Consider the following 57,671-nt stretch of genomic DNA (forward strand, 5'->3'; position numbering starts at 1 on the left):
AGGGCGAGGTGAAGGACGTCCTGCTGCTGGACGTCACGCCGCTGAGCCTGGGGATCGAGACCAAGGGCGGCATCTTCACCAAGATCATCGAGCGGAACACCACCATCCCGACCAAGCGGTCGGAGGTCTTCTCGACGGCCAGTGACAACCAGCCGTCGGTCGGCATCCAGGTGTTCCAGGGCGAGCGGGAGATCGCGGCCCACAACAAGAAGCTCGGCACGTTCACCCTCGACGGGATTCCGCCGGCGCCGCGCGGCGTGCCGCAGATCGAGGTCACCTTCGACATCGACGCCAACGGCATCGTCAACGTCTCGGCCAAGGACCTGGGCACGGGCAAGCAGCAGTCGGTCACGATCACCGGCGGCTCGGCCCTGCCCAAGGAGGACATCGAGCGGATGATGCGGGAGGCCGAGCAGTACGCGGAGGAGGACCGCAGGCGCAAGGAGCAGGCCGAGACCCGCAACCAGGCCGAGACGCTGGCCTACTCGACCGAGAAGTTCCTCAAGGAGAACACCGACAAGGTGCCCGAGGACGTCAAGAAGGAGGTCGAGGAGGCCATCGCCGAGGTCAAGAAGAACCTCGAGGGCGACGACGTCGACGCCATCCGCGCCAGCTCCGAGAAGCTCGCGCAGGTCAGCCAGAAGATGGGCGCCGCCATCTACGCCCAGAATCAGGGCGCGTCCGGTGAGCAACGGCAGGCCCCGCAGGACGATGGCGACGTCGTCGACGCCGAGATCGTGGACGACGGCAAGGCCGAGGACGCGCGCTAGGCGGCATCCGATGAGCACGCCCATCGACGACGACACGCCCGTCTACGTCATTTCGGTCGCGGCGCAGCTGTCCGGACTGCACCCCCAGACGCTGCGCGCCTACGAGCGGATGGGCCTGGTGACGCCGGTGCGCGCGGGCAGCCGCAACCGGCGCTACTCGATGCGCGACATGAGGACGCTGCAGGAGATCCAGCGGCTGTCGCGGGACGAGGGCGTCAACCTCGCGGGCGTCCGGCACATCCTCAACCTGCGCCGCGAGACCGAGGCGCTGCGGGCGGAGGTGCGGCGGTTGCGCGAGCTGGCCGACCAGCTGGGCAACGAGCTGGAGTCGGCCCGCGGCGTGGCCGCCCGCCTGGCCCGGGAGCTGCGCAGGCGGGGCAGGGCACGGGGCGGCGCGCCGGTGCCCGCCTCCGCCCGGGCGGACGTCCGGCCGCCGTCCCCCTGAACGCAGGGCGGCTCAGACCGTGCGGCCGGTGGGCGCCACCGGGCGGTCCCGGCCGGCCGGGCGCCTGATGAGGAGGGTGCCGCAGCACACCACGGCCCCCGACACGATCAGCACCAGGCCGGCCGGAGAGATGCCGAACGGCGGCGGGCGCGTCCGGGCGAGCAGGTCGTCGGCGGCGCCGGCCACCAGCGCGGCCGTGGCCAGGCCGCACCGCAGCACCGCATGGAAGGCGGTCAGCCCGAGCGTGCGGGCGGCGCCGTCCAGGTTCTCCTGCAGGTGGGTGATCGCGCCGACCAGCGCGCCGGTGGCGGCGGCCCCGAACAGCACCGCGCCGGGGTACGCCCAGGCCGGCGACGCCAGCGCACCCATCGCGATGACCACCAGGCCCTGCGCCGCGGTGGCCACCCGGACCTGCCCGATCAAATCGCGCCGCCCGTACCGGCGGGCGGCGAGCAGGCCGAGCAGCGCGCCGACGCCGAACAGCGCCACCAGGGCGCCGAACCCGACGGGGCCGGCGCGCAGCACGTCCCGCACGAACGGGATGCCGACCGAGAACAGCGAGCCCAGCCCCAGCGAGACGACCGCCACCGCGGGCAGCACCGCCGCCATCACCGGCATCCGCAGCGCGGCCAGCAGCCCCGCCCCCGGCCGGACGGCGCCGCCGGCGGGCCGCCGTTCGCCGCGCCGCGGCCCGAGGTCGGGCAGGCCGCGCACCGCGACGAACGACACCAGGTAGGTGACCGCGTCCAGCCAGAACACCGCGACGAAGCGTCCGTGGCCGGTCCAGCCGAGCACATCCGACAGGAACAGCAGCGCGCCGAACGCCCCCGCGCCCACCGGGATCATGCCGTAGGACGTGGCCATCGTGATGCCGTTGGCCAGCTGCAACGTGCCCCGGTCGGGGGTGCCGCGGCGGCCTGCGACGATGACGGGCACGGCCGCGTCCCGGGCGGGCAGGAACATCAGGCCGACGACCTCGATGGCGAACGCCCACGCGTACACCCACCACAGCGACGGCACGACCGGCAGGGCGAACGCCATCCCCGCGCGGACCAGGTCCGAGGTCATCATCACGCTGCGGCGCCGCCACCGGGTCACCACGCGGGCCGCCAGCGGCGCGCCCAGCGCCGACGGCAGCAGCCGCAGGACCAGCACGCCGCCCACCGCCGTGGTGGAGCCGCTGAGCTCCAGCACCAGGTACATCAGGGCGAGCGTGCCCATCCAGTCGCCGAACGAGGAGACCGTCTGCCCTGCCAGCAGGCGGCGGAAGGCGGGGCTGTTCAGCCGTTCGCCGGTCCCCATGGGATCCCCGAGACGGCGCGTCCGGCGGGCGGGACGTCCACAGCGACGTGCTTCCCCGCCGGCCGCGCGGCATGCTCGAAACGCCCCGCCGGGACCTCGTAGGCTGCGGGAATGGTGTTCCGGCGGCGGCAGTCGGCGCGGGGGAGGACCGCGCTGGTCACGGGCGCGTCGGCGGGCCTTGGCCGGGCGATCGCGGTCGCCCTGGCGCGCGACGGCGCCCGCCTGGTCGTGCACGGCCGCGACGAGCGGCGGCTGGCGGAGACGGCCCGCGCCACCGGCGGCGTTCCGATCGCCGCCGACCTGGCCGACCCGGCGCAGGCGCGGTGGCTGGCCGAGGAGGCGCTGCGGCGGGCCGGGCGGGTGGACGTCCTGGTGCTCAACGCCGGGGCCGGGTGGGCCGGCCGGTTCACCGACATGCCGGAGGGCGCCGCCGCCCACCTGCTGGCGGTCGATCTCGCGGCGCCGATCATCCTGACCAGGGTGCTGCTGCCGCAGATGCTGGCGCGCGGCGGCGGGCGGCTGCTGTTCGTCACCTCGATCGCCGGGCGGGTGGGCGTGGCGGGCGAGGCCGTCTACGCCGCCGCCAAGGGCGGGCTGGACGCCTTCGCCGAGAGCCTGCGCCTGGAGCTGCGCGGCACCGGCGTCACCGTCGGCGTGCTGGTCCCCGGCGTGGTCGACACCGGGTTCTTCGAGCGGCGCGGCGCTCCGTACGCGCGGCGCCGCCCGCGGCCGCTGCCGCCCGAGCAGGTCGCCGAGGCCGCCGTGCGGGCGGTCGCCGCCGGGTCGGCCGAGGTGCACGTGCCCGGCTGGCTGCGGCTGCCGGTCGCCGTCCGGGCCGCCGCCCCCGGGCTTTACCGGACCCTGGCGGGACGATTCGGAGAACGCGTCTGACGGCCTATTTGCCGCGTCGCCGAAAACATTCCCGACACCCTCCGTCCGCTTTTCCAAAGAAGGGGCGGCGATTGGCGGGCGAACGGGCATGACTGCTGCTGGAAGTGGCGGGCGGGTTGTTCGTTGCCAATCCCGTCGCACCCCGGTCGTGGTGACCGGCCTGGTGGCCTGGCGTGCAACTGGCCTGGCCCTGGCGGCTTGGTCGGCCGGACACCGAAGGGAGGACATGTCCGCGAACGCGCAGGCGTGGGATCCGGCAGCAGGTCCACGGACACTGGACGAATACGTGCGCCGGGAGAATTTCCCGGTCGCCACGCGATTGCTGCCCGCCCGCCATCGCATGCACCTTCTGGCGGTGTACCGGTACGCCCGCTTCGTCGACGACATCGGGGACCGGGCGCCGCCGCGGGAGCGCAAGGCGCTGCTCGACGAGGTGGAGACCGACCTGCGCCGCCTGTACGAGCGCGGCGCGCCCGAACTGCCGCCGCTGGCCGCGCTGGCCGCGACGGTGCGCGACTGCCGGGTGCCCGCCGAGCCGCTGCGCCGCCTGATCGAGGCCGGCCGGCAGGACCAGGCCGTCACCCGGTACGAGACGTTCGACGAACTGGTGGCCTACTGCGCGCTGTCGGCCGATCCGGTCGGCCGCGTCGTGCTGCACGTGTTCGACGCGGTCACCCCGGACCGGATCGCCCTGTCCGACCGCGTCTGCACCGCCCTGCAGATCATCGAGCACTGCCAGGACGTCGCCGAGGACTACCGGCGGGGGCGGATCTACCTGCCGGAGGCGGACCTGCGCCGGTTCGGCTGCGTCGAGCGGGACCTGACCCTGGCCGCCACGCCCACCCGGCTGCGCGGCGTGATCGCGCTGCAGGCCGCGCGGGCGCGCCGCCTGCTCGACGAGGGATCGGCGCTGGTCGGCGGCCCGACCGCGGCGACGCGGCCGATGGGGCGGGACGGCGCCGCGCGGCCGACGGGGCGCGACGGCGCCGACGGGGTGCGGCTGCCGGGGTTCGCGCGGCTCGCGGTGGCCGGATACATCGCGGGCGGGCGCGCCGCCCTGGCGGCCCTGCACCACCGCGGCTACGACGTCCTCGCGGATCCGCCGCGCCCCGCGAGAACACGGCTGCTGATCGAGTGGTCACGGATGCTCGGAAGGAGATGACCAGTGGATCCGTCCGACGGCTACCGGTACTGCGAGCAGGTGGTCCGCTCGCGGGCGAGGAACTTCTCGTACGGAATCAGGCTGCTGCCGCCGCCCAAGCGGCGGGCGTTAAGCGCGGTGTACGCGCTGGCGCGCCGCATCGACGACTTCGGCGACGACGACGCCATGCCCGCCGACAAGCGGCTGGCCGCGCTCGTCGCCACCCGCAAGCAGATCAGCGACCTGGACAGCAGGCCGACCGACCCGGTGTTCGTGGCGATGGCCGACGCGGCGCGGCGCTACCCGATCCCGCTGGAGGCGTTCGCCGAGCTGGTCGACGGCTGCGAGGCCGACGTGCGCGGCGCCGCCTACGAGACCTTCGACGACCTGCTGGCCTACTGCCGCCGCGTCGCCGGGACGATCGGGCGGCTGTCGCTCGGCGTGTTCGGCGCCGCGGACCTGCGCGCCGCCGAGCCGCTGGCCGACGCGCTCGGCGTGGCGCTGCAGCTGACCAACATCCTGCGGGACGTGCGCGAGGACGCCCTGCGCGGCCGCGTCTACCTGCCCGGCGAGGACCTGGCCCGGTTCGGCTGCTCGCTGCAGCGCGACGCGTCCGGCCGGTTCACCGACCCGCCGTCCCGGCTGGTGGCGCTCATGCGCTTCGAGGCGGCGCGGGCCAGCGAGTGGTACGACACCGGGTTGCGGCTGATCCCGATGCTGGACCCGCGCAGCGGCGCCTGCGCCTCGGCGATGGCCGACATCTACCGGCGGCTGCTGGCGCGCATCGCGGCCGACCCGCTCGCCGCGCTGAACGGCCATGTGTCGCTGCCGCCGTGGGAGAAGGCCGTCGTGGCGCTGCGGTCGCTGTGGATGGTGCGGTGATGGGCGCGGCGGAGGAGGACGCGCACGTCGCCGTGGTGGGCGGCGGCCTGGCCGGGATCAGCGCGGCGCTGGCGCTGCAGGAGGCGGGGCTGCGCACGACGATCTACGAGGCGCGGCCCCGGCTCGGCGGCGCCACCTGCTCGTTCCGCCGCGACGGCCTGACCGTCGACAACGGGCAGCACGTGTTCCTGCGCTGCTGCACGGCCTACCAGGGGCTGCTGCGCAGGCTGGGCGTGCACAACCGGGTGCGCGTCCAGGACCGGTTCGACGTCACCGTCCTCACCCCGGACGGCGCCGCGGGGCGGCTGCGGCGGGGCCGGCTGCCCGGGCCGCTGCACATGCTGCCCGCGCTGGCCGGGTACGGGCTGCTGACGCCGTCCGACCGGCTGCGCGCCGTACGCGCGGCGCTCGCCTTGAACCGCCTCGACCCCGGCGATCCCCGGCTCGACCGGCTCGGCATGGGCGCCTGGCTGGCCGCGCACGGCCAGCGGCGGCGGCCGCGCGAGGCGCTGTGGGAGCTGTTCGTCACCGCCGCGCTCAACATCGGGCTGGACGACGCCGCGCTCGACTCCGCCGCGATGGTGTGCCGCACCGCGCTGCTCGGCCGGGCCGACGCCGCCGACATCGGCGTGGCCGCCGTGCCGCTCGGCGAGCTGCACGGCGCGTCCGCGCTGCGGCGCCTGCAACGCGCCGGCGGGCGGGTGCGGTTGCGGGCGAAGGCCGAGGCGGTGCTGGCCGGGCCGAAGCTGGTGGTGGACGGCGTGCCGGTCGCCGCCGACGCCGTCGTGGTGGCGGTGCCGCACTCGGCGGCCGCCGGGATCGTGCCGGACGAGGCGTGCCCCGACCGGGAGCGCTGGTCCGGCCTGGGCGCCAGCCCGATCGTCAACGTGCACGTCGTCTACGACACCAGGGTGACGGACCTGCCGTTCGCCGCGGCGGTGGGCTCGCCCGTGCAGTGGGTGTTCGACCGCACCGCCGTGGGCGGCCTGGACCGCGGCCAGTACCTGGCGGTGTCGGTGTCGGCGGCCGACCGGTGGATCGACGTGCCGGCGGCGGAGCTGCGCGCGGTGTTCGTCCCCGCCCTGGAACGCCTGTTCCCCGCCGCCCGGCGGGCCCGGGTCGCCGACTTCTTCGTCACCCGGGAACGCTGCGCCACGTTCCGGCAGGCCCCGGGCAGCGGCGCGCTGCGGCCCGCCGCCGAGACGAGGTTGCCGGGCGTGTTCCTGGCCGGCGCGTGGACCGACACCGGCTGGCCCGACACGATGGAGGGAGCCGTGCGCAGCGGCCTGACCGCCGCCCGTCTCGTCCGCCGCCACCTGCTCGGTCGGCGCGAGGGGGTGGACGCGCGATGACCGGCGTCCCCCTCGCCACCGCCGCCGGGCGCGTGCTGGTCGACGAGGCGATGCGCGCGGCGCTGGAACGGCTCGACCCGCTGACCCGCCGCGTCACCGCCTACCACCTCGGCTGGGTCGACGCCGACGGCAGGCTCGCCGCCGGGGGCGGCGGCAAGGCGCTGCGGCCGGCGCTGGCGCTGCTGTCGGCCCGCGCCGCCGGCGCGGCGCCCGAGACGGCCCTGCCCGGCGCCGTCGCGGTCGAGCTGGTGCACGCCTTCTCGCTGCTGCACGACGACATCATGGACGGCGACCGCACCCGCCGGCACCGGCCCGCCGCCTGGACGGTGTTCGGCCCGGCCGCCGCCATCCTCGGCGGTGATGCGCTGATGACCGTCGCGGTCGAGCTGCTGCTGGACGAGGACAACCCGGCGGCGCAGCGGGCGGCGCGCGTGCTCACCGCGGCCACCCGGCGGCTCATCGCCGGGCAGGCCCGCGACCTGGACTTCGAGTCCCGCACCGACGTGTCGCTGGAGGAGTGCCTGGCCATGGCGGCCGACAAGACCGGCGCGCTGCTGGCCTGCTCCTGCGCGATCGGCGCCACGCTCGCCGGGGCGCCGCCGGCGCTGGTCGACGCGCTCGACGGGTTCGGCGCCGAGCTGGGCCTGGCGTTCCAGCTCGTGGACGACCTGCTCGGCATCTGGGGCAGCCCGGACACCACCGGCAAGCCCGTCCTGTCCGACCTGCGGGCCCGCAAGAAGTCCCTGCCCGTGGTGGCCGCGCTGGCCGCCGGGACCGCCGAGTCGCGGCGGCTCGCCGAGCTGTACGCGCGTCCGGCGCCGCGGCCCGAAGAGGAACTGCGCGAGACGGCCCGGCTGATCGAGGCGGCGGGCGGCCGGGCTTGGGCCCAGGCGCAGGCCGCGCAGCGCCTGGAACGGGCCGAGGCGCGGCTGGCGCGGGTGCGGATGGACGCCGCCGTCCGCGCCGAGCTGCGCGACCTGGCCCGCTTCGTCACAGCCCGCGACCACTGACCGACCACTGGGGACCACCTGGAACGGATGGCGACATGACCCCGACCCAAGCGACCACGACCGGCACGACGCACACCGGCATGACGCACACCGGCACGACAGCGGCCCGCACGGCCGCGCCGCGCACCGAGGAGGTGGCGGCCGCCCTGCACCGGGCCCGCGACCACCTGCTCGCCCTGCAGTCGCCCGAGGGCTGGTGGAAGGGCGAACTGCAGACCAACGTCACCATGGACGCCGAAGACCTGCTTTTGCGCGAGTTCCTCGGCATCCGCACCGCCGGCGACACCGCCGAGGCGGCCCGCTGGATCCGCTCCCAGCAGCGCGCCGACGGCACATGGGCCAACTTCCACGACGGCCCGCCCGACCTGTCCACCACCATCGAGGCGTACGTGGCGCTGCGGCTGGCCGGGGACCCGGCGGAAGCCGACCACATGCGCCGCGCCGCCGCCTACGTGCGCGACGCCGGCGGCATCGAGGCGAGCCGGGTGTTCACCCGCATCTGGCTGGCGCTGTTCGGGCAGTGGCCCTGGGACGAGCTGCCGGTCATGCCGCCCGAGATGGTGTTCCTGCCGTCGTGGTTCCCGCTGAACGTCTACGACTGGGCGTGCTGGGCGCGGCAGACGATCGTCCCGCTGACCGTCGTGGGTGCGCTGCGGCCCGTCCGGCCGCTGCCGTTCGACCTGCCCGAACTGCGCACCGGACGACGACCGCGCCGCCCCCGGGACGCCTGGGGGCACGCGTTCGACGCACTGGACCGTGCCCTGCACGTCTACCAGAGGCGGCCGGTGCGGGCCCTGCGCACCGCCGCGCTGCGCCGCGCCGCCGAGTGGATCATCGCCCGTCAGGAGGCCGACGGGTCGTGGGGCGGTATCCAGCCGCCGTGGGTGTACTCGCTGATGGCGCTGCACCTGCTCGGCTACGACCTGAAGCACCCGGTCATGCGGCGCGGCCTCGACGGCCTTGACCGGTTCACCATCCGCGACGACAAGGGCCGCCGCCTGGAGGCCTGCCAGTCCCCGATGTGGGACACGGTGCTGGCCGTCACCGCCCTGGCCGACGCGGGCCTGCCCGCCGACCATCCCGCGCTGCTGCGCGCCGCCGCCTGGGTGCTGGACGAGGAGGTCAAAGGGCCGGGGGACTGGTCGGTGCGGCGGCCCTTCCTGCCGCCCGGCGGCTGGGCCTTCGAGTTCGACAACGACGTCTACCCCGACGCCGACGACACCGCCGAGGCGATCCTGGCGCTGCGCCGCACCGCCCACCCCGACGCCGGACCGGCGATCAGACGGGCCGTGCGCTGGCTGACCGGCATGGCCTCGCGCGACGGCGGCTACGGCGCCTTCGACGCCGACAACACCCGCGCCCTGTGCACCCGCCTGCCGTTCTGCGACTTCGGCGCGGTGATCGACCCGCCGTCGGCCGACGTGACCGCGCACGTCGTCGAGGCCTTGTGCGGGGAGGGCCTGGCCGGGTCGCGGGTGGTGCGGCGGGCGGTGGTGTGGCTGCTCAACGCCCAGGAACCGGACGGCTCCTGGTTCGGACGCTGGGGCGCCAACCACGTCTACGGGACCGGCAGCGTGGTGCCCGCGCTCGTCGCCGCCGGCGTCCGCTGCGACAAACCGCCGATCCGCCGCGCCGTCGCCTGGCTGGAAGCGCACCAGAACCCCGACGGCGGGTGGGGCGAGGACCTGCGCTCCTACGACGACCCCGGGTGGATCGGCCGGGGCGTGTCCACCCCGTCCCAGACGGCCTGGGCCCTGATCGCCCTGCTGGCCGCCGGTGAACGCTCCGCCGCCGTGGACCGCGGCGTCGGCTGGCTCGTCCGGCACCAGCGCGACGACGGCACCTGGGACGAGGACCACTACACCGGCACCGGCTTCCCCGGCGACTTCTACATCAACTACCACCTGTACCGGCTGGTGTTCCCGGTGAGCGCCCTGGGCCGCTACCTGGAGGAGGCGAGGCCGTGACTTCCCGCGAGGACACGACGCGACTCGTGGTGTGCGCGGCCCTGGGCATCGAAGCGCGCGCCGTCGACCATCCGGGCCTGCGCGTCGTCACGGTCGGCGCCGGACCGCACCGGGCGTACCGGGCCGCCGCGCGGCTGCCGGGCTTCGACGCGCTCGCCGTGACCGGGTTCGCCGGAGCGCTGGACCCGCGGATCCGGCCCGGCAGCCTGGTCGTCGCGACCGAGATCCGCGGCCCGGACGGCGCCGTCCCCTGCCCGTCGGCGGAACTGCTCGCCGGGCTGCTGGAACGCGGCGGCGCGCCCGTGCACTGCGGCCCGCTGCTGACCAGCGACCACGTCGTGCTCGGCCGCGGCGAACGCGCCGCGCTCGCCGCCACCGGGGCGCTGGCGGTGGACATGGAGTCCGCCCCGCTGGCCGCCGCGGCGGCGGGACGCCCGTACGCCGTCGTCCGCGCGATCGTGGACACCCCCGACCGCCCGCTGCTGAGCCCCGCCACCCTCACCGGCGGGCTGGCCGCGCTGCGCCGGCTGCGGACGGTCGGCCCGGCGCTGGCGCGCTGGGGCGCGGCCGTCGGCCCGCGCCGCGTCCTGCTCGCCTCGCCGCGGTCGTTCTGCGCGGGCGTGGAACGCGCCATCGAGATCGTGAAGCGCGCGCTGGCCGAGCACGGCCCGCCGGTGTACGTGCGCAAGCAGATCGTCCACAACGTGCACGTGGTGGCGGACCTGAGGCGGCGCGGCGCGGTCTTCGTCGACGACCTCGCCGAGGTGCCCGCCGGAGCCGTCGTGGTCTTCTCCGCGCACGGGGTGGCGCCCGAGGTGCGCGCCGAGGCGGACCGCGCCGGGCTGCGGGTCATCGACGCGACCTGCCCGCTGGTGGCCAAGGTGCACGCCGAGGCGCGGCGGTCGGCCGCCCGCGGCGACCTGGTGGCCCTCATCGGCCACGCCGGGCACGAGGAGGTCGAGGGCACCCTCGGCGAGGCGCCCGACGCGTCCGTCCTGGTGGAGACGGCCGAGGATGTGGCGCGGCTGCCCGCCGGCCGGCCCGTGTCCTACCTCATGCAGACCACGCTGGCGGTGGAGGAGGCCGAGGAGATCGCCCGCGCCATCACCCGCCGCTTCCCCGACGCCCGGGGGCCGCGCACCGACGACATCTGCTACGCCACCTCCAACCGGCAGCGCGCCGTCCACGCCGTCGCCCGCGACGCCGACCTGCTGCTGGTGGTCGGGTCGCGCAACTCCTCCAACTCCCGCCGCCTGGTCGAGGTGGCCGAACGCGGCGGGACCCCGGCGCTGCTCGTCGACGGGCCCGCCGACGTGCCGCTGGACCGGCTCGCCGCGGCCCGCGTCGTCGGCGTCACCGCGGGCGCCTCGGCGCCGCCGGCGATGGTCGGCGCGGTCGTGGACGCCCTGCGCGGCCTGGGCCCGGTCGAGGTGGAGGAGCACGCGGTGACCGTCGAGACCACCGAGTTCACCCTGCCCAAGGAGGTGCGGTCCTGATGGGCATGCCGCTTCGCCAGAGCCTGCGCATTGGCGCGCACATCCTGCGCAACAGGATCCGCGGCCGGGACAGGTTCCCGCTGCTGCTGGAACTGGAGCCGCTGTTCGCCTGCAACCTGGCCTGCGCCGGATGCGGGAAGATCCAGCATCCGGCCGACGTGCTGAAACGGCGCATGCCCGTCGAGGAGGCCGTCGCCGCCGTCCGCGAGTGCGGCGCGCCCATGGTGTCCATCGCGGGCGGCGAGCCGCTGATGCACCCGCAGATCGGCGAGCTGGTCGAGGAGCTGGTGCGGATGCGCAGGTATGTGTTCCTGTGCACCAACGCGCTGCTGATCCCCAAGAAGATCGACCTGTTCCGGCCGTCGCCGTACTTCGCGTGGGCCGTGCACATCGACGGGCTGCGCGACCGCCACGACGCGTCGGTCTGCAAGGACGGCGTGTTCGACCAGGCGGTCGCCGCCGTCCGCGAGTGCCGCCGCCGCGGGTTCCGCGTCACGACCAACACCACGTTCTTCAACACCGACACCCCGCGCACCGTCATCGAGGTGCTCGACTACCTCAACGACGAGCTCGGCGTCGACCAGATGATGATCTCGCCGGGCTACGCCTACGAGAAGGCGCCCGACCAGGACCACTTCCTCGGCGTCCGGGAGACCCGGGAGCTGTTCCGCAAGGCGTTCGCCGGCGGCAACCGCAAACGGTGGCGCCTCAACCACTCGCCCCTGTTCCTCGACTTCCTGGAAGGCAAGGTCGACTTCCCGTGCACCGCGTGGGCGATCCCGTCGTACTCGCTGTTCGGCTGGCAGCGCCCCTGCTACCTGATGGCGGACGGCTACGCCCGGACCTACCGTGAGCTGCTGGAGGACACCGACTGGGACTCCTACGGCCGGGGCCGCGACCCGCGCTGCGCCAACTGCATGGCCCACTGCGGCTACGAACCCACCGCCGTCTTCACGACCCTGTCGTCGGTGAAGCAGTCCCTGCGGGCCCTGCGCTCGGCTTAGGGGGGCGCCCCGGTCGGCCGTTGCGTGGACGGTGCGCAGCGAGACGGCCCGGCGGCGACGGCGTCGAGCACCGCGCGGCGCGCGTTCGGCATGCCGATCAGTCCGGCACCGCCGCCGGGGCGCCCGGGCCGTCCTCCGCCGCGGGCGCGCCTACTGGATTCCGGCTTCCTTGCACTTGGCGGCGTAGGCGCCCTTGCAGAGGTCCTCCTTCTTGACGAACCCGTCGTCCACGACGCGCTTGACGTTGTTCTTGTCGACGCCGATCGGGGTCAGCAGGACCGACGGCACGTTGCGCTTGCCCTGCGGGTCGTTCACCGTGCCGTTGGTGTCGGCCTTCTCGCCCTTGATCAGCGCGACCGCCAGTTTGGCCGCCGCGTCGGCCTCCTGCTTGACCGGCTTGTAGACCGTCATGCACTGGTTGCCGTCCAGGATGTTCTGCAGCCCCTCAAGGGTGCCGTCCTGGCCGGTCACCGGCACCTTCCCGGCGGCGCGGTTCTTCTTCAGGATCGAGATGGCCGCGTTGCCCAGGCCGTCGTTGGCGGCCAGCACCCCGTCGATGTCGCCGCGCCGCTGCGTCCACATCTGCTCGAAAATGGTCGCGGCCTGCTGGTTGTCCCAGTCCGGCACCGCCTGCTCGGCGACCTTCGTGTAGGTGGGGACCTTGTCGAGGATGTTGTGGGCGCCCTGCGCGAACAGCGTCGCGTTGTTGTCGGTCGGCGCGCCGTTCAGATAGACGATGTCGGCGTCCTTGTCGCCCAGGCACTTCTGCAGGCCCTTGCCCATTTCCTCGCCGACCTTGACGTTGTCGAACGAGACGTAGTAGTCGGCGACGCCGCCCAGGGTGAGCCGGTCGTAGTCGATCGTCTTGACACCCTGCTGCTGCGCCTTGCGCTGCACGGCCGCGGCCGAATCGGAGTCGAGCCCGCTGACGGCCAGGACCGTCACGCCATTGGTGATCATCTGGTCGGCGATGGTCTGGAACCGCTGGGTGTCGCCCTCGGCGTTCTGGATGTCGTACTCGATGCCGGCCGCCTTGAACGCCTGCTCCAGGTAGGGCCGGTCGAAGTTCTCCCAGCGGACCGAGGACGTGGTGTCGGGCAGGATCACGCCCACCTTGCCCCGGGCGGCGCCGGAACCGCCCTCGTCGTCACCGGAATCGCCCCCGCACGCGGTGAGGGCCAGTGCCGCGGCCGCCGACGCGGCCGTGAGGCCGACGACCCCTTTGCCGGAAAACCGCCTGCGGAAAACCGTGCCGTCTTTACTCGGCGCGGACGCTCGTGTGCGCACGCCAACTCCAAAGGGGTGGGAAACCGGGCCGTCCGCCCGGCCGCTGACTTTGCTGAACTGTAGGAATCGCAGTTAATCAGCGTCAAGGACGAAACGGGCCGGATGCGGCCACAGTTAATACGGAGTCAGGAGAAAGTGGTTATGGTGCGGTCATGGTCGACTCGCCGGGCTCCCTTGCCTCGCTGCGGTCGCGCAACCGGCTGCTGGTCCTGGAGACCGTCCGGCGGCACGGCCGGATCAGCCGGGTCGGCATCGCCCGCGCGACCGGCCTGTCCCGCACCACCGTCTCCAGCCTCGTCGCCGACCTGCTGGCCGAGGGCGTGCTGAGCGAGGCGGCCGCGTCCGGCCCGCCCACCGGCTCGCGGGGCGGCCGCCCCGCCACCCCGCTGTCGCTCAACCCCGAGGGCGGCGGCGTGCTCGGCGTCCACCTGCGGCACACCGACATCCGCGTGCTGCTGGCCGACCTGTCCGGCGGCGTCCTCGGCGAGCGCCGCCGCGGGTTCGACGTCGACCGCCGGCCCGGTCGGGCGCTGGACTTCGTCGCCGAGACCGCCCTCGACCTGGTCGCGACCGAGGGCCGCGGCCTGGGCCGCGTGTTCGGCATGGGCGTGGCGGTGTCGGCGCCCGTCCGGTCGCGGTCGTCCGCGCCGAGCACCCCGTCCATGCCGGCCGCCTGGACAGACGTCGACATCGCCGCCCGGCTGCGGGACCGCGTCGGCCTCCCCGTGCACGTCGGCAACGACGCGAACCTGGGCGCCCTGGCCGAGTGGACGTTCGGGGCGGCGCGCGGCGTGCACGACATGATCTACGTGATGCTGGCCGACGGCGTCGGCGCCGGGCTGATCCTGGACGGGCGGCTCTACGAGGGCGCCACCGGCACGGCGGGCGAACTCGGCCACGTACCCGTGGTCGACGGCGGATACGTGTGCCGCTGCGGGAACCGCGGCTGCCTGGAGACGGTCGTCGGGGCCCGCGCGCTGACTTCGGCGTTCTCCCACATCCGCGGGCCGGACACCACCATCGCCGACCTGGTGGCGCTGCTGGCCGCCGGGGATCCGGGGGCGCGGCGGGTGGTGTCCGACGCGGGCCGCATGATCGGCCAGGCGCTGGCGGGCGTCTGCGCGGTGCTCGAACCCCGCCTCGTGGTGATCGGCGGGGAGGTCGCCGCGGTCGGGCGGCTGCTGCTGGACGGCGTCCGCGACGAGCTGACCCGCCGGCTGCCCCCGGCGATCGGGCACGCGGTCACCGTGGCCGCCGGAAGCCTCGGCGACCGCGCCGAGGCGTTCGGCGCCACCGTCCTGGCCACCCAGCAGACCTCCGCCCACCTGCTGAAACCTTGACCCGCCCGGCGCGGCCGCGAGGTGCGCGGGCCGCCGGGGCGGGAAGGGGTGCCGTGAGGTCCGCTGCTGACGGGACGGCTCACACGGACAGGGGGATGTCGCGATGAGCGTTTCGATCATGCTGTTCACCCGCGACCTGCGGGTGCGGGACAACCCCGCGCTGGCGGCGGCGTGCCGGGCCGACCGGGTGGTGCCGCTGTTCGTGTTCGACGACGCCATCCTGGGCGGCCGGTTCGCCGCGCCCAACCGGGTCCGGTTCCTCCTCGACGCCCTCGACGACCTGCGCGGATCGCTGCGCGGCCGCGGCGGCGACCTGGTGGTGCGCCGCGGCGATCCCGTCGCGCACGTCGCCCGGATCGCCGACGAGACCGGCGCCCGCGCGGTGACGCTCGCCGACGAGCGGTCGGCGTTCGGAACGCGGCGGCTGGCGGCGTTGCGGGAACTCCCCCTCGAGGTGTCGGCGCACCCGGGCGTCACGGTGGTGCCGCCAGGGGAGCTGGCCCCGGCCGGCGGCGACCACTACCACGTGTTCAGCCCGTACTGGCGGGCCTGGGAGGCGGCCCGGTGGCGCCCGGTCGCCGACCCGCCGGCGAGGATCCGGCTGCCCGACGGCGTCGAACCCGGGCAGCTGCCGGACCTGCGCGACCTGACCACCGGGCCGCTGTCGCCCGACCTGCCGCGGGGAGGCGAGCACGCGGGACGGGAGCGCATGGCGGCGTGGCTGCGCGGCGACGCCGCCGCCTACGAGCAGGCCCACGACGACCTGGCCGCCGACCGCACCTCGCGGCTCAGCCCGTATTTGAAGTTCGGGTGCGTCTCACCCCTGGAGCTGGCCGGCGCCACCGGCGGGGCCTACCGGCGGCAGCTCGCCTGGCGCGACTTCCACCACCAGGTGGCCGCGGCCTTCCCGGACCTGCCCCGCCGCGACTACCGTCCCCGCGCGCGGCGCTGGAACCGGGAGCGGGACGCGCTGGACGCCTGGTGCAACGGCATGACCGGCGTCCCCATCGTCGACGCGGGCATGCGCCAGCTGCACCGCGAGGGCTTCATGCACAACCGGGCCCGCCTGATCACCGCGTCCTTCCTCACCAGGAACCTCGGCGTGGACTGGCGGGAGGGCCTGGCCCACTTCGGCGACTGGCTCATCGACGGCGACATCGCCGACAACGCGGGCAACTGGCAGTGGGTCGCCGGGACCGGCAACGACACCCGCCCCAACCGGGTCATGAACCCGCTGCGACAGGCGGCCAAGCACGACCCGACCGGCGCCTACGTCCATACCCACGTCCCCGAACTCGCCGCCGTCCCCGCCCCGCACATCCACCACCCGTGGACGCTCCCCGACACGGTACGCCGCTCGCTCGACTACCCGCCGCCCATCGTCGCCCTCGGCTGAGACGTCAGGCCTGGTTCATCTCGGCGTACCGGCGGGCGGCGGCCAGGGCTTCGCGCAGCTTGGCGGCGTCCACCGGAACCGGGTTGTCCCAGCCGTCCGGGCCGTCACCGGCGTAGAGGGCCGCGTAGGCGGTCGTGTCGCGCTGGAAACGCCACCCCTCGGCGAGCGGACCGACATCGACCGCGTCGTAGCCGATCGCGTCGAAGAACTCGGTCACCGCGGCCTTGGCGTCGGCGTCGTCACCGGCGATCGGCAGCGCGGTGCGGTCGGGAGACCCCGCCGGACGCGCCAGCGCGAGCAGGTGCTTGAAGAAGATGTTGTTGAACCCCTTGACGACCTTGGACTGCGGCAGGTGCGCCTGCAGCAGCTCGCTGGTGGTGGTCGATTCGTCGTCCAGTTCGGGGAACCGGCCGTCCCGCTCCGGGTAGTAGTTGTTGGTGTCGATCACGATCTTGCCCGCGAGCGGTTCGACGGGAACGTCCCGGTACGCCCGCAGCGGGATCGTCACCACGACGAGGTCGCCGGCCTGCGCCGCCTCACCGGGGGTCGCGGCGCGGGCGCGCGGCCCGAGCTCGGCGACCAGGTCCTTCAACGTCTCGGGGCCGCGCGAATTGCTGAGCACCACGTCATAGCCCGCGGCCACGGCCAGCCGGGCCACCGTGCCGCCGATGTTGCCGCTTCCGATCAAGCCAATCGTCGTCATGTCGGCGACAACCCGCGCCCCCTGCCGGGCATTCCCGGTTCCCGGTGATCGCGCATCGCCGAACTCGCCTGTAGACATCGGCGTCTATTCGACCGACATTCGGGAACCGCGACGAGAGGCTCCGGCCTTGGCGACCCCGCTCCTCCCCGGAGATCCACGGCAGTTGGGCGCGTTCTACCTGGATGGAAGGCTGGGAGCGGGCGGCCAGGGCGTCGTGTACGAGGGGTACGGCCCCGACGGCGAGCGGGTGGCGGTCAAAGCGCTGCACGGCGTCGGCGCCACCGAACGGGAAATGCTCCGCAAAGAGGTGCAGGCCTGGCGGAAAGTCGCGCCGTTCTGCACCGCCAAAGTGCTGTGCGAGGATCTCGACGGCCCGGTCCCGTACATCGCCAGCGAATACGTGCCGGGGCCCAACCTGCGTCAGGCCGTCGAGGAGGGCGGGCCGTTCGGGCCGAAGGAGCTGCGGCGGCTGGCGATCGGTGTGGCGGCGGCGCTGGTGGCCGTGCACCGCGCCGGGGTGGTGCACCGCGATCTGAAACCGGAGAACATCCTGTTGGGGCCGGACGGCGCCCGGCTGATCGACTTCGGCATCGCCCGGATCGAGCCGCAGTCCACCACCTCCGGCCTGGTCAAGGGCACGCTGCGGTACATGCCGCCGGAGCGCTACCGCGGTGAGCGCGGTGACGCCGCGGTGGACGTGTGGGGCTGGGGAGCGGTCGTGCTGTTCGCCGCGACCGGACGGCATGCGTTCGACGGCGCGACCGTCCCGCTCATCCAGCGGCAGGTCGCCGAGCACGAGCCCGACGTGTCGATGCTGGACGAGCCGCTGCGCTCCCTGGTGCGAGGGGCGCTGGCGAAACGGGCCGAGGACCGGCCGGGCTCCGAAGAACTGCTGTTGGGCCTGGCCGGCGGCGTGGATGTGGCCGAGGCGGTGAAGGGCCTGATCGCCCGCGACCCGTTCGGACCGGTCGGGCCGTCACGGGCCGAGGTCGCCGAATCGGTCTACGCCGGCCTGGGTGGTGCGGCGCAGGAGGCCGCCCCACAGGTGTTCCTGCGGCTGGTCGCACCCGGGGAACGTGCCGAGGACACGGTGCGCACCGCCCGCCGGGACGAGTTCCCCGACGTGCCGGGCGTGGAGGAGGCGCTCCGCGCCTTCACCGAGGCCGGAATCCTGGTGTGGGAGGACGGGCGCGTTCACCCGGCTGGTGGACACGGCGACGGGCCGCCCGCGCGGCCGCTACCGCAGCGCGGTGCGCAAGAACCGGCCGTGGGTGGCGCTCAGCCGGGCGGGCACCTTCCTGGCGGTGGAGGAGCTCGACCGGCAGGACCGGGCGCGACTGACCGTCTGGGACACCCGCTCCGGACGCGTTCTGCTCGAGCTGACCGGTTCGGGGAGCGACTTCCTGCTGACCGCGACCTCCTTCTCGCCCGACGAGAAGGTCCTCTCGGTGCCCGCCCTGGACTCCGACGAGCCGTTCACCTGGTACGACACGGCCACCATGAAGAAGATCCCCGTCACCGGCCTCGGGCTGAAGGCCGCCGAGGCCACGGGCGCGGCGACGTTCAGCCCGGACGGGCGGCGCGCCGCGGTGCGCGTCAAGGACGGCCGGATCCGGGTGTACGACCGGGCCGCGGGATACGGCACGGGCCTGTCCGGCGGCGACAAGATCTCCGCCTATCCGCTGCGCTTCAGCCCCGACGGCCGGTTCCTCGCCCAGGGCGCCGTCGTCTGGGACACCGGAACACTCCAGACGACGCCGGTGATGCGGTACTCGCTGTCCTACAGCGAGTGCCTCGCCGACACCGGCCTGCCCTTCACCGCCGACGGCTCCCGGCTCCGCTGCGTCGGGAACGACGGCACCGTCCGGTCCTTCGACATCAGTGTCTACACCAAGACCCCCGCCCCGACCGGCACGGCCCTTTACCAGCACTCGGCGGTGAGCGGCGACCGCTCCACCCTGGCGCTGGCTCAGGCGCGCACCATCCACATCTGGTCGGTGCCGGGGCGGACCATGCGCGCCGCCATCCCCGTCTCCGCGTTCGGCGACGACTCCCTGACGGTCAGCGGGATGGAGTTGAGCCGCACCGGCCGGCTGCTCGCCGTCGGCCTCTCCGAAAAACCGCATCGGCATCTGGGACGTGAAGCGAGGCGCCAAGATCGCCGTCGTGACCAGCCCCCTCGACCCGGGCCAGGTCAGCGGGGCGTTGCAGGAGTTCGCGTTCTCACCGGACGAGCGGTCGCTCGCGATCGAGACCGTCATGCCCAACGGCGACAACGCACTGGCGTTCTGGGACCTCACCGGCCCGCGCCGGATCTTCCAGACGCGGGCCCGGCTCGGCTACGACGGCGGCGCCAAGATCCTATTCGCTCCCGACGGCAAGTCCCTGGTCGCCGCGCCGTTCTTCGGCCGGGTGGCGTTCCCCTCCGGGCGGGTCCTCACCCGCGGCTCGGCGGCGCTGCAGGCCGACGCCCAGACCGATGACGGCACCACGCTGATCAGCCAGCCGAGCCTCTACCGGCCCTATATCCGCAGGTGGGACGCCCGGACGTTGAAGCAGAGCGGGGACGACCTGCGCATCGGCAAGGTGATCCCGTCGAACGAGACGGCCTCCGTCTCCCCGGACGGGCGCCTGTTCGCCACCGCGCACCAGGTCTCTCCCAACTACCAGATCAAGCTGTGGGACGGCCGGGCCCGCGCCCAGCTCGGCGTGCCGCTCACCGGCCCGGTCGACGAGGTCGTCGCCACCACGTTCACCCCGGACGGCTCGGCGCTGGTGTCCGTCGACAAGATGGGCCGCTTCCACACCTACGCCACCGCCCCCGCCCGCCTGATCCGCAAACTGTGCGGCAAGTCCGGGCAGCTCACCCGAGACGAGTGGGAGACGCACATCCCCGACGTCCCCTACCGAGAGACCTGCTGATCAGCTGTTGCGCACGATGCGCCAGCGGTTGTCGGCGCTGCCGTCGTCGGAGTCCTGCACCGCGAACGCGCCGACGGCGGTCGAGTCGTCCTGGATGCCGAGCAGCCTGCCGCTGTGCACGTTGCGGATCTTGTACGTCCCGTCGCCCTGGTCGAGCAGCGTCCACCTGTGGTCGGCGGTGCCGTTGTCCGACCACTGCAGGACGGTCGCGCCGTCGGCGGTGGACATGTCCTGGACGCCGAGCACCTTGCCGCTGTGGGCGTTGCGGAGCCGGACGGCGTCACCGTCGTTGACCACTTCCCAGTCGTGGTCGGCGGTGCCCGAGTCGTACCACTGCAAGGCGCGTGCGCCGTCGGCCGTGGACATGTCCTGGATGCCCAGCACCAGTCCGCTGCCCGCGTTGACGAGCCGGACGGTGCCGCCGGCCTGCCCGATGTTCCAGTAGACGGTGTAGTTGTGGCCGTGCGCGTCGTAGAACGGGCCGAGATCGACCGTGGCGCCGTCGGCGGTGGCGGTGAAGGCGAGCGAACCGCCACCGGTGCGGGTGATCGAGGAGGTGTCCAGCGACGGCAGGGAGCCGAGCGCGGTGTTCCCGTAGTTCCCCGACAGCACCACCGGGCCGTAGGTCACCGCCGCGACGTCGGCGTTGTCGTTGGCCGCCCGCATGACCACCCGCATGGGCAGGCGGACCGTCACCGTGTCGCCGGACGTCCACGAGCGGGTGAGGGTGGCGTAGCTGCCGGGCGTGGCCGTGATGTTCTGCGCCACGCCGTTGACGCTGATGGTGGCGCCGCTGGTCCAGCTCGGGATGCGGATGCGCATCGCCCACGTGCCGCCGACGTTGCCGGTGACCCGCAGCGTCGTGGTGTCGCTGACCGGGTACGACGTGGTCTGCGTGACCGTGATCCCGCGCTGCGACCAGTCGAGCACCGACGGCACGAACATGTTCACGATCAGCGTGGTGCCGCTGTGGAAGTAGACGCCGTCCATCAGGCTGGTGTGCATCTCCAGGCCCGTGCCCTGGCAGCACCAGAAGGAGTCGTAGTCGGTGCTCCAGGTGCCGCCGCCCCACGCCGGGCCCACCCCGCGGCGGCCTCCCGGGTTGAGCGGCGTGAAGTAGGTGACGTGCCCGTGGCCGTCGGCCGGGTTCTGCTGGCCGATCATCTGGTTCAGCCACGCCCGCTCGTAGAAGTCGAACAGGGCGGCGTGGTCGGGATCCAGCGTGAACAGCTCCCGGGTGAGCTTCAGCATGTTGAAGGTGTTGCAGCTCTCGCAGGTGTCCTGCGTCAGGTAGCCGGCGATGGCGTTGGGCGGGCGGAAGTGCTCGGCCTGGCTGTTGCCGCCGATGACGTAGGTGTGCGCGTCCACGCAGATGTTCCAGGCGTTGACCGCGATGTCCCGGTAGCGGGTGTCGCCGGTCGCCTTGTACTCGCGCGCGGCGCCGATCCACTTGGGCACCTGGGTGTTGGCGTGCAGGCCGTTGAGCCGGTCCTGGTTCGCCGCCAGCGGGTCGAACACCGCCGCGTGGTCGAACCGCCGGGCGGCGGTGAGCCACCGCGCGTCGCCGGTCTGCAGGTACAGGTCGGTCAGCACGGCGTTCATGCCGCCGAACTCCGTCTCCAGCACGGCCTGCATCTGCCGGCTGCTCAGCCGCCCGGTGCGCCGGTCGACCCAGCCCGCCAGGCCCAGCAGGACGTCACGGGCCTGCGTGTTGCCCAGCAGGCGCCACACGTCCAGCAGTCCAGTCAGGGTCTTGTGGATGACGTAGTACGGCACGTTGCCGTTGGACAGCGTCCGCGCCTCCAGCGCGTCGAACTCGGATTCGGGGAACCCGCACAGGTACCCGCTGCCGAACCCGACGGCGGCGTTGTTGGCCTGGCACTTGGCCAGCTCCGCCACCATGTGGTTCGCCTTGTCGCGGCAGGTGGTGTCCCCGGTGACGGCGTACGCCTGCGCCCACGCCGTCAGGAAGTGGCCCTGCACGTGGGAGCGGAACGGGAACGTCGGCGCGTCCCACCCCCCGTTGGGGGCGGCGCCGCCGGTGGACAGCCCGTGGTTGGCCCGGAAGTTGTACAGCAGCCGGTCCACGTCGACGAACCGCAGGTAGGCCAGCGTGCGGTTCTGGTTGTCCGCCCACCGGCTCGCGGTCAGCCGCACCTGGCCGAAGTCGAAGGGGTGCGCCGACTCCCCGACCGGGGCGGCCGCCGCCCGCGCGGGCGAGCGTCCGGCGGCGGAGACGGCGACGGAGGCGACGGCCACGGCCCCTGCGGCCTCCAGGAAACGGCGGCGGCTGACGGAGGAGGACATCCGACACCCCTTCCAAGATCGATGTTAGCGCTAACATCGCCAGGCGCATCGGGCGCATCATCCGTCCGCCCCGCCATCCGCGCAACCCCTCTTTTCCCGCGATTCGCAGATCGCCGAACGCAGGCGAGGCGGCCGCGGGCGCCTACAGGGGCGGCGGTTGCCGGCCAGGGCGGTCATGATGGTCCGCTCGGTGATCTGCGGGCCGGCCGGTTCGGCGGCGACGGTGCCGTCGCGCATCAGCACGACGCGGTCGGAGCCCTCCGCCAGTTCGCGCGGGTCGGAGGAGACGAGCAGGACGGCCAGGCCTTCGACGGCCGGTTCGTCCAGCGGGTCCCGCAGCCGGTGGCCGACGTAGACCACCGCGCGGCCCTCGGCGCGCAGCGCGGCGATGGTGCGGCGCAGCGCGGCGATGGTGCGGCGCAGCGCGGCGATGGTGCGGCGCAGCGCGGCGGCCTCGGCCGGTTCCATCGAGGCGGCGGGCTCGTCCAGGACGACCACCCGCGCCCCGAGGGAGCAGGCGCGGGCCGGCGCGACGAGCCTGCGCGCGCCCGCGGGCAGCGCGCCGAGAGGGCGGCGGACGTCGGCGGTCACCCCGTAGCGGGCGAGGACCTCCCGCGCGCGGGCTTTCATGCGGGCGGTGTCGATCAGCCCGAGGCGGGTGCGGGGGCTCGCGGCCGAGGAACAGGTTGCGGGCCACGCTCATCCGGGGCAGCAGGCCGGCGTCCTGGCAAGTTCGGTCACAGGCGATCCGAACCGGTCAGAGTCGAGCCACGTGCAACCGGACGCCCCGGGCGGTCAGCTCGTCCAGCTCCTCCTGCGCCGCCTGCTCGTCGGTGACCAGATGGTCGATGCGGTCGGCGGGGACGGTCTGCACCATCGTGTCCACACCGATCTTGGTGTGGTCGGCCAGCACCACGACCTCCTCGGCCGCCGCGGCCAGGGCGCGGTCGGCGCTGGCGACCTGCAGGTTCGGGGTGGACAGCCCGCGCTCGGCGGTCAGCCCGTTGCCGGAGATGAACGCCCGGCGGACCCGCAGCCCGGCCAGCGCCCGCTCGGCCTCGCTGCCGACCAGCGCCTGGGTGGCGCCGCGCAGGAGGCCGCCGGTGACCATGACCTCGATCCGCGGCGAACCGGCCAGGGCCTGCGCCACCAGCAGCGAGTTGGTGACGACGGCGAGCTCGGTGCGGGAGGTGAGGCGCTGCGCCAGGGCGAGGGTGGTGGTGCCGGGGCCGACGACGATCGCGTCGCCGTCCTCCACCAGCGCGGCGGCCAGGTCGGCGATGGCGGCCTTCTCGGCGGCGGCGACCTGCGCCTTCTGCAGGTAGGTGGGCTCGCGCGACAGCGCGCCGGGCAGCGAGGCGCCGCCGTGGTGCCGGTTGAGCAGCCCGTCGGCCTCCAGCGCCCGCACGTCGCGGCGGACGGTGACCTCCGACGACTGCACCGCCTCGGCGAGCTGGCGCAGCGACAGCGCGCCGTTGGCCCGGACCAGCTCCAGGATGCGCCTGCGGCGTTCGGCGGCGAACACCGGTCTGCGCGCGTCCGCCGGTCCCTGGTTCTCGCTCACTGTCTCCCGACCTCGCTCGGCGCCCCGAAACGATCCGACCGATTCCGATCGTAGTCAGTCAGGCCGGACGGTGCCCGGCCGCGCGGGAGACGGCCGGATCGGGTCAGAATGCGATCGCTTTAGATCGGAAGTGACCGAGATGTCTTGACCGAGTCGATCATTCGATGTTTGGTGGAGATCGGCCAAGGGTTCATATCTGTTCCTTCGATCGGTCCCGAGATCCGTCCGTCCCCGATCCACCCGCCCCCTGCACACGAGGATCCCCGGATGAACGCGAAGAGACCCCGTCCCCGGACCAGACCCCGACCCGTGCTCCTGGTGGCCCTGTTCGCCGCGCTCGTCTGGCAGTGCGTCGCGGCGCTCCCGGCCTCCGCCGCCGCCCCGGACGCCGCCCCGGACGCCGCCCAGGACGAGACGCGCCAGGGCCTGCGGGGCGACTACTACGTCAGCTCCGGCGCCGGCAAGTTCGACTTCCACGAGCTCAAGGCGACCGTCGTCGACCCCAACATCGAGATGTCCGACCTGGAGGGCGCCTTCCAGCAGCTCACCGGCCAGAGCGACGACGTCACGGTGCGCTGGACCGGCAAGATCAAGCCCGCCCACTCCGAGCCGTACACGTTCTCGATGATCGGCGACAACGGCTTCCGGCTGTGGATCGACGGCCGCCTGGTCATCGACAACTGGACCGACACCTGGGACCAGGAGAAGACCGGCGCGCCGATCGACCTGCAGGCCGGCACCGAGTACGACTTCAAGATCGAGTACTTCGAGCACTACGGCGGCTCCAACCTGCGGCTGAGCTGGCAGAGCCCGTCCCAGCCCAAGCAGATCGTGCCCGCCACCGCCTTCACCCTCCCCGACGGCTTCGACCCGCCGGGGCCGGCGGCCGAGGTGAGCGCGTCCGGCGACACCGTGCGGCTCGGCTTCGACGAGCCCCTGGCCGCCCCGCCCGCCGACGCGCACGAGCACTTCACCGTGACCGTCGGCGGCACCCCCTGGCCCGTCGAGTCCGCCGCCCGCGACTCCGCCGACAGCTCCGCGCTGCGCCTCAAGCTCGCCCACGCGATCCCCAAGCAGGCCGGCAACGGCGTGCGCGTAGCCTACGACGGCGCCGGCGGCGTCACCACCGCCGACGGAACCGCAGTCGAGGCGTTCAAGTACGCCCTGGCGTGGAACCGGTCCGACTACACCATCAAGACGCGGTGGGCCGACGACGTTGACCCGCGCAACCCGCTGCCCGAGTACCCGCGCCCGCAGCTCACCCGCGACCGCTGGCAGAGCCTGAACGGCACCTGGCAGTTCGCCTCCGCGAGCCAGGGCGAGGCGCCCCCGTTCGGCCGCACCCTCGGCGAGCGGATCGTCGTGCCGTACCCGGTCGAGTCGGCGCTGTCGGGCATCCAGCGGTCCGAGGAGCGCATGTGGTACCGCCGCACGTTCACCGTCCCGGCCGGCTGGCAGGTGAACAAGGGCCGCAACGGGCAGCGGCTGCTGCTGCACCTGGACGCCGTCGACTGGGAGGCCACGGTCTACGTCAACGGCAAGCGCGTCGCCGTGCACAAGGGCGGCTACGACCGGATCAGCGTGGACGTGACCGACGCCCTCAAGCCGGGACGCGGCCCGCAGGAGCTCATCGTCGGCGTGTACGACCCCACCGACCTGGACGGCCAGGCCGTCGGCAAGCAGCGCAAGACGCCCAGCGGCATCTGGTACACCCCGGCGTCGGGCATCTGGCAGACGGTGTGGATCGAGCCGGTCGCGCCCGCCCACATCACCGGGCTGAACAGCACCCCCGACGTCGCGGGGGAGGCGCTGCGCGTCACCGTCCAGGCGCAGAACGCCCCGGACGGCGCCCGCGCCGTCGTCACCGCCCGCGACGGCCGCCGCGTGGTCGGCCGCGCCACCGGCGCCCCCGGCACCGAACTGCGCGTGCCGGTGCCCGACCCGAAACTGTGGTCGCCCGACCGGCCGTTCCTGTACGACCTGGACGTCGCCCTGGTCGACGCCCGCGGCCGCACCCTCGACCGGACCGGCAGCTACTTCGGCATGCGCACCGTCGAGGTCAAGCAGGTCGGCGGCGTCAACCGAATCCTGCTCAACGGCGAGCCGCTGTTCCAGATGGGCCCGCTCGACCAGGGCTTCTGGCCGGACGGCATCTACACCGCGCCGACCGACGAGGCGCTGCGCTACGACCTGGAGGAGACCAAGCGGCTCGGCTTCAACACCGTCCGCAAGCACGTCAAGGTGGAGCCGGACCGCTGGTACGCCCACGCCGACCGCATCGGGCTGCTGGTGTGGCAGGACATGCCGTCGATGTTCGGGTCGTCCGACGCCGCCGAGCGCACCCAGTTCGAGACCGAGCTGCGCGCCCTGGTGGACCAGCACCGCAACTTCCCGTCCATCGTGATGTGGGTGCCGTTCAACGAGGGCTGGGGCCAGTACGACCAGGCCCGCATCGCCGACCTGGTCAAGAGCTGGGACCCGTCCCGCCTGGTGGACAACATGAGCGGCGTCAACTGCTGCGGCGCCGTCGACGGCGGCAACGGCGACGTCGTCGACTACCACATCTACCCGGGCCCCGGCACGCCGGCCGCCCCGTCCGCCACCCGCGCCTCGGTGCTCGGCGAGTACGGCGGGCTCGGACTGCCCGTCATCGGCCACACCTGGTCCGGCGGCGGCTGGGGCTATGCGGTCGAGCCCGACCCCGAGTCGCTCACCGACCGGTACGCCGGGATGAGCGAGGAACTGCGCAGGCTGCGCACCTGCAACGGGCTCAGCGCTGCGATCTACACCCAGACCACCGACGTCGAGACCGAGTTGAACGGGCTCATCACCTATGACCGCGCGGTGGTCAAACCCGACGTCGACCGGATCCGGGCCGCCAACCGGTCCGTGATCGACGAGACCCCCGTCGACTGCGGCTGACCGGCCCCTGACCGCGGGCGGGCGGCGCCGCGGCGCGCCGCCCGCCCCGCCCCCTCGTCCCACCCCGGCACGTCAGACAGGTGGTCAGCGGCGCGTTCCTGGTCCTGGTCGTGGTCGCCCGGCGGGTCCTCAGCCGCACCCGGCGCCTGACCTGACCGGCGCCCGCCCCGCCGACCGCAAAAAGAACGGCGGGCTCCTGCCATGAACGCGTCCCGACCCGCCCGGGGAGAAGCCAAGAAATCTTGGCGGAATCCGCGGGCGGCGGTGCGGTTCGGACGGCTGCGGCAGGGGACGTCGTCCGCCGGACAGGACAGGGAGGGCGCCGATGCCGGACCATGTGGTGGTCGTCGGGGCCGGGCTGTCCGGGCTGTCGGCCGCGCTGCACCTGCTGGGGGCGGGGTGCCGGGTCACGGTGGTGGAGCGCTCCGGCGAGCCGGGCGGCCGGGCCGGACGGCTCGACCTGGGCGGGTGCCGCGCCGACGGCGGCGCCACCGTGCTGACCATGCCGCACCTGGCCGACGAGGCGTTCCGCGCCGTCGGCGACCGGCTCGCCGACCGGGTGGAGCTGCTCGAACTGCATCCGGCGTACCGCATGGTGTACCCCGACGGGTCGGCCCTGGACGTGCACACCCGCGCCGAGGCGATGGAGGAGGAGGTGCGGCGGTTCGCCGGCCCCGGTGCGGCCGCGGGGTACCGGCGGCTGCGGACCTGGCTGAGCGACCTGTACGGCGTGCAGATGCGCCGGTTCATCGACGCCGACTTCGACTCCCTGCTGCAACTGCTCACCCCCGACCTGGCCAGGCTGGCGGCCCTGGGGGGATTCGGCCGCCTGGACGCGCGCGTCCGCCGGTTCCTGCCGGACGAACGGCTGCGCCGCGCGTTCACCTTCCAGGCCCTGTACGCGGGGGTGCCGCCCCACCGGGCCCTGGCCGCCTACGCCGTCATCGCCTACATGGACACCGTGGCCGGGGTGTACTTCCCGCGCGGCGGCATGCACGCCCTGACACGGGCCATGGCAGACGCCGCGGCCGACGCGGGCGGCGAGTTCCGCTGGGGGTGCGAGGTCACCGCCCTGGACCGGTGCGGCGACCGCGTGACCGCCGTGCGCACCCGCGCAGGCGGCCGCATCCCCTGCGACGCGGTCGTGCTCACCGTGGAGCTGCCGGCCGCCTACCGCCTGCTGGGCCGCACGCCGCGGCGCGTGCTGCCGCTGCGCCACTCGCCGTCGGCGGTCGTGCTACACGCGGTCACCGCCCGCACCTGGCCGCGGCTCGGACACCACACGATCTTCTTCGGCGAGGCCTGGAAACGCACGTTCCGCGAGATCATCCGCACCGGCCGGGTGATGAGCGACCCGTCGCTGCTGGTCACCCGCCCCACCGCGAGCGACCCCGCGCTGGCGCCCGGGGGCAGGCAGCTGCTGTACATCCTCGCGCCCTGCCCCAACACCGCCGTCGGCCCCAGCGCCCGCGAGTGGCGCGTCCTGGGCCCGCGCTACCGCGACGCGCTGGTGGCGGAGCTGGAGCGCCGCGGCCTGCACGGCCTGGACGCCTCCATCGAAAGCGAACGGCTGGTCACCCCGGCCGACTGGACGGCGCTGGGCCATGCGGCGGGCACGCCGTTCTCGGTCGCCCACACCTTCACGCAGACCGGCCCGTTCCGGCCGCGCAACCGTGTGCGGGGCGTCGGCAATGCGGTCCTGGCGGGCTGCGGCACCACACCCGGCGTCGGCGTGCCCACCGTGCTCATCTCCGGGAAACTGGCCGCCGCCCGCCTCGTCCGGCCGCGCCGCGGGAGGCGGATGCCATGACCCGGCGGGAACTGGACGCGGCGGGCATCACCGATCCGGCCCTGCGCAGGGCCTACGCGCGCTGCAGGAGGCTCAACGCGCGGCACGGCCGCACCTACTTCCTGGCCACCCGGCTGCTGCCCGCGGCGCGCCGTCCCGCCGTCCACGCGCTGTACGGGTTCGCCCGCTGGGCCGACGACATCGTCGACGACCTCGACCGCGACGTCACGCCGCGGCGGCGCGCCGAAGCCCTGCACGCCCTGGAGGAGCAGCTGGTGGCCGGGCTGCGCGACGGCACCAGCGCCGAACCCGTCGTGCGCGCCCTGGCGCACACGGCGGCGGTCTACGACATCGACCACCGGTACTTCCTGGACTTCCTGGCCTCCATGCGCAGCGACCTGGAGGTCACCCGCTACGCCACCTACGCCGACCTGGAGGTCTACATGTACGGCTCCGCCGCCGTCATCGGCCTGCAGATGCTGCCGGTGCTCGGCACGGTGACGCCGCGGGAGGAGGCGGCTCCGCACGCGGCGGCGCTCGGCATCGCCTTCCAGCTCACCAACTTCCTGCGGGACGTCGGCGAGGACCTCGACCGTGGCCGCGTCTACCTGCCCGAGGACCTGCTGGACGCGCACGGGGTCGACCGGGAGCTGCTGCGCTGGAGCCGCGACACCGGCCGCCCCGACCCCCGCATCCGCTCCGCGCTGCGCGCCGCCGCCGACCTGGCCGAAGGCGTGTACCGCCAGGCCGCGCCGGGCCTGGACATGCTCGACCCCGTCTCGCGGCCGTGCATCCGCACCGCCTACGTCCTGTACCGCGACATCCTGCGCGTCATCGAGGCGGACGGGTACGCGGTGCTGCACCGGCGGGCCGTCGTGCCGCGCGGGCGGCGGGCGGCGGTGGCGCTCGGCGGCGCCGCGCGGGCGGCGGCCGCCCGGCTGCGCACCCGCGCGCCCAGCCGGGGGGATACGGCGCCGGAGGTCCCGCGGTGACCGCCCCGCGCCGGCCGCTGTTGCCGCTGCGGCTGCGGCGTCCCGTGCGCTGGCAGGACCAGCGGCCCACCTGGCGGGACGCCCGGCCGTCGATCATCGCGGCGGCGCTGAAACGGGCCGCCGCCCGGCCGTCCGGCAACTGGTACGTGCTGGGCGCCAGCCGGGACATCGGGCGCGGCGGGCGCCCCTACGCGCGGACGGTCGCCGGGCTGGAGGTCATCGCGTGGCGCGGCCGCGACGGGCTGCTGCAGGCGGGCGCCGGCACCTGCCCGCATCTGGGCGCCCCGCTGCGGGACGCCCGCGTCGTGTGCGGCGCGGTCGTGTGCCACTGGCACGGGCTCGCCCTGGACGGCACCCCCTACGCGGGCTGGGAGCCCTACCCCGCCTACGACGACGGCGTGCTGGCCTGGGTGCGGCTCGACGAGGTCGGCGGCGAGCCGCCGCTGGAGCGTCCCGTCGTGCCGGACAGGCCGGATGCAAAGCGCCGCATCGAGGCGGTGTTCGACGCCGAGGGCGCCTGCGAACCGGAGGACGTGATCGCCAACCGGCTCGACCCCTGGCACGGCGGCTGGCTGCACCCGTACTCGTTCGTCGATCTGACGGTGCGGCGGGCGCCGGCGCAGCGCCCGGCCGGCGGGGCGGAGGAGGACGACTGCTTCCTCGTGGACGTGTCGTTCAAGGTGGCGGGCCGCGCCGTCGTCCCCGTCCGGGCCCGGTTCACCGCCCCCGGACCCCGCACGGTCGTCATGCGCATCCTCGACGGGGAAGGCCGCACGTCGGCGGTGGAGACGCACGCCACGCCGCTCGGGCCGGGCCCGGACGGCGCGCCGCGGACCGCCGTCGTGGAGGCGGTCCTGGCCGTCTCCGACCGGCCGGGGTTCGCGGTCGCCCGCGCGATGGCGCCGCTGCTGCGCCCCCTGATGCGGCAGACCGCCGGGCGGCTGTGGCGCGACGACCTCGCCTACGCCGAACGCCGCTGGCAGTTGCGCGCGTCCGGCCGGTTCCCCGGGTGAGGCGAGGCCGACCGGTCCGGGTCGCGTCCGGCGCGGGTCCGTGCGGCCAGGGCGGCGACCGCGCGCAGTATCCGCGAGCGGCCGGCCCGCGGCACCGTCCACAGCGGCTGCCCCCGGACGCCCCAGCGGGCCAGCAGCGCGTTGGCGGCCAGGAAACCGCTGGTCGCGGCGCGCTCCATCAGCGCCACCGGCAGGTCCGTGCGGACCAGGTCGCCCGCCAGCACCACGTCCGGGTGCGGTGTGCGCACCATCGGCCTGTCGCGGTGGCCGCCCGCGGCGAACAGCGGGCAGTCCTCCCGCCACAGGTGCCGGACGTCGACGATCCGCACGCCGCGCGTCTCCGGGTAGACGCGATGCAACTGCGCCACGAGCCGCTCCTGTTCGGCGCGCCGGTCGCAGGACGCGGGCAGCGCGTAGGCGTGCAGTTCCACGACCGAACCGCCGGTGCGGACGGCCCAGCGCGCCGCCTCGCCCTCCCAGCGGTCCAGCACGCTGACATTGTCGAGCGTCGGGAAACCGCCGGTGGCCAGGAAGGCGGGCCGACGGGCGTGCGGCGGGCGGTCCAGCCACAGCCGCGACACCAGGAACGGCGGCGCGGCGCGCAGCCGCTGAACGCGCGCCCGCCACGCCGGGTCGCCCAGATCCGGCGAGCGCGCGATCATGCCGCGCAGCCCGTTGACGTCCAGCGCGAGCACCACCGCGTCGTAGCGGCCGAAGTCGCCCTCGGCCACCACGTCGGCGCCGCCGCCGGCCCGCGGCCCGATCCGCTCCACGGGAGTGCCGGTGAGCAGCCGCACCCCCCGTGTGGCCAGGTAGGCGGCCAGCGGGTCCCACAGCGCCTGCGGGAACGGTTCGCGGACGACGTCGAACAGCAGCCCCTCGGCCGACCCGAGGAAGTAGACGTGGAACATCAACGCCAGCTCGGCGGCCGACAGCCGGTCCGGGTCGGCGAAGAAGCTGCGGGAGAACACCTCGAACGCCAGCCGCCGGGCCGCCTCGGGAAAACCCACCGCGGCCAGGTACCGCGCGGCGCCGGTGCCGTCGAGCCGTTCGTAGATGTCCGGGACGCGCACATCCAGCAGGGGACCGGCCGCCGCCAGGTTCAAGCGGGCCAGGTCCCGCCAGCGGAAGCTGGGGCTGAGCGCCACGAAGCCCAGCGCGTTCCACGGCGGAGTCCGCGGCACCCGGGCGAACCGGTCGGACCGGCCGTCGCCGTGCAGGAGCGGATAGTCCGGCAGGCCCGCCAGCATGCCGAGATCCCCGTCCACCCGGCGCAGCAGCCCGCGCAGGTTGTAGTACTGGCGGAAGAACGCGTGGAACCCGCGGGTCATGGTGGCGCGGGAGCCGTCGGCCAGTGTCACCGGCCACCCGGCCAGCCGCCCGCCGAGCACCGGCTCCCGCTCGTACAGCGTGACCCGCGCGCCGCGTTCGGCGAGCACGGTCGCGGCCGCCGTTCCCGCGATGCCCCCGCCGACCACCGCGACGGCGGGCGCGTCGCCGTCGAACCGGGCGCGTCCGCCGGGCGCGGGAACCGGTTCCGCGCGCCTGTCCCGGCCGGGCCGGCGGTTCACGACCGCACCGCCCGGCGGTCCGCCGCGGACACCGGGGCGGGACGGGCGGGACGGTCCCTGCGGGGCAGCAGCGGAACCTCGCAAGCGGTGCGCAGCATGGGCAGCACCGGGGTGCGCAAGCCGATCGCGATGTCCTCCCACAGGCGGGTGCCGCCGTCCAGGAACCGCAGCAGACGCGCCGTCGGCGTGTTCTCGAACAGGCCGGTGAAGAACCGCGCGCCGTCGACCCGCTCCCGCAGCAGGAGCCTCAGCAGCACCGCGTCCATCGCGCGAGCGCGCGCCGAGTACGGTGCGGGCGGCACGGGCACGGCCCCGCGCCGGCAGGCGGCGGCGATGGCCCGGCACTGCCGTTGGATCGCGGCGAACGTGTAGCCGGTGGCGGGACGCGTCGCACCCCCGGCCGTGCCGATGCGGAACACCGAACGCCCCACCCGGCGCGGGAAGACCGCGTCGGTCATGGGGATCACGCCTTGCTCGCACCCGTGGACCTGCACGGACCCCAGACGCAGCACTTCGCGCGTGTAGTGCCGCAGCCGCCGCTCGTAGGCGTCCCGGGTCAACGGGGCGGGGGAGAACTCGGTGTACTCCACCAGCGCCTCGTCCGGGCCGGTCGGGAGCACGTATCCGAACGAGACCCCGTGGCGCGGCTGCGGGGTGCGGAAGTCCATCAGCAGGGCGACGTCGGGGTCGAAGACGGGCGCGTCGGTGCGCAGGAACCAGCCGCGGAAGTGCTGCAGCAGGGTGCTGCGGGCCCGCGGCAGATCACGCGGCGGACGCGAGTCGAACACCCAGCGGGCCCGCAGCGTCACCCGCCGCCCGCCTTCCGCGGTGCCGGAGACCTCGGCGCCGCCGCGGACGTCGCGCACCGTGTCGACGTCGGCGTGCACCGTCCGCACCCCGGCGTGCCGGGCGAGCCTGCGTTCCACCAGCTCCCGGAAGGCGGTCGAGCGGATCATCTTGTAGCGGTAGGGCGCCGGCCGGTGCACGCTCCCGGTGCCGTCCCGACCCACCACGCGCAGCCGCCGCCAGGACGCGGTGACGGCGTCCTCGAACTCGCCGTCGCCCTCCTCCCAGAAGCACCAGGTGCGCTCGGGCGGGCGCAACGCCTGGTCGAGCGCGTCCACGAGCGTCACCGCGGGCGGCGCCCCGGGGCCGTCCGCCCCGGCGAGGCGGTGGGCCAGTGACAGGCCGGCCGCCCCCGCACCGACGATGATCACGTCCGACTGGTCCATGCCCCCTCCCCGCCGTCGCCCGCGTCCTCCCCGAACCGGCGGCCATTACACTCGCCGCCGGGCCCGCCGCGCCGCGGCAACCCGCGCGGCAGGGATGATCGGCCGATCGCCGCCCGCCCCGCCGGCCGACTTTCAGCACATTCTTAGCTTCCTTTCAGAGCGCTTATAGATCGGCCATAGCGGGGTCATAGGAATGGCTGGTTTCGTTCTTTTGTGTCAGGGCCGAAAGGCCGGACGACAAAGAACGGGGGTTCTCGCATGAGCTTCCAGAAGATTGTCCCGGGGGCTGGCGGAGGGCAGCCATGGCCGAGACCGCGTTACCGCAGGTACCGCAGGTTCTACCGGCGGCGGCGCCGGTTCTACCGCAGGCACCGGTGGTACTGGTACTAGGCCGGCCGCACGGGTGAACGGCTGACCTGAGCAGAGCCGGGCGGGTGAACGGCCCGCCGGGCTCTTCTCATGCGCGGGAGGGAGGGAAGCGTGCCGCTGCTGACGGTTTCCGACGAGGTGCGGTCGGTGGCGGCCGCGTTCCGGCGTTTCTGGCCCTACACGCGGGGCGACCGCCGCTTGCTGCTGTTCAGCGGTGTCTGCGCGGTCGCCGCGGCGGTGTGCGAGGTCGCCGCGATCTGGCTGTTCGGCGTCATCACCGACAAGGCGCTGGCGGCCCGGGACCTGGACGCGTTCTGGCGGCCCGCGCTGTCCTGGCTGGCGCTGGCTCTGGCGGCCGGGCTGGTGAGCTTCGGCGGCGAGTACACCACGGCGCTGGCGGGGGAGCGGTTCCTGCTGCGGCTGCGCGACGGGGTGTTCGCCCACATCCAGCGGATGTCGCCCGACTTCTTCGACCGGCGCCGCCTCGGCGACCTGATGGCCCGGCTCACCGACGACATCGAGGCGATCGAGGAACTGGTGGCCTCCGGCCTGGTGCAGGCGGTGACGGCGCTGGTCAGCGTCGTGTTCTTCGCCGGTGCGGCGCTCTACGTGCGGTGGGACCTGGCTCTGGTGGCGTGCGCGCTGGTGCCGCTGTTCGTCGTCACGGCCAAGGTGTTCGCGGCGCGGCTGCACGCGGCGGCGGCCCGCGAGCGCGCCAGCAACGGCGTGATGAACAGCATCGTCGAGGAGGGCCTGGCCAACCAGGCGCTGGTGCAGTCCTGCAACCGGCAGGCCGCCGAGGCGTCCCGGCTGCACCGCGAGGGGCGCCGCTGGATGGCCGCCAAGATGGCCGAGGCGCGGCTGACGGCGTCCTACGGGCCGCTGATCGAAGTGCTGGAGACGGTGTGCGTGCTGGTGGTGCTCGGCATGGGCGCCTGGGAGCTGTCGCGCGACCGCCTCACGCTGGGCGGGCTGCTGGCGTTCGCCGCGTATTTGGGCTACCTGTACCCGCAGATCCAGTCGCTGGGACGGCTGGCGCTCACCGCGGGCGAGGCGGCGGCGGGCGCGGACCGCGTCATGCAGGTGTTCGACACCCGGCCCGAGATCACCGACCGGCCGTCCGCGCGGCCGCGGCCGGCGGCGCGGGGCCATGTCGCCTTCGACGCCGTCACCTTCGGCTATCCGGGCACCGGCCGGACGGTGCTGGACGGGCTGACGTTCCGGACCCGCCCCGGCGACCTGGTGCTGGTGACCGGCCCGAGCGGCAGCGGCAAGTCCACGATCGCCAAGCTGCTGCTGCGCTTCCACGACCCGATCGCGGGCGGCATCCGCCTGGACGGCGTGCCCATCTGCGACCTGACCCTGCACGCCCTGCGCGCGAGCGTCACCCTGCTGGCGCAGGAGAGCCTGCTGTTCTCCGGGACGGTCCGCGACAACATCGCCTACGGGCGGCCCGGCGCGAGCGACGCCGACGTCGTGGCGGCGGCGAAGGCGGCCGGCGCGCACGACTTCATCACCGCCCTGCCGCAGGGCTACGACACGCCGGTGGGGCAGCGCGGGCGGCTGCTGTCGGGCGGGCAGCGGCAGCGCATCGCGATCGCCCGCGCGATGATCCGCAACACCCCGGTTGTGATCCTGGACGAGCCGACCACCGGCCTGGACGAGGCCGCCGCCCGCCGCATCCTGGCTCCGCTGCGCCGCCTCATGGAGGGCCGCACCACCATCCTGATCACCCATGACCCGCACCTGGCGCCGCGTCCCGACCAGGTCATCGACCTGGGCGCCGGCGCCGCGTCCCCGCACGTGCTCGGCAACGGCAGCGCGGACCGGGGCGGACCGGCGGCGCAGCCCACCACGCACCGGTGACGGGCGGCCCCGGGTCACAGCGGGCTTTCGCGCAGCGTGTAGCCGACGCCGCGCACCGTCTGGATCAGCCGGGGCTCGCCGCCCTCCTCGGTCTTGCGCCGCAGGTACCCGATGTACACGTGCAGCGAGTTGGAGTTGCGGCCGAAGTCGCAGCCCCAGACCTCCTCCTGCAGCCAGCCGCGCTCCAGCACCCGCCGCGGACGCCGCAGCAGCATCTCCAGCAGGGTGAACTCGGTGGGCGACAGCGTCAGCCGGCGCATCCCCCGCCACACCTCGCGGGTCGCCACGTTCATGGCCAGGTCGGCGAACCGCAGCACCTCCCCGTCGCCGCCGGTGACCTCGCTGCGCGCGCGGCGGATCAGGGCGCGCAGCCGGGCCAGCAGCTCCTCCAGCGCGAACGGCTTGCACAGGTAGTCGTCGGCGCCCGCGTCCAGCCCGGCCACCCGGTCGGCGACCTCGGTGCGCGCGGTGAGCATCAGCACCGGCATGTCGTGGCCGCGGCCGCGCATCATCCGGCATGCGCCGAAGCCGTCGAGGCCGGGCAGCATCACGTCCAGGACGACGGCGTCGGGGCGGCCGTCCTCCAGGGCGGCCAGCGCCTCGATGCCGTCCCCGGCCAGGGCGACCTCGTAGCCGTGGAACCGCAGGACGTGGTCGAGTGCGGAGCGTACCGCCGGGTCGTCGTCGACCACCAGGATCCGTGCCCGCTCAGGGTCCCCCATAGCGTCGAGCGTAAGGAGAAGAAAGTCAGATTCCGGTCAGCGGCGGATGAGATTCACCTGACGAATCCGGATGAACGGCCGCTAATGGTGCTTTCCTATCGTTTCGGTGGATGCAGGATGCGGTCGAGGCGCACGGCGGCGTAGCCGAGGACCGACAGCCCCAGCACGGCCCCCAGCTGCCCGGCGGTCAGCGGTTCGGTGCCGAGCAGCCCGCGCAGCGGGGGCAGGTAGAGCCCGGCCAGCTGCAGTCCCAGGGCGGCCGCGACGGCGGCGAGCAGCATCGGATTGCTGCGGGACCCCGGCCGGGATCGCGACCCGATCGCCGCCGCGAGCTGCGTGGCGCCGAGGGCGAGGAACGCCATGCTCTGCCAGGGGCGCCCGGTGTGGTACGCCCAAGCCGCCACCCCCAGGGTGACGGCGGTGAGCACGAACGCGACGCGCAGCACGCGCTGCCACAGCCCCGCGCCCATGATGGTCTCCGAAGGCGGGCGCGGCGGCCGGTCCATGGCGCCGCGCTCGACGGGCTCGCCGCCCAGGGCGACGCCCGGCAGCCCGTGGGTGAGCAGGTTGATCCACAGGATCTGCGCGGGCAGCAGCGGCAGCGCCGGCCCGAAGGCGGGCCCGAGCAGCATGACCGCGATCTCCGCGGCGCCGCCGGACAGCCCGTAGACCAAAAAGCGCCGGATGTTGCCGTAGACGCGGCGGCCCTCCTCGGTCGCGGCGGCCACGGTGCGCAGGTCGTCGTCGGCCAGCACCAGGTCGGCGGCCTGGCGGGCGACCTCGGTGCCGCGCCGCCCCATGGCCACGCCGATGTCGGCGCGGCGCAGCGCGGGCCCGTCGTTCACCCCGTCCCCGGTCATCGCGACCACCTCGCCGCGCTCGCGCATGGCCTGGATGATGTCCAGCTTCTGCGCCGGGGTGGCGCGGGCGAACACCGACGTGCCGGGTTCGGCGGCCGCGTGCGGGGCGCGGCAGTCGGCCACCGGGTCGTCCGGGCCGATGACGCCCAGCTCGGCGGCGATGGCGCGGGCGGTGCCGGGATGGTCGCCGGTGATGAGCACCGGCCGGATCCCCGCGCGGCGGCAGGCGGCGATGGTCCCGGCGGCCGCCGCGCGGGGCGGGTCGACGATCGCCACCAGGCCGAGCAGGCGCAGGCCCCGCTCCAGGTCCTCGCCGGGGCCCGGGGCGGACGGCCGGGTGGCCGCGGCGACCGCGAGCACCCGGAAACCGTCGCGGGCCAGTTCGTCGGCGCGGGCGGCGGCGCGGGCCACCAGCCCCTGGTCGTCCTCCAGAACCGCCCCGCCGAGCATCGCCTCCGGCGCCCCCTTGCAGACGACGCGGAAACCCCCGCTCGGCAGCCGGTGCACGGTGGTCATGCGCTTGCGGTCGCTGTCGAAGGGCCGTTCGGCCACCCGCGGGCAGCGTTCGTGCAGCTCGCGGCGGTCGATGCCGAGCTTGGCGGCCGCGGCGAGCAAAGCGGCCTCGGTCGGGTCGCCCAGCGCCGTCCACTCCCCGCCCGCGTCCCCGGGAGGCGACAGCCGCGCGTCGTTGCACAGCACCGCGGCCGTCAGCAGCTCGGTCATCCCGTACGGGTCGGGGGCGTCGAGCGTGCGGCCGTCCACCTCGATCCGGCCGTCCGGGGAGTAGCCGGAGCCGGTCACGGCGGCCTCCGCGGCCGGCGTCCACAGGCGGCGCGCGACCGTCCGGCCCTCGGTGAGCGTGCCGGTCTTGTCGGTGGCCAGCACCGTGACCGACCCCAGCGTCTCCACCGCCGACAGCCCCCTGATCAGGGCGTTCCGCGCGGCCATCCGGCGGGCGCCCAGGGCCAGGCCGAGCGTCACCACGGCGGGCAGCGATTCGGGGACGGCCGCCACCACCAGGCTGATCGCGGTGACCACCATCAGCTCGACCGGCTGCCCCCGCACCAGCCCGAGCGCCAGCACGACCGCGCACAGGAAGACCGCGACACCGGCCAGCATCCGGCCGACACCGGCCAGACGCCGCTGCAGCGGTGTCAGGCCGGCACCGTCGCCCAGCATCGCCGCGATCCGCCCCGTCGTGCTCGCCGCTCCCGTCGCGGTGACCACGGCGCGCCCCCGGCCCTTGACCACCACCGTGCCCGCCGACACCGCCGCGTCCTCGGGGACGGTGCCGCCGAGAGCGCCCGTCGCCGTCTTGTGCACCGGGACCGACTCCCCGGTCAGGGCGGACTCGTCCACCGTCAGCGCCGCCGCCTCCACGACCGCGGCGTCGGCCGCGACGATGTCGCCCTCGGCCAGCACGAGCAGGTCGCCGACCACGACGTCGGCTGCGGGGATCTGCAGCTGCGTCCCGTCCCGGACCACCCGCGCGGTCGGCGCGGTCAGATCGGACAGCGCGCTGATCGCCCGGTCGGCGCGGATCTCCTGGCCCACCCCGACCGCGGTGTTCACCACGACCACCAGCAGGATCACGGCCATGTCGGTCCAGTCGCCGGTGGCGAGGGTCAGCGCGGCCGCCGCCAGCAGCACCAGGATCAGCGGGTCGCGCAGCTGGGACAGCACCCGCCGCCACGCGGGCACCGGCGGACGCGACGGCAGGACGTTCGGCCCGTCACGGCGCAGCCGCAGCGCCGCGTCCGCCGACGACAGGCCCTCTGCAAGGGCCGTCGATGTGTCCTCGCGCCGCATCACGCAAACCCCCACCCGTCCCGCCGACCGCGGCCGCGTGGTCCGCGCGGCCGGCCTCCAGTCTCGGCGGGCCTCTGCCGCTCGCCCAGGGACGAAGGTCCCGCCGACCCCGAGGCGCCATGCCCCGGCCGGACCGACCTTGGGGACCTCGGTACCGGCCTTTTGGCGCCGCTAGCGGATCGGTGTCCGATGTCCGGGTACGTCCTGCCTGCCGCCCCGAGCAGCGCAGGCGCTCACGGAGGGGGCGTGACCGGTGGCCGCTGCGGCCGTGCGCCGAGAGGTGGACGGGGATGGGACTGCCAGGCGAGGAGCGGACCGTGCTGAGGCGGATCGACGCGGAGTTGGAACGCGACGATCCGGATCTGGCCCGGCGGCTGAGAACCTTCACCGGCGCGGACGGGGCGGCCGTGTCATGGCGTCCGCCGCGGGTCGCGGTGGCCGTGGCGGCGTCGGTCGCCGCGGTGGCGGTGTTCCTGGTCGCCATGGTGGTCGTCCTGGCCGCACGCCATCCCTGCTCGCCGCGCACCGGCACGTCCGCTGCGGACGTGCCCGCGCACGAGGCGCGGCCCGCCGCCCGCTCCGGGACGAGACCGTGTTGACCGCGCGACCCGCCGGCCGCCGGGCCGTCTCCGTGCCGCCGGGCCGCCCATCGGACGAGCGAGGCACCCTGTGACCGACGTACGCGACCGGGCCGAGACCACGCCGCCGCCCGCCGCGCCCACCCCGCGCGGCCGGGTGGTGGACTGGCTGACCACCACCGACCACAAGAAGGTCGGCTACCTGTACCTCGTCGCCTCGTTCTGCTTCTTCCTGGTGGCCGGGCTGATGGCGATGCTGATCCGCGGGGAGCTGGTGCACCCCGGACTGCAGGTGACGCGCGCCGAGCAGTACAACCAGCTGGTCACCATGCACGGCACGATCATGATGTTCTTCTTCGCCACCCCGCTGTTCGCCGGGTTCGCCAACGTGATCATGCCGCTGCAGATCGGCTCGCCGGACGTGGCCTTCCCCCGGCTCAACGCGTTCAGCTTCTGGCTGTTCCTGTGCGGCGGGCTCATCGCCGTCGGCGGATTCGCGACCGCCCAGGGCGCCGCGAGCTTCGGCTGGTACGCCTACGCGCCGCTGACCCTGGACACCTACTCCCCCGAGACCGGCGGCGACCTGTGGATCGCCGGGCTGCTCATGTCCGGGGTCGGCACGATCCTGGGCGCGGTCAACTTCATCACCACCATCGCGGGGATGCGCGCGCCGGGCATGACCATGTTCCGGATGCCGATCTTCACCTGGAACGTGCTGTTCACCTCGATCCTGGTCATCCTGGCGTTCCCCGTGCTGGCGGCCGCGCTGGCCGCGCTGTGGACCGATCGCAACCTCGGCACGCACATCTACGACCCCGGGACCGGCGGCGCGCTGCTGTGGCAGCACCTGTTCTGGTTCTTCGGGCACCCGGAGGTCTACATCGTCGCGCTGCCGTTCTTCGGCATCCTCACCGAGGTCATCCCGGTCTTCGCCCGCAAGCCCCTGTTCGGCTACGTCGGCATGGTGTTCGCCAGCATCGCCATCACCGGCCTGTCGATGACGGTGTGGGCGCACCACATGTTCGTCACCGGGCGGGTACTGCTGCCGTTCTTCTCCTTCCTGACCTTCCTCATCGCCGTCCCCACCGGGATCAAGTTCTTCAACTGGACCGGCACGCTGTGGCGCGGGCAGCTGGATTTCAGGTCGCCGATGCTGTGGTCGATCGGGTTCCTGGTCACCTTCCTGTTCGGCGGCCTGACCGGGGTCATCCTCGGGTCGCCGCCGCTGGACTTCCAGCTCAACGACTCCTACTTCGTGGTGGCGCACTTCCACTACGTGCTGTTCGGCACCGTGGTGTTCGCGATGTTCGCCGGGTTCGCCTTCTGGTGGCCCAAGATGACGGGAAGGATGCTGGACGAACGGCTGTCGAAGATCCAGTTCTGGATGCTGTTCGTCGGCTTCCACACGACCTTCCTCGTCCAGCACTGGCTCGGAGCCGCAGGCATGCCGCGCCGCTACCCCGACTACGCCGACGAGTTCACCGCCCTCAACCTGGTCTCCTCGGCCGGGGCGGCGCTGCTGGGGCTGTCCATCCTGCTGTTCCTCTACAACGTCTGGCACACCGCCCGCAGGGCGCCGCGCGTCGACGCCGACGACCCGTGGGGCTACGGCAACTCGCTGGAATGGGCCACCTCCTGCCCGATTCCGCGGCACAACTTCGCGGCCATCCCCGCCATCCGCTCCGAACGTCCGGCCTTCGACCTGCACCACCCCCACCTCGGCCAGGGGAGGCTCCGCGCCCGCACCTCGCGCGAGCGCACCACCCCGTGACCAGCGCGGGCCGGTGGCCCACCGCGTTGCCCCGTCCCCGCGGCACGTCCGCGGCGGGACGGGAAAGGCCGCCGCGGTCGGCGTGATGCCGGATGCTCTCGGCGCGTGCGGATACGGCGATGACGCCAATCCCGGGTGTCGCCTGATAAAAGGAGCGCAAGGCACTTTGCTTTACTTGTTCTTGGGAATACGTGACGTTTTCATGGTTGACCTGTCATTGCCTATCAGTCGCCGCTGATCGGGCCTCGTGTAGAGGGGGCGCAGGAGCTCGGAAGGCGGGGCCGGGGAGAGGGGAGCGGGCGGCGTGCGGCAGGTTTATCGGGGCGTTCTTCGGATAAACCGAAAATGCCCTGCATCTCCGATTAGAGGAGGGGCCATGACACATGAGAGAGAACCCGCTCGCCATGGCGTACCGGTCGGCGAACGCCGCGCGCCGGAGGAGTTCACCGAGGAGCACGCCGTCTGGGAGGACCGCACCCGCGTCTTCCTGCAGCCGGTGGCGGCCCCCTCCATCCTGGGACTGTTCGGCCTCGCCGCCGCCCTGATGATGGTGGGCGCCTGGATGGCGGGCTGGTACGGCACCAACCTGACGCCCCTGGTCCTGTTCCCGTTCGTGCTCATGTTCGGCGGGCTCGCGCAGTTGCTCGCCGGAATGTGGTCCTACCGGGCGCGCGACGGCATCGCCACCGCCGTGCACGGCACCTGGGGCGCGTTCTGGCTGGGGTTCGGCCTGCTGTACATGCTCGCCGCCATGGGCTCCTACCCCGCGGTGCTGACCCCCGTGATCGGCTCGGCCAACGCCCCCTTCGGGTTCTGGTTCGTGGCCCTCTGCGTGATCACCGGGCTGACCGCGCTGGCGGCGCTCGGCCGCAACATGGGGATGGCGGCGCTGCTGATCGTGCTGTCGGTGGGGGCCGCGTTCACCGCGGCCGGCTTCTGGTCCGGCGCCGCCTGGCCGGTGCGCATCGGCGGCTGGCTGTTCGTCATCTCCTCCGCCCTCGCCCTGTACGCGGCGGCGGCCATGCTGATGGAGGACACCTTCGGCAGGACGATCCTCCCGATGGGCAAGGTCCGCGCCGCGGCCGGCCTCACCGGCCGCCGGCCTCACCGGCCGCTGGAGTACCCCTACGGCCAGCCGGGAGTCAGGATCGGGCAGTGATCCGCCTGCCGGACCAGGCGGGAGCCCTCGCCGCCGCCGGCCGGCCCTCGGGGCCGCGGGTGCCGGCCGACCGGGACGGGGCTCCCGCCGACCGCCGGCAGGCCCCGGCCTGACTCGCGCCCGCAAGGCCCCGCGGGCCGGACGCCAAGCCGGGGTCAAAGGCTCCTCTATTCGTGCCATACCCTTGGGTTTTGTCCCGAGCACGGCATCTGACGGAGGAGCGATGTCAATCGCGGCACGATACTGGCGGCGGATGGTCCGCGCCTACCATCTCGCCTGCGCCCGCGACGACGCCGCGGCGCACGGCGTCTCGGTTCCGAGCGGGGTGTGGGTCTGCCACGTCTGCGAGCTTCCCGTGCTGAAGATGACCACGCTGGTGCGGCACGTGCGCGCCGAGCACGTCCTCTGATCGGGACGCCCGGACGGGCCGGTCAGCTTCGGTCCTGCGGCACCGGCGGCCAGGCATCTCCCCACTCGGCCTTGCGGGCCGCCCGGTAGACCTCGCCGTGCCGCTTGGTGACCGTGGCGTCCATCATCCCGTCCGCGTCCGTGCACAGCCGCAGCGACACCAGGCCCTTGCGCTGGACGGGGCGCCGCACGACCCGCCCGGCGGCCCGCGACCTGCCGCCCCTGGCCGCCGCGACATAGCAGAACTTCTCGTCCTCGAACCCCAGGGTGCCGACCTTGATCCTGCGGTGCAGGGCCGTCCTGTTCAGCCGTTCGGCGAAATGGCACCAGTCCTCGCCCCGGGGGATGGGGCAGGCGCGGTCGTGCGGGCACGGCGCCACCACCGACAGCCCCAGCTCGACGAGCAGGCCGCGGGCCTCCACGATGCGCTCGTAGCCCGCGGGGGTGCCCGGCTCGACCAGGACGACCAGCTCGCTTCCGGCCGCCAGCGAGCGCACCGCGTCCGCCCGCACCTGCGGCGGCAGCTCGCCGAGCACGTACGCCATGGTGACCAGGTCGGCGTCGGGCTTGCGCACCGGCCCGGCGATCACCGTCCGCCGCCAGCGCGCGTCCCGCACCGCGGGCGAGTCCGCCCGCTCGGCCAGCCGCCGCCCGAAGGAGATCGCCTCGGGCGCCTGCTCCAGCGCGGTGGTCTCCTCCAGGGACGGCCACACCTCGGCGGCGGCCCAGACCGCCGCCCCGGTGCCTGCGCCGACGTCCACATGCGTGCGGGGGGAGAAACCGGGCATCAGCTCCGCGCTGCGCTCCAGCGCGGCGACCACTGCGGCGTAGGTGGCGGGCATCCGGTACGCGGCGTACGCGGCCACGTCGGCTGCGGAGCCGAGCACCATGCGCCGGGCGGGGTCGAACCCGTCGCGGTACCGGTGGATGAGCTTGCGGACCGACCTGCTCAACGCCGCCGAGTCGGCCCCGCGCAGAGCCTCGTCCAGTGCGGCGGTCAGGTCGCCGGGCAGCTCGGCCATGCGCGTGATGATGCCAGCCGCCCGGCGGCGCTGTCGAACCGCTCGAAGGCCGTGTCCCGCCGGAGAACCGGGAGGTCGTCCGCTGTGCCGCGCTCAGGTCGCCTGGCACGGCGCGGACACGAGCGTGTCCCGCGAGACGCAGGGGGTGGCGCCCGCCTGCTGGAGGAGCCTGCGCGCCTGGTCGCTCGCCATGAACGTCAGGAACGCCGAGGCGGGGCTGCGGTTCGGCGGCGCCCCGTAGGTGTAGAAGACCTCGGGCGCGACGAACGGGTAGCGGTTCGCCGCGGCGGAGGCGGCGTCCGCCCTCCGGCCGTCCAAGGCGAGGATCCGCACGTTCGGATAGCGGCGGGTGTCGGCGGCGACGTGCAACTCGGCATAGCCGATCGCGCCGGGCAGCCGGTTGACGGTCTCCAGCACCTGGCCCTGGCTGCTGCGCTCGCAGCGGATCACCCGGGCGGCCGCGCGGATCTCGTCCTTGCGGTGGCAGTCGCGGGACGACAGCTCCGGCTCCGGCTGCCGCAGCACCTGCTCCTCGAAGATCGTCCGGGTGCCCGAGCCCTCGGTCCGGCTGACCATGCGGATCGGCACGTCGGCCCCGCCCCGGAACCGGTTCCAGCTGGTCGGGCCGTCGTCGCTGTAGATGGACCGCAGCTTGGACACGGTCAGGCCGGTCACGTTCGCGTCCTTGTGAACGACGACGGCGAAGGCGACCAGCGTGACCGGGAAGCCGCGGAACCCGCGCGTGCGGATCTCGTCGGAGTCGGGTTTGAGGTGCCCGTCGTGCATGGCGATCGTCGAGGCCGCGTTCTCGGGGGTCAGCGCGCGCACCCCCTCGTTGGAGCCGATGGCCTCCACCTCGATCCGCGCGTCCTCGCACAGGGCCTCATAGCCTCGGCGGATCGTGTCGGCCGTCTTCTCGAAGGCGGTGGAGCCCACCAGGTGCAGCGTGCCGCTGAAGCAGAAGGAACGCTCCACCGCGTCGCCGCCCGCGCCCATGGCCCGCCCGGCTCCGACACCGCCCGCGAACAGCAGCGCGGCGACGGCCGCCGTCAGCGACCGCCGCTCGCGCGGGTCCCACCACCGGCGGCCGGGCCGCGCGCCCCCGGCCGGCGGCGGGGCCGGCGGCGGGGCCGGCGGCGGGGCGGGCAGCGGATCCGGCCGGCTCTCCGCCGCAGCCAGGCGGGCGCGCAGGTCCTGCGCCTCGGCCTCGGCGGCGGCCAGTCGGCGCCGCAGGTCGGCCGCCTCGGCGCGGGCGCGGGCCAGGTCGTCCGGCGGTGCCACGTGCCGGAGCCGCTCGTAGGCCTCGACCCAGCGCGCCACCTCCGCCTCGGGCAGCCCGCACGCCATCGCGAAGTAGCCGACCCGGACGCGTTCCCGGTCGCTGGTGGTGCGCCAGCGGTCCTTCTGCAGCATCGCGCTGATCGTGGCGTCCGGCAGCGTGCCCCACGAACGCTTTTCGATCTCCGACTGCCGGGGCGAGCCAGCCCACTCCCGCAGCCCCGCCAGCAGCCGGTAGAAGTCCCGGATGTCGCCGGCCGTCGCCGGATCGGGCAGCTCGCGGACGCCGCCGAACGTCGGCATGGCCCACGGCTCGAACGTCACGGGGTGCCGCGAGACCAGCCGCCGCCACGGGGTCTTCGGCCGGTGGCTCTCGACCAGCCTGGCGGGCTTGCCGTTGCGGTTGCGCTCGAACGCGGCGCGCAGGTCGTCGCCCCGCTCCTGCCACATCGCCTGCTCGGCCGCCGCCCACCGCTCGCGCACCGCCGCCACGTCGCCGCCCTCGACGCCCGCCGCGGCCAGGCACGCGCTGACGACCTCCCACGACGCCAGCTCGCCGTCCCCGGCCAGCACCGCTCGGACCGTCTCCTCCAGCAGCCCCGTGCGCCGCGCCAGCGAGGTGGGGTCGGCCCCGCCCAGACGGTCGACCAGATCACGGGTGAAGTCCGCCTTCCGGTCGAGATAGGAGTCCAACGCCCGCGCTCCGTCCATCTCCCGCGTCGCCCCGTACAGGCGCCCCTCACGGGGGCGGCCCTCCATGATGCGGTCCGGACCGGGGACGGATCATGGAGTTGTTCGGATGTTCGCGTTCTCGTCCCCTTTTGTACGAACATCGGTCCCGTCCAGGAAGCTTCCCGGAGGTGCCGCGGGCTTCCGGGAAGTTACCAGGAACCCGTGGAACCCACTAGGACATGGGACGATCCGCCATCCGGCCGGCCGATCCGCCACGCTGAGGGCATGAGCCGAGGACTCAGCCACCGCTCCGTTTCGTACGCCGATCTGGCGATGGCCCGATTCCGGAACTGGCCGCTCAGGGTGTGCCGCGCCGACTGCCCGCCCGGCCGCGCGCTGGCCCTGCGGGGCCTGCAGATCGTCCACTTCCACCACCGGGACCTGGCGGAGGTGTTCCTCACCCGGCGGGTCATCCACCGTCTCAGCGCGACCCTCGCCGCCTCCGGCCGCGTGGACCTGTGCCCGGACGGCGACTGGGTCCAGGTGCACCTCGACACCGACGGCGACCTGTTCCTCCTGGAGTCCCTGGTCAGCCTGGCCATCCAGGCCAACGGCGACCCCGTCGTCCGCCCGCTGCACCGCACGTCCCCCGACTGCCCGCACGCGAGCTCAGCCGCCCGGCGCATGCAGCGGCCGCGGCGGCCTGCGCTCGTCCTCCACGGCACGCGCCCGGCCTCCTGACGCCTGCGGCCGGGCGCCCGGCGGGCGGGCGGTTCGATCAGGGCGAACGCCTTGCAATACTGTTGCATCAACTGTCAGGGCGGCGATGGAGGACGCGTGTTCCGCAGAGAACCTCTGGAGGTGCGCATCGCCCGGCGTCAGGCGGAGCTGCCGCCGCGCAGGGACAAGCGCAGCCAGTTCGACCAGCCCGCCGCCAAGGTCCTGCTCGTCCTGCTGGCGACCGTGACCGTCATCGGGCACGTCGTCGGCGGCATCCTGTTCGCGTTCCTCTTCTGAACCCCCCCACAGAAAACCGGTCGGACGGTCCAGGCAAGCCCTTGCTCTCCGCGCCGTGACCGCGACGCGTCGGCCCTGTCCGCCCCGCCGCCGGCCTCCGGGTGACATGCTGGAGGCGGGCGGGCGTCCCGACGGAGGAGAGGCCGGCCGGCGGCGGCGTGGGCGGCCGGTCAGCGGCCGCCCGGCGGCCACGTGTTGTTGGTGGGAGGTTTCAGTGGCGAGGTCTGGAAAGATCATCAGGTTCGATGACGCCCGCGGCTACGGGTTCATCGCGCCCGACGGCGGTGGCGAGGACGTCTTCGTCCATGCCAACGAGCTGCTTGAGGACAAGGCCCTGTTCACCCCCGGCACCGCGGTGACCTTCGAGGTCACCGAGGGAGAGCGGGGGTTGAAGGCGTTCGCCGTGCAGACCGTCGAACGTCCGGCGCCGACCCGGGTGCCTGCGCCGTTCGGCGGGTCCCGCGAGCACGACGCGGACGACGACGTGTGCGACGTGCTGTCCATCGCCGAGATCACGCACGAGATCACCGAGGCGCTGCTCGCCGGTGCGGCGACGCTGACCGGCCAGCAGATCCTGCAGGTGCGCCGTGTCATGACCGATCTGGCGGTCAAGCACGGCTGGGCGGAGGGCTGATCCCCTCCGCGCATGGCCGGGCCCTTTCGACGACCTGAGGGCGCCCGGCCGCCTCCCCCTGCCCGCACGGCCCCATGACGTGAGGCCCGTGCCAGGGGCTGATTCCGGTGGCCGGAGGCCGTCTGCCGGCGATTGCGAGTGGAGTCCGCGCGCGGGGCAGACGACTGCGCCGAACTGACACCGCCGCGGCGGAGCAGGCGGCGAGCACGCCCGGCCTCCGCCCTGGCCGCACGGTGCCGCGCCGACCGGGGCGGCGGGCTCAGTCGGCCGGGCGGCCGATCATGACGGGGAGGATCTCCTCGCGCATCCGCGTCTCGTCGGGCGGGACGCCGTGCAGCATCAGGTGCAGGAGCACCAGCGCCTGCCCCGCGTCGGCCCGCGCCTGCAGGTCGGGCACCGGGCCGATCACCCGGCGCAGGCGCTCGCGGGTGGCCGCCCGGACGGGCTCGACCTTGGCCTCGCGGACGGCGGCCGCCAGCTCGGAGCCGGGATCGGTCAGCAGGACCGCCAGCAGCGGTGCGCCGCGGTGGCCGAGCCCCTCGGCGAGGTTCACCAGACCGGTCAGCAGGTCCGCCACCGGATCGTCGGTGGGCTCCACCTCGCGCGCCGCGGCCGCTGCCCGCAGCGCGTCGACCACCAGGGCGTACTTGTTCGGCCAGCGCCGGTAGAGGGAGCCGAGCCCGACCCCGGCGTTGCGGGCGACGTCGGCGACGCGCAGGCCGTCGTACCCGCGGGTGTCGAGCAGGGCCAGCGTCTCGCGCAGCACCGCCTGGTCGACGGCGGGGTCGCGGGGGCGGCCGCGGGACTTGTGCTCGCTCACCCGGCCAGTTTAACGGAAACGTTGACTTCCGTATTTCGCGGCGCTATAACGGAAACCGTCGTTACCGAAACTAGTTCGAGAACGGAGCGCCGCCATGCGCGTCGTCATCACCGATCCCGCGGCGACCCCGCGCCTGCACCTGTCCGAGGCGCCGCGGCCCGCACCCGCGCCCGACCAAGCCTTGATCAAGGTCGAGGCGTTCTCCCTGAACGCAGGGGAGATCCGCCGGGCGATGGAGGCGACCGACGCCTACGTGCCCGGATGGGACTTCGCCGGCGTGGTCGAGCAGGCCGCGAGCGACGGCAGCACGCCGCCCGCGGGGACCCGGGTCTACGGGTTCCTTCCGCAGGGCTCCTGGGCCGAGTACGTCACCGCCTCCGCATCCATGATCGCTGAGATCCCCGACGGCGTCGGCGCCGTCGAGGCGGCGGCCCTGCCCGTCGCCGCCGTCACCGCGCTGGCCTCCCTGCAGTCGGCGGGGCCGCTGCTGGGGCGCCGGGTGCTGGTCACCGGTGCCGCCGGCGGCGTGGGCCGGTACGCCTGCCGGCTGGCCGACCTCGCCGGGGCGCGGGTGTTCGCCGTCAGCCGCCGCCCCGACCTGCCCAAGCGGCTCCGCGAGGACGGCATCGCCGCGCCGACCGTGTTCACCACCATGGCCGAGGCGCGCCAGGCCGGCGGCTACGACGTCATCCTCGACGGCGTCGGCGGTGACTTCCTCGCCACCGCCCTGGCCGCGCTGGCACCGAACGGCGTCTGCGTCAGCTTCGGCAACGGAAGCGGCCGGCCCGCCGCCTTCGACCCCGTCGACTTCTACCGCACGCCCGGGGCGCGCCTGCAGGGCCTGTGGCTCGGCAACTTCATGACCGCGGACTGCTCGCCGATGCTCAGGCTGCTCGTCGGGCTCGTCGCCGAAGGCCGGCTGCGCCCGCCGGTCGACGACGTCCTGCCGTGGACCGACATCGCCGACGCCGCCGAACGGCTCGTCGGCCAGAGCGTGGACGGCAAGATCGTCCTGACGGTCCGATGACCGCGCCCGCCCTGTCGCCGCCCGTGTCCCGCCGAGCGCGACTCCGTCCGGCATGAACGTCCTGCTGTGGAACCTGCAGGCCGTGCTCGCCGCGGTGTTCCTGCGCGCCGGTGCCATGAAGGCCTTCCGGCGAAACGGCGAGCTCGTCCGGCGCCTGCCCGCGCTGCAGGGCTTCTCGCCCGCGACCCTGCGGTTCACCGGGGCGGCCGAACTGGCCGCCGTCGCGGGCCTGCTCCTGCCGGGTGCACTGGGCGTCGCCACCGTGCTGACACCGCTGGCGGCCACCGGCCTCGCCGTCGTCATGCTGCTCGCGGCGACCGTCCACGCCGGCCGCCGGGAACCGCCGGGCGTCGCCCTCACCGCCGTCCTGCTGATCATGTCCGTCGCGGTGGCCTGGGGCCGTTTCGGGCCGTATCCGTTGTGACCGCCGCCGCGCGAGAAGGCTCCCCGGATTCGCGGCCGACGGGCCGTCAACGCCTTTTCTCGATGGAAAGACGAGGCGGCCTGCTCCTTCCCGTCGGTGCAATGTCCGGGGAGTGCTCGCGTTTCCCGCGATACCCGGCTTCGCCGGTGTCCAACTGCAGCAACACGCGGTTGGACGAAACGGCGGCGCACGCCGTTAGAGTGGGTTGGCCGAACCGGACGACGATGTCATGACGGAGGTGTCCGATGCGTATTCGGTCGGCAGAACACGGTGAGTTATTCGCCGGCGATATGGAAAGGGCGGTGAAACGCCCGCGAAGCTTCCACGGCGGCGGTGGCGGCACCGCCCGGTCCCTGGACGCGGCGGCGGGCCGCCCGCGGGCGGCCGGCCCGGCGGGCCGGGGCTGAGCGGAGGGAGCAGGCGCCATGGTCGTTGTCATGTCTCCCGACGCCACCGAGGCGGATCTGGAGCGGGTGGTCGAGATCGTCCGGGCGTCGGGGGCGCAGGCCTTCGTCAGCCGCGGTGTCTCCCGCACCATCGTCGGCGTGGTCGGCGACCACACCCGGATCGGCATGCTGAGCCTGCGCAACCGGCGCGGAGTGGCCGACGTGGTCCGCATCTCGGCCGAGTACAAGCTCGTCAGCAGGGAGCACCACCCCGAACGGTCGGTCATCGAGGTCGGCGGCGTGCCCATCGGCCCCGGCTTCCTGACCGTGATCGCGGGCCCGTGCGCGGTGGAGACCCCCGAGCAGACCCTGCAGGCGGCGCAGATGGCGAAGGCGGCGGGCGCGAGCCTGCTGCGCGGCGGCGCGTACAAGCCGCGCACCTCCCCGTACGCCTTCCAGGGCCTCGGCGCGGAGGGGCTGAAGATCCTGGCGGATGTGCGCGCGGAGACCGGCATGCCGGTGGTGACCGAGGTGGTCGACGCCCACGACGTCGAGCTGGTCGCCGAATACGCCGACATGCTGCAGATCGGCACCCGCAACATGCAGAACTTCTCCCTGCTGCGGGCGGTGGGCGCGGCGTCCAGGCCGGTCCTGCTCAAGCGCGGCATGAGCGCCACCATCAAGGAGTGGCTGATGGCCGCCGAGTACATCGCCCAGCGCGGCAACCTCGACATCGTGCTGTGCGAACGCGGCATCCGCACCTTCGAGACGGCCACCCGCAACACCCTCGACGTCAGCGCGGTCCCGGTCGTGCACCGGCTGTCGCACCTGCCCGTCATCGTCGACCCGTCCCACTCGGGCGGGCGCCGCGACCTGGTCCTGCCGCTCGCCCGCGCGGCCGTCGCCGCCGGCGCCGACGGGCTCATCATCGACGTCCATCCCGATCCCTCGATCGCCCTGTGCGACGGCGACCAGGCGCTCTGCGGCGACGACGTGGAGAAGGTCGCGGAGCTGACGGAGAGCCTGGGCGTGCTGATGGGCCGCGTCCCCGCCACCGGCCTGGCGGCGACCCGGGAGTGACCGCCGCGCGGGTGTCCGGCCGCGCCGAGCGGCGCACCGGGCACCCGTGCGGGCCGGTCCGGCGGCGCGGCGCCGGGGCGCCATCGCCCGGTCGGACGGCGGGGCGTCAGAGCGCGGCGGCCAGAGCGGTCAGCGTCGGGCCGAGCGGGGCGTCCAGCGTGAGGAAGGCGTGGGCGTCGCCGCGGGTCGGCCCCCGGTTGACGATCGCCACCGGAATGCCGTGCCGGTGGGCGCGGCGGACGAACCGCAGGCCGGACATGACCGCCAGCGACGAGCCGAGCACCAGCAGCAGCCCCGCCCGCCCGGTCAGCTCGTAGCACTCGCGGACCCGGTCCGGCGGCACGTTCTCGCCGAAGAACACCACGTCGGGCTTGAGCACGCCGCCGCAGTCGGCGCAGTCCACCACGCGGAACGCGCGGATCTGCTCGTCCGCCAGCACGGCGTCGCCGTCGGGGTTGATCGCGTCGACCCGGGCGTCCCAGCCGGGGTTGGCCGCGAGCAGGCGCTCGTCCAGCAGCCGCCGGGGCGTGCGGCGGCCGCATCGCAGGCACACCACCCGGTCCAGGCCGCCGTGCAGCTCGATCACGTCGCGCGCCCCGCCGGCCTGGTGCAGGCCGTCGACGTTCTGGGTGATGATTCCGGCGATCAGGCCCCGGCGCTGCAGCTCGGCGACCGCGCGGTGGCCGGCGTTCGGCCGGGCGCCGGCGATGTGCCGCCAGCCCAGGAAGCTGCGCGCCCAGTACCGCTGCCGCGCCTCGGCGCTGCCGGTGAACGTCTGGTACGTCATCGGGGTGGCCCGCCGCCGACGCCCGGTCTCCCCGCGGTAGTCCGGGATGCCGGACTCGGTGGACAGCCCCGCCCCGCTCAGCACCACCACGTCGCCGTCGGCGACGTAATCGGCCAGCACCGCCAGGCGGCCGGAGACGTCCGGCGCGGGGGCGAGGTCTTCCGCAACGGCCTGAGTCATCCCTCCATGGTGCACGACGGGGCGGCGTGCCGTTACGGGCGCTCACCCGGCCCCGCCGACGGGCATTTCCCACGCCGAGTCGGAACATCCGACGTTGGATGTCCTATGTCAAGTACGATGGATGCATGACGGAGAGGCCGGGGCGGCGCGTTCTCGCCCGGCGCACGGGAGAGCTGCTCCAGCAGGAGATCATGCAGTTGATCCTCGACCGGGGCCTGCGCTCGGGCGATCCGCTGCCGACCGAGAACGACCTGATGGACGACCTGGGGGTCAGCCGCAATTCGGTGCGCGAGGCGCTGAAGGCGCTGCGGGCGCTCGACATCGTCGAGGTCAGGCACGGGCACGGGACGTACGTGGGCAAGCTGTCGCTCACGCCGCTGGCGGACGGGCTCACCTTCCGCACCCTGCAGGGCTCGGAGAACGACGTGCGGGCCCTCGGCGAGATCCTGGAGGTGCGGGAGGCGCTGGAGGCCGGCCTGATCCGGCGGGTGGCGGCCACCATCCCCGACGAGGACCTCGCCGCGCTCGACGCCGCCGTGCGCAAGATGGACGCCAAGGCGCGCGCGGGCGAGCCGTTCCCCGACGAGGACCGCGAGTTCCACGAGCTGCTCTACCGGTCGCTCGGCAACACCCTCGTCCCGCAGCTGCTGCGGGTGTTCTGGAACGTCTTCGACCGGGTCGCCCAGGTCCGCGGCTGGAACCACGACCCCTCGCCGATCGGCACGGTGCGCCGGCACCGGGCGATCGTGACGGCGCTGCGGCGGCACGACGTGGAGGGGGCCGAGCAGGCCCTGGCCCGCCACTTCCGCAACATCGACAGCCGGGTGGAGAAGGCCGCGCGCCGCCGCTGACCCGCGCCGCCACCGGCCCGCGGCGGCGCCGACCTGCGGCGGCGTTGACCTGCGGCGGGGCGCGGCCGCGCCGGTGTCACAGGAGCCCGGCCCCGGACAGGTACTCGGCCACCCGCGCGGTCTCCTCGTCGTTGAGGGGGATCTGCGGAGGCGCGGTCGTGGGGTGGTCGATGACACCCCGCAGATGCAGCGCCGCCTTGAAGGCGCCCAGCGCCGACGAGCCGCCGCCCATCCGCCCCCGGGCGACCTTGACCAGGTCGTAGAGGCGGAACAGGCGTTCCTGCTCGTTGCGGGCCGCGGCCCAGTCGCCCTTGGCGGCGGCCTGGAAGAGCCGCGTGTAGCCGTGCGGGTCGATGTTGCCCAGGCCGGGCACGACGCCGTCCGCGCCCATCCACAGCGCGGTGTCCACGGTGAGCTCCGACCCGGTGAGCACCGAGAACGATGTGATGCCGCGGTCGCGGCGGCCCAGCAGCACCTCGCGCAGCGCGGCCTCGTTGCCGCTGGAGTCCTTGATGCCGGCGAGCACGCCCTCGGTGGCCAGGTCCAGCACCAGGCCGGCGTCCAGCTTGGTGTGCACGGAGACCGGCAGGTCATAGGCGTAGACGGGCACGCCCGCGCGGTCGGCGATCGTCCGGAAGTGCACGGCGATCTCGGCGGGGGAGGTGAGCGTGTAGAACGGGGCGGTGGCGACGAGGCCGTCGGCGCCCGCGGCCACCGCCGTGCGGACGTGGTCCAGGACGCGCGGCGTGGTCATGTCGATGACACCGGCCAGGACCGGGACCCGCCCGGCGACATGGCCGATGACGGTGTCGAGCACGGTGCGGCGATGCCCGTCGGGCAGGAAGGCGGCCTCCGAGGAGCTGCCCAGGACGAACAGGCCGTCGACGCCGCCGTCCAGCAAATGGTCCACCAGGCGCGTGAGGGAGGCGGTATCGACCTCGTGGGCGGGGGTGAGAGGCGTGCACACCGGGGGGATGACGCCGGACGCCGCGGTGGCGATGGTCATGAACGCTCCTGTGCTTGGTCGATCAGTTCGAGGTCGGTCGCGCCCTTGGGCACCGGGTGGTGGCAGCGGAAGAGGTGGCCCCCGTCGCGGTGCGGGGCGGGCATCTCGGCGGCGCACGCGTCGTCGGCCCGCCAGCACCGGGTGCGGAACGGGCAGCCGGACGGCGGCCGGGTCGCCGACGGCACCGGCCCCTCCAGCGGGATCGGGTCGATGGGCGACAGCAGGCCGGGCGCGGCGGAGAACAGCGCCCGCGTGTAGGGGTGCCGGGCGCGGGCGGGCACCGCGTCCGCCGCGGCCTCCTCCACGATCCGCCCGAGGTACATGGTGACGACCCGGTCGCTCATCCGGCGCACCGTCTTGATGTCGTGGGAGACGAACACCATGGCCAGCCCCAGCCGGCTGCGCAGGTCCAGCAGCAGGTTGAGGATCTGCGCGCGGACGGAGACGTCCAGGGCGCTGGTGGGCTCGTCGGCCACCAGCAGGCGGGGGCGCAGCGCGAGCGCGCGGGCGATCGCCACCCGCTGGCGCTGGCCCCCGGAGATCTGGCTCGGCAGCAGGTCGGCGGGTGGCGGGCAGGCCGACCAGGGAGAGCAGTTCGCGGACGCGGTCGTCGCGTTCGCGCGGGGTGCCCCGGCCGTGCACGTCGAGCGGGTCGCGCAGCACCGTGCGGACGGGCAGGCGGCGGTTGAGCGCGGTGGCAGGGTCCTGGAAGACCATGCCGATGTCCGACCCGATCGCGGCGCGGCGCTCCCGGGCGGGCATGGACCAGATGTCGCGGCCGTCGAAGCGGACCGTGCCCGCGGTGGGCCGCTCCAGACCGACCAGGACCCTGGCCAGGGTGGACTTGCCGCATCCGGACTCGCCGACGACGCCCACGGTCTCGCCCGGCGCGACGGCGAGGTCCACCCCGGTGAGGGCGTGGACGCGGTCGCGGGAGAGCAGGCCGCCCGAGCGCGCCCGGTACAGCACGTGGACGTCGGCGAGTTCGGCGAGCGGCCCGGCGTCGGGCCGCTCGGGGAGTCCCTGGCGGGCGGTCATCGCGGCTCCTTAGGGGCGGCGGGCGCGGCCACGGGCTCCTGGGCGGACCCGGCGGGATGGTGGCAGGCCACCGCGTGGTCCGTGCCGCGGTCGCGCAGGACGGGCTCGTCGGTCCAGCACACGTCCGTGGCCATCGCGCAGCGGTCGGCGAAGCGGCAGCCGCGGGGGAATGCGGCGGGGGAGGGCACCACGCCGGGGATCTGGGCGAGGCGTTCTTCGCCGGCCTCCAGCGACAGCACCGAGCCCAGCAGACCGCGGGCGTAGTGGTGGGCGGGCGCGCCGACCACGGCGGGGGTGGCGCCGGTCTCCACGATCCGCCCGCCGTACATCACCATGACCCGGTCGGTCACGTCCGCCACCAGCGCCAGGTCGTGCGAGACCAGGACCAGCGCGAAGCCCAGTTCCGCGCGCAGCCGCAGCAGCAGCCCGATGACCTGGGCCTGGACGGTCACGTCCAGCGCGGTGGTCGGCTCGTCGGCGATGATCAGCTTGGGGTCGCGGGACAGCGCCATCGCGATCAGCACCCGCTGCCGCTGCCCGCCCGACAGCTCGTGCGGGTAGGCGCGCAGGGTCCGCGCCGGATCCAGGCCCACCAGCTCCAGCAGCTGGGCCGGGGTCCGCCGGCCGCCGCGCCGGACGAGCTGCTTGAGTTGCGCCCGCACGGTCATCGCCGGGTTCAGCGAGGACAGCGCGTCCTGGTACACCATCGCCATCTCGTGGCCGAGCAGCCTGCGCCGCGCCGACCAGGGCAGGGCGAGCAGGTCGCGCCCGGCGAAGACGATCTCGCCCACGACGCGCGCCCGGCGCGGCTGCAGCCCCATGACCGTGAGCGCGGTGAGCGACTTGCCGCTGCCGGACTCGCCGACCAGGCCGAGCACCTCGCCGGGGCGGACGTCGAAGCTCACCCCGTCGACGATGTTCACGGCGTCGTCCGCATCGTCGTGGCGGCCCGGGATCGACACGGTCAGGTTCCGCACGCTCAGCACCGGGTCGCCCTCGGGCAGCGGGCGGGCGCGTTCGGCGAGACGGCGCGCCGCTTCCCGCAGACCGGCCGGCGGCACGTCCTCGCCCCGGTCGGGGACGGGTGCGGGCCGCCGGTCCGCCTCCGGCTCGGCGGCGGGGGCGTCCCGGCGTTCGGCGGGGGCGGCCCAGGCGTCGGAGATGCCCTCGGCCAGGACGTTGAGCGCCAGCACCGTGACCAGGATGAGCAGGCCGGGGAACAGGGTGGCCCACCAGCCGCCCACCAGGACCATGTTCCGGCCGTCGGCGATGACGTTCCCCCAGGACGGGTCCGGCGGCCGCACGCCCGCGCCGATGAACGACAGCGACGCCTCGAACACGATCGCGTCGGCGACCATCACCGTGCAGAACACCAGGATCGGCGCGGCGCAGTTCACCGCCACGTGCCTGATGAGGATGTGCGGGGCGCGGGCGCCGATGACGCGTTCGGCGGCGACGTAGTCCTCGCCGTACTGGGCCAGCACGTTCGCGCGCACCACCCGCGCCACCGACGGCATGTTCAGAAACGCGATCGTCGCCACCAGCACCGGGACGCTGCCGCCGAACACGGCCACCAGCACGGCGGCCAGGGCGATGCCGGGGAAGGCCATGATGACGTCGAGCGTGCGCATGGCCGTCTCGTCCACCCACCTGCGGGACGTCGCGGCGACGGCGCCGACCACCGAGCCGGCCGCCAGTGCCAGCGCCGTCGCGGCCAGACCGATGATCAGCGACCAGCGGGCCCCGTACAGCAGCCGGGTGAAGATGTCGCGGTTGGCGCTGTCCAGGCCCATCCAGTGCCGGGCGCTGGGGCCGCCGCCGACGGCCTCCTGGGTGTAGGGGGAGTGCGGGGTCAGCAGCGGGGCGAGGACGGCGGCCGCGGCGATCACCACGACGATGCCGAGCGCGATCCAGGAGGCCGTGTTCAGCCGCCGGAACGCGACGTCGCCCCGGGACAGCCGCCTGGCGAGGCCGCGGCGCATCATGAGGCGCTCCTGAGACGGGGGTTGACCAGCAGGTAGAGGATGTCGATGACGAGGTTCAGCACGACGAAGCCGGTCGCGATGGTCAGCACCACGCCCTGCACCACGGCGGGGTCGCCGTTGCGCACCCCGTTGATCATCAGTTGCCCCATGCCGGGCAGCGCGAAGATCGTCTCGATGACCACCGCGCCGCCGAGCAGGTAGCCGACCCGCAGGCCCAGCACGGTCAGCGGGGTGATCAGCGCGTTGCGCAGCACGTTGCGTCCGACCACGGCGATCGGCGGCAGCCCGCTGCCGATGGCGGTGCGCACGTAGTCCCGGTCGAGCTCCTCGACCATCGAGGTGCGGATGACGCGGGTCAGGTAGGCGGCCACGGGCAGCGACAGCGCGAACGCCGGCAGGGTCAGCGAACGCAGCCAGCCGCCGACGCCGTCGGCCGGGTTGATGTAGCCGCCGGTCGGAAACCAGCCGAGATCGACCGCCAGGTACTGGATCATCAGCAGCGCCAGCCAGAACGCCGGCGCGGCCACCCCGAACAGCGACACCAGCCGGATCGCCTGGTCGGGCCAGCGGTCCCGAAACAGCGCCGCGGTGACGCCGAGCAGCAGCGACAGCACCACCGCGATG

General features: G+C 74.1%; 48 protein-coding genes and 1 pseudogene (1 of these 49 running past the window's edge). 30 read left to right on the plus strand and 19 right to left on the minus strand.

What is annotated here, in order from left to right:
- Together QSK22_RS18025 and QSK22_RS18030 are read left to right on the plus strand one after the other, a co-directional pair.
- The coding region (locus tag QSK22_RS18025) for an Hsp70 family protein (RefSeq protein ID WP_285495371.1) at nt 1-770 on the plus strand (770 nt) is incomplete at its 5' end.
- A 10-nt stretch (nt 771-780) separates the two neighbouring features.
- Nucleotides 781-1,215, plus strand: coding sequence for a heat shock protein transcriptional repressor HspR (locus QSK22_RS18030; protein ID WP_285495372.1), 435 nt, complete (start codon nt 781-783; stop codon nt 1,213-1,215).
- A 12-nt stretch (nt 1,216-1,227) separates the two neighbouring features.
- Here the strand turns inward: QSK22_RS18030 and QSK22_RS18035 are convergent, their stop codons facing one another.
- The gene (locus tag QSK22_RS18035; RefSeq protein ID WP_285495373.1) at nt 1,228-2,517 is read right to left on the minus strand and encodes an MFS transporter; all 1,290 of its coding nucleotides are present in this window, start codon (nt 2,515-2,517) and stop codon (nt 1,228-1,230) included.
- Between the two features lie 111 nt (nt 2,518-2,628).
- On the opposite strand from QSK22_RS18035, the gene QSK22_RS18040 reads away from it, so the two are divergent.
- The 8 genes from QSK22_RS18040 to hpnH all read left to right on the plus strand — a co-directional run bounded on the left by QSK22_RS18040 (nt 2,629) and on the right by hpnH (nt 12,260).
- Nucleotides 2,629-3,408 (plus strand): SDR family NAD(P)-dependent oxidoreductase, encoded by a 780-nt coding sequence (locus QSK22_RS18040; protein ID WP_285495374.1) that lies wholly within the window; start codon nt 2,629-2,631, stop codon nt 3,406-3,408.
- 226 nt (nt 3,409-3,634) lie between these two features.
- Nucleotides 3,635-4,570 carry a squalene synthase HpnC gene (hpnC, locus tag QSK22_RS18045; protein WP_285495375.1) on the plus strand — a complete coding sequence of 312 codons (936 nt, stop codon included), beginning with the start codon at nt 3,635-3,637 and terminating at the stop codon, nt 4,568-4,570.
- Nucleotides 4,571-4,573: 3 nt separating this feature from the next.
- A complete protein-coding gene (gene hpnD, locus QSK22_RS18050) occupies nt 4,574-5,431 on the plus strand; it encodes a presqualene diphosphate synthase HpnD (protein ID WP_285495376.1) in 858 nt (285 codons plus the stop codon).
- Nucleotides 5,431-6,783, plus strand: a complete 1,353-nt coding sequence (gene hpnE, locus QSK22_RS18055) for a hydroxysqualene dehydroxylase HpnE (RefSeq protein ID WP_285495378.1) — start codon at nt 5,431-5,433, stop codon at nt 6,781-6,783. Before hpnD ends, hpnE begins: the two co-directional genes overlap by 1 nt.
- Entirely contained in the window at nt 6,780-7,793 is a 1,014-nt protein-coding gene (locus QSK22_RS18060) for a polyprenyl synthetase family protein (protein ID WP_285495379.1), read from the plus strand. Before hpnE ends, QSK22_RS18060 begins: the two co-directional genes overlap by 4 nt.
- Before the next feature lie 35 nt (nt 7,794-7,828).
- Nucleotides 7,829-9,760, plus strand: a complete 1,932-nt coding sequence (gene shc / locus QSK22_RS18065; RefSeq protein WP_285495380.1) for a squalene--hopene cyclase — start codon at nt 7,829-7,831, stop codon at nt 9,758-9,760.
- The gene (gene ispH / locus QSK22_RS18070) at nt 9,757-11,256 is read left to right on the plus strand and encodes a 4-hydroxy-3-methylbut-2-enyl diphosphate reductase (protein ID WP_285495381.1); all 1,500 of its coding nucleotides are present in this window, start codon (nt 9,757-9,759) and stop codon (nt 11,254-11,256) included. Before shc ends, ispH begins: the two co-directional genes overlap by 4 nt.
- Nucleotides 11,256-12,260: an adenosyl-hopene transferase HpnH gene (gene hpnH / locus QSK22_RS18075; protein WP_285495382.1), complete on the plus strand. Its 1,005-nt coding sequence runs from the start codon at nt 11,256-11,258 to the stop codon at nt 12,258-12,260. The genes ispH and hpnH overlap by 1 nt, the downstream gene beginning before the upstream one ends.
- A 150-nt stretch (nt 12,261-12,410) precedes the next feature.
- Here the strand turns inward: hpnH and QSK22_RS18080 are convergent, their stop codons facing one another.
- Nucleotides 12,411-13,367: a sugar ABC transporter substrate-binding protein gene (locus QSK22_RS18080; protein ID WP_502872328.1), complete on the minus strand. Its 957-nt coding sequence runs from the start codon at nt 13,365-13,367 to the stop codon at nt 12,411-12,413.
- 332 nt (nt 13,368-13,699) lie between these two features.
- Between QSK22_RS18080 and QSK22_RS18085 the strand changes: the two genes are divergently transcribed.
- On the plus strand, nt 13,700-14,887 hold the full coding sequence (locus QSK22_RS18085; RefSeq protein WP_285495383.1) for an ROK family transcriptional regulator: 1,188 nt from the start codon (nt 13,700-13,702) through the stop codon (nt 14,885-14,887).
- 103 nt (nt 14,888-14,990) lie between these two features.
- Complete coding sequence (locus QSK22_RS18090; protein ID WP_285495384.1) at nt 14,991-16,283, plus strand: cryptochrome/photolyase family protein; 1,293 nt, start codon at nt 14,991-14,993, stop codon at nt 16,281-16,283.
- A gap of 4 nt (nt 16,284-16,287) precedes the next feature.
- Here the strand turns inward: QSK22_RS18090 and QSK22_RS18095 are convergent, their stop codons facing one another.
- Complete coding sequence (locus tag QSK22_RS18095) at nt 16,288-16,986, minus strand: NADPH-dependent F420 reductase (protein ID WP_285495385.1); 699 nt, start codon at nt 16,984-16,986, stop codon at nt 16,288-16,290.
- A gap of 163 nt (nt 16,987-17,149) precedes the next feature.
- Between QSK22_RS18095 and QSK22_RS18100 the strand changes: the two genes are divergently transcribed.
- Complete coding sequence (locus QSK22_RS18100; protein ID WP_285495386.1) at nt 17,150-19,129, plus strand: serine/threonine-protein kinase; 1,980 nt, start codon at nt 17,150-17,152, stop codon at nt 19,127-19,129.
- Between the two features lie 23 nt (nt 19,130-19,152).
- The gene (locus tag QSK22_RS18105) at nt 19,153-19,908 is read left to right on the plus strand and encodes a WD40 repeat domain-containing protein (protein WP_285495387.1); all 756 of its coding nucleotides are present in this window, start codon (nt 19,153-19,155) and stop codon (nt 19,906-19,908) included.
- On the opposite strand, the gene QSK22_RS18110 is transcribed toward QSK22_RS18105, so the two are convergent.
- The 3 genes from QSK22_RS18110 to QSK22_RS18120 form a co-directional block, all read right to left on the minus strand.
- Nucleotides 19,909-22,215: a beta-L-arabinofuranosidase domain-containing protein gene (locus tag QSK22_RS18110; protein WP_285495388.1), complete on the minus strand. Its 2,307-nt coding sequence runs from the start codon at nt 22,213-22,215 to the stop codon at nt 19,909-19,911.
- Nucleotides 22,216-22,272: 57 nt separating this feature from the next.
- Complete coding sequence (locus QSK22_RS18115) at nt 22,273-22,845, minus strand: sugar ABC transporter ATP-binding protein (protein WP_285495389.1); 573 nt, start codon at nt 22,843-22,845, stop codon at nt 22,273-22,275.
- A gap of 127 nt (nt 22,846-22,972) precedes the next feature.
- Complete coding sequence (locus tag QSK22_RS18120) at nt 22,973-23,779, minus strand: DeoR/GlpR family DNA-binding transcription regulator (protein WP_285495390.1); 807 nt, start codon at nt 23,777-23,779, stop codon at nt 22,973-22,975.
- A gap of 309 nt (nt 23,780-24,088) precedes the next feature.
- On the opposite strand from QSK22_RS18120, the gene QSK22_RS18125 reads away from it, so the two are divergent.
- The 4 genes from QSK22_RS18125 (at nt 24,089) to QSK22_RS18140 (ending at nt 30,495) form a co-directional block, all read left to right on the plus strand.
- Complete coding sequence (locus QSK22_RS18125) at nt 24,089-26,701, plus strand: PA14 domain-containing protein (protein ID WP_285495391.1); 2,613 nt, start codon at nt 24,089-24,091, stop codon at nt 26,699-26,701.
- Nucleotides 26,702-27,026: 325 nt separating this feature from the next.
- Nucleotides 27,027-28,511, plus strand: coding sequence for a phytoene desaturase family protein (gene crtI / locus QSK22_RS18130; RefSeq protein ID WP_285495392.1), 1,485 nt, complete (start codon nt 27,027-27,029; stop codon nt 28,509-28,511).
- Nucleotides 28,508-29,482, plus strand: a complete 975-nt coding sequence (locus QSK22_RS18135) for a phytoene/squalene synthase family protein (RefSeq protein WP_285495393.1) — start codon at nt 28,508-28,510, stop codon at nt 29,480-29,482. Before crtI ends, QSK22_RS18135 begins: the two co-directional genes overlap by 4 nt.
- Nucleotides 29,479-30,495, plus strand: a complete 1,017-nt coding sequence (locus tag QSK22_RS18140; RefSeq protein ID WP_285495394.1) for a Rieske (2Fe-2S) protein — start codon at nt 29,479-29,481, stop codon at nt 30,493-30,495. The genes QSK22_RS18135 and QSK22_RS18140 overlap by 4 nt, the downstream gene beginning before the upstream one ends.
- On the opposite strand, the gene QSK22_RS18145 is transcribed toward QSK22_RS18140, so the two are convergent.
- Nucleotides 30,444-32,066 carry an FAD-dependent oxidoreductase gene (locus QSK22_RS18145; protein WP_285495395.1) on the minus strand — a complete coding sequence of 541 codons (1,623 nt, stop codon included), beginning with the start codon at nt 32,064-32,066 and terminating at the stop codon, nt 30,444-30,446. The genes QSK22_RS18140 and QSK22_RS18145 overlap by 52 nt on opposite strands.
- Nucleotides 32,063-33,298 carry a lycopene cyclase family protein gene (locus QSK22_RS18150; protein ID WP_285495396.1) on the minus strand — a complete coding sequence of 412 codons (1,236 nt, stop codon included), beginning with the start codon at nt 33,296-33,298 and terminating at the stop codon, nt 32,063-32,065. Before QSK22_RS18150 ends, QSK22_RS18145 begins: the two co-directional genes overlap by 4 nt.
- 480 nt (nt 33,299-33,778) lie before the next feature.
- Here QSK22_RS18150 and QSK22_RS18155 point away from each other — a divergent pair, with 480 nt between their 5' ends.
- Nucleotides 33,779-35,533: an ABC transporter ATP-binding protein gene (locus QSK22_RS18155; protein ID WP_285495397.1), complete on the plus strand. Its 1,755-nt coding sequence runs from the start codon at nt 33,779-33,781 to the stop codon at nt 35,531-35,533.
- 14 nt (nt 35,534-35,547) lie between these two features.
- Here the strand turns inward: QSK22_RS18155 and QSK22_RS18160 are convergent, their stop codons facing one another.
- A complete protein-coding gene (locus QSK22_RS18160) occupies nt 35,548-36,255 on the minus strand; it encodes a response regulator transcription factor (protein WP_285495398.1) in 708 nt (235 codons plus the stop codon).
- A 95-nt stretch (nt 36,256-36,350) separates the two neighbouring features.
- On the minus strand, nt 36,351-38,924 hold the full coding sequence (locus QSK22_RS18165) for a cation-translocating P-type ATPase (protein ID WP_285495399.1): 2,574 nt from the start codon (nt 38,922-38,924) through the stop codon (nt 36,351-36,353).
- Nucleotides 38,925-39,214: 290 nt separating this feature from the next.
- Between QSK22_RS18165 and QSK22_RS18170 the strand changes: the two genes are divergently transcribed.
- The 4 genes from QSK22_RS18170 to QSK22_RS18185 all read left to right on the plus strand — a co-directional run bounded on the left by QSK22_RS18170 (nt 39,215) and on the right by QSK22_RS18185 (nt 42,841).
- Nucleotides 39,215-39,523 (plus strand): DUF3040 domain-containing protein, encoded by a 309-nt coding sequence (locus tag QSK22_RS18170; protein WP_285495400.1) that lies wholly within the window; start codon nt 39,215-39,217, stop codon nt 39,521-39,523.
- 70 nt (nt 39,524-39,593) lie between these two features.
- Nucleotides 39,594-41,273, plus strand: coding sequence for an aa3-type cytochrome oxidase subunit I (ctaD, locus tag QSK22_RS18175; RefSeq protein ID WP_285495401.1), 1,680 nt, complete (start codon nt 39,594-39,596; stop codon nt 41,271-41,273).
- 376 nt (nt 41,274-41,649) lie between these two features.
- A complete protein-coding gene (locus tag QSK22_RS18180) occupies nt 41,650-42,432 on the plus strand; it encodes an acetate uptake transporter family protein (RefSeq protein WP_285495402.1) in 783 nt (260 codons plus the stop codon).
- A 223-nt stretch (nt 42,433-42,655) separates the two neighbouring features.
- Nucleotides 42,656-42,841, plus strand: coding sequence for a hypothetical protein (locus tag QSK22_RS18185; RefSeq protein ID WP_285495403.1), 186 nt, complete (start codon nt 42,656-42,658; stop codon nt 42,839-42,841).
- A 22-nt stretch (nt 42,842-42,863) separates the two neighbouring features.
- On the opposite strand, the gene QSK22_RS18190 is transcribed toward QSK22_RS18185, so the two are convergent.
- Nucleotides 42,864-43,862, minus strand: a complete 999-nt coding sequence (locus QSK22_RS18190) for a small ribosomal subunit Rsm22 family protein (RefSeq protein ID WP_285495404.1) — start codon at nt 43,860-43,862, stop codon at nt 42,864-42,866.
- A gap of 93 nt (nt 43,863-43,955) precedes the next feature.
- On the minus strand, nt 43,956-45,899 hold the full coding sequence (locus QSK22_RS18195; protein WP_285495405.1) for a substrate-binding domain-containing protein: 1,944 nt from the start codon (nt 45,897-45,899) through the stop codon (nt 43,956-43,958).
- A 198-nt stretch (nt 45,900-46,097) separates the two neighbouring features.
- Here QSK22_RS18195 and QSK22_RS18200 point away from each other — a divergent pair, with 198 nt between their 5' ends.
- The 3 genes from QSK22_RS18200 (at nt 46,098) to QSK22_RS18210 (ending at nt 47,463) form a co-directional block, all read left to right on the plus strand.
- A complete protein-coding gene (locus tag QSK22_RS18200; protein ID WP_285495406.1) occupies nt 46,098-46,553 on the plus strand; it encodes a luciferase domain-containing protein in 456 nt (151 codons plus the stop codon).
- A gap of 96 nt (nt 46,554-46,649) precedes the next feature.
- Entirely contained in the window at nt 46,650-46,829 is a 180-nt protein-coding gene (locus QSK22_RS18205; RefSeq protein WP_285495407.1) for a hypothetical protein, read from the plus strand.
- 214 nt (nt 46,830-47,043) lie between these two features.
- The gene (locus tag QSK22_RS18210; protein ID WP_285495409.1) at nt 47,044-47,463 is read left to right on the plus strand and encodes a cold-shock protein; all 420 of its coding nucleotides are present in this window, start codon (nt 47,044-47,046) and stop codon (nt 47,461-47,463) included.
- A gap of 259 nt (nt 47,464-47,722) precedes the next feature.
- Here QSK22_RS18210 and QSK22_RS18215 read toward each other — a convergent pair whose 3' ends face one another.
- Entirely contained in the window at nt 47,723-48,283 is a 561-nt protein-coding gene (locus tag QSK22_RS18215; protein ID WP_285495410.1) for a TetR/AcrR family transcriptional regulator, read from the minus strand.
- Nucleotides 48,284-48,377: 94 nt separating this feature from the next.
- Here QSK22_RS18215 and QSK22_RS18220 point away from each other — a divergent pair, with 94 nt between their 5' ends.
- The 3 genes from QSK22_RS18220 (at nt 48,378) to aroF (ending at nt 51,200) form a co-directional block, all read left to right on the plus strand.
- Nucleotides 48,378-49,310 carry a zinc-binding dehydrogenase gene (locus QSK22_RS18220; RefSeq protein WP_285495411.1) on the plus strand — a complete coding sequence of 311 codons (933 nt, stop codon included), beginning with the start codon at nt 48,378-48,380 and terminating at the stop codon, nt 49,308-49,310.
- 52 nt (nt 49,311-49,362) lie between these two features.
- Nucleotides 49,363-49,734: a DoxX family protein gene (locus QSK22_RS18225; protein ID WP_285495412.1), complete on the plus strand. Its 372-nt coding sequence runs from the start codon at nt 49,363-49,365 to the stop codon at nt 49,732-49,734.
- Nucleotides 49,735-50,159: 425 nt separating this feature from the next.
- On the plus strand, nt 50,160-51,200 hold the full coding sequence (gene aroF, locus QSK22_RS18230; protein ID WP_285495413.1) for a 3-deoxy-7-phosphoheptulonate synthase: 1,041 nt from the start codon (nt 50,160-50,162) through the stop codon (nt 51,198-51,200).
- A gap of 106 nt (nt 51,201-51,306) precedes the next feature.
- On the opposite strand, the gene QSK22_RS18235 is transcribed toward aroF, so the two are convergent.
- Nucleotides 51,307-52,167, minus strand: coding sequence for an NAD-dependent protein deacetylase (locus tag QSK22_RS18235; RefSeq protein ID WP_285495414.1), 861 nt, complete (start codon nt 52,165-52,167; stop codon nt 51,307-51,309).
- A 125-nt stretch (nt 52,168-52,292) separates the two neighbouring features.
- On the opposite strand from QSK22_RS18235, the gene QSK22_RS18240 reads away from it, so the two are divergent.
- Nucleotides 52,293-53,018, plus strand: coding sequence for a FadR/GntR family transcriptional regulator (locus QSK22_RS18240; protein ID WP_285495415.1), 726 nt, complete (start codon nt 52,293-52,295; stop codon nt 53,016-53,018).
- 76 nt (nt 53,019-53,094) lie between these two features.
- Here QSK22_RS18240 and QSK22_RS18245 read toward each other — a convergent pair whose 3' ends face one another.
- The 5 genes and pseudogenes from QSK22_RS18245 to QSK22_RS18265 all read right to left on the minus strand — a co-directional run.
- Nucleotides 53,095-54,024, minus strand: a complete 930-nt coding sequence (locus QSK22_RS18245; protein ID WP_285495572.1) for a dihydrodipicolinate synthase family protein — start codon at nt 54,022-54,024, stop codon at nt 53,095-53,097.
- Entirely contained in the window at nt 54,021-54,542 is a 522-nt protein-coding gene (locus tag QSK22_RS18250) for an oligopeptide/dipeptide ABC transporter ATP-binding protein (protein WP_285495573.1), read from the minus strand. Before QSK22_RS18250 ends, QSK22_RS18245 begins: the two co-directional genes overlap by 4 nt.
- 106 nt (nt 54,543-54,648) lie before the next feature.
- Nucleotides 54,649-55,062: pseudogene (locus QSK22_RS18255) on the minus strand (ATP-binding cassette domain-containing protein); the annotation flags it as partial.
- Nucleotides 55,059-57,047, minus strand: a complete 1,989-nt coding sequence (locus QSK22_RS18260) for a dipeptide/oligopeptide/nickel ABC transporter permease/ATP-binding protein (RefSeq protein WP_285495416.1) — start codon at nt 57,045-57,047, stop codon at nt 55,059-55,061. The pseudogene QSK22_RS18255 and the gene QSK22_RS18260, both read right to left, overlap by 4 nt.
- Nucleotides 57,044-57,671 carry the 3' portion of an ABC transporter permease gene (locus QSK22_RS18265; protein ID WP_285495417.1) on the minus strand. The gene runs 332 nt beyond the window's last position, so the window shows 628 of its 960 coding nt (coding positions 333-960); its start codon lies beyond the right edge, outside the window; its stop codon occupies nt 57,044-57,046. Before QSK22_RS18265 ends, QSK22_RS18260 begins: the two co-directional genes overlap by 4 nt.

It is taken from the genome of Actinomadura sp. NBRC 104425, from assembly GCF_030269545.1.
Lineage (GTDB): Bacteria > Actinomycetota > Actinomycetes > Streptosporangiales > Streptosporangiaceae > Spirillospora > Spirillospora keratinilytica.

Coding starts and splice junctions, on each gene's coding strand:
- QSK22_RS18030 (WP_285495372.1), top strand. CDS start 781: ATGAGCACGCCCATCGACGACGACACGCCCGTCTACGTCATTTCGGTC.
- QSK22_RS18035 (WP_285495373.1), bottom strand. CDS start 2,517: ATGGGGACCGGCGAACGGCTGAACAGCCCCGCCTTCCGCCGCCTGCTG.
- QSK22_RS18040 (WP_285495374.1), top strand. CDS start 2,629: ATGGTGTTCCGGCGGCGGCAGTCGGCGCGGGGGAGGACCGCGCTGGTC.
- hpnC (WP_285495375.1), top strand. CDS start 3,635: ATGTCCGCGAACGCGCAGGCGTGGGATCCGGCAGCAGGTCCACGGACA.
- hpnE (WP_285495378.1), top strand. CDS start 5,431: ATGGGCGCGGCGGAGGAGGACGCGCACGTCGCCGTGGTGGGCGGCGGC.
- QSK22_RS18060 (WP_285495379.1), top strand. CDS start 6,780: ATGACCGGCGTCCCCCTCGCCACCGCCGCCGGGCGCGTGCTGGTCGAC.
- shc (WP_285495380.1), top strand. CDS start 7,829: ATGACCCCGACCCAAGCGACCACGACCGGCACGACGCACACCGGCATG.
- hpnH (WP_285495382.1), top strand. CDS start 11,256: ATGGGCATGCCGCTTCGCCAGAGCCTGCGCATTGGCGCGCACATCCTG.
- QSK22_RS18085 (WP_285495383.1), top strand. CDS start 13,700: ATGGTCGACTCGCCGGGCTCCCTTGCCTCGCTGCGGTCGCGCAACCGG.
- QSK22_RS18090 (WP_285495384.1), top strand. CDS start 14,991: ATGAGCGTTTCGATCATGCTGTTCACCCGCGACCTGCGGGTGCGGGAC.
- QSK22_RS18095 (WP_285495385.1), bottom strand. CDS start 16,986: ATGACGACGATTGGCTTGATCGGAAGCGGCAACATCGGCGGCACGGTG.
- QSK22_RS18110 (WP_285495388.1), bottom strand. CDS start 22,215: ATGTCCTCCTCCGTCAGCCGCCGCCGTTTCCTGGAGGCCGCAGGGGCC.
- QSK22_RS18115 (WP_285495389.1), bottom strand. CDS start 22,845: ATGAAAGCCCGCGCGCGGGAGGTCCTCGCCCGCTACGGGGTGACCGCC.
- crtI (WP_285495392.1), top strand. CDS start 27,027: ATGCCGGACCATGTGGTGGTCGTCGGGGCCGGGCTGTCCGGGCTGTCG.
- QSK22_RS18135 (WP_285495393.1), top strand. CDS start 28,508: ATGACCCGGCGGGAACTGGACGCGGCGGGCATCACCGATCCGGCCCTG.
- QSK22_RS18150 (WP_285495396.1), bottom strand. CDS start 33,298: ATGGACCAGTCGGACGTGATCATCGTCGGTGCGGGGGCGGCCGGCCTG.
- QSK22_RS18160 (WP_285495398.1), bottom strand. CDS start 36,255: ATGGGGGACCCTGAGCGGGCACGGATCCTGGTGGTCGACGACGACCCG.
- QSK22_RS18165 (WP_285495399.1), bottom strand. CDS start 38,924: ATGCGGCGCGAGGACACATCGACGGCCCTTGCAGAGGGCCTGTCGTCG.
- QSK22_RS18170 (WP_285495400.1), top strand. CDS start 39,215: ATGGGACTGCCAGGCGAGGAGCGGACCGTGCTGAGGCGGATCGACGCG.
- QSK22_RS18180 (WP_285495402.1), top strand. CDS start 41,650: ATGACACATGAGAGAGAACCCGCTCGCCATGGCGTACCGGTCGGCGAA.
- QSK22_RS18185 (WP_285495403.1), top strand. CDS start 42,656: ATGTCAATCGCGGCACGATACTGGCGGCGGATGGTCCGCGCCTACCAT.
- QSK22_RS18190 (WP_285495404.1), bottom strand. CDS start 43,862: ATGGCCGAGCTGCCCGGCGACCTGACCGCCGCACTGGACGAGGCTCTG.
- QSK22_RS18195 (WP_285495405.1), bottom strand. CDS start 45,899: ATGGAGGGCCGCCCCCGTGAGGGGCGCCTGTACGGGGCGACGCGGGAG.
- QSK22_RS18200 (WP_285495406.1), top strand. CDS start 46,098: ATGAGCCGAGGACTCAGCCACCGCTCCGTTTCGTACGCCGATCTGGCG.
- QSK22_RS18220 (WP_285495411.1), top strand. CDS start 48,378: ATGCGCGTCGTCATCACCGATCCCGCGGCGACCCCGCGCCTGCACCTG.
- QSK22_RS18225 (WP_285495412.1), top strand. CDS start 49,363: ATGAACGTCCTGCTGTGGAACCTGCAGGCCGTGCTCGCCGCGGTGTTC.
- aroF (WP_285495413.1), top strand. CDS start 50,160: ATGGTCGTTGTCATGTCTCCCGACGCCACCGAGGCGGATCTGGAGCGG.
- QSK22_RS18235 (WP_285495414.1), bottom strand. CDS start 52,167: ATGACTCAGGCCGTTGCGGAAGACCTCGCCCCCGCGCCGGACGTCTCC.
- QSK22_RS18240 (WP_285495415.1), top strand. CDS start 52,293: ATGACGGAGAGGCCGGGGCGGCGCGTTCTCGCCCGGCGCACGGGAGAG.
- QSK22_RS18245 (WP_285495572.1), bottom strand. CDS start 54,024: ATGACCATCGCCACCGCGGCGTCCGGCGTCATCCCCCCGGTGTGCACG.
- QSK22_RS18260 (WP_285495416.1), bottom strand. CDS start 57,047: ATGATGCGCCGCGGCCTCGCCAGGCGGCTGTCCCGGGGCGACGTCGCG.